The organism is Corynebacterium crudilactis (genome assembly GCF_001643015.1).
GTDB classification, from domain to species: domain Bacteria; phylum Actinomycetota; class Actinomycetes; order Mycobacteriales; family Mycobacteriaceae; genus Corynebacterium; species Corynebacterium crudilactis.
The window spans coordinates 1,730,146-1,787,816 of the sequence record NZ_CP015622.1; the positions used below are offsets into that span (position 1 = coordinate 1,730,146).

Annotated in this window: 52 protein-coding genes (2 of these 52 only partly in view); 31 read left to right on the forward strand and 21 right to left on the reverse strand. The window is 51.4% G+C overall.

Annotated elements, in window-relative coordinates; all coding sequences use genetic code 11:
• Positions 1-8, reverse strand: the 5' end (the start) of a protein-coding gene (locus ccrud_RS08140; protein WP_066565992.1) for an SLC13 family permease. It extends 1,498 nt beyond the left edge of the window; the window shows 8 of its 1,506 coding nt (coding positions 1-8); its start codon is at positions 6-8; the stop codon falls past the left edge of the window.
• 217 nt (positions 9-225) lie between these two features.
• Here ccrud_RS08140 and ccrud_RS08145 point away from each other — a divergent pair, with 217 nt between their 5' ends.
• The 7 genes from ccrud_RS08145 to msrB all read left to right on the forward strand — a co-directional run bounded on the left by ccrud_RS08145 (position 226) and on the right by msrB (position 6,493).
• The gene (locus ccrud_RS08145) at positions 226-1,155 is read left to right on the forward strand and encodes a LysR family transcriptional regulator (protein WP_245670207.1); all 930 of its coding nucleotides are present in this window, start codon (positions 226-228) and stop codon (positions 1,153-1,155) included.
• Between the two features lie 102 nt (positions 1,156-1,257).
• Entirely contained in the window at positions 1,258-2,334 is a 1,077-nt protein-coding gene (locus ccrud_RS08150; RefSeq protein WP_066565997.1) for a tartrate dehydrogenase, read from the forward strand.
• Positions 2,334-3,461, forward strand: coding sequence for a glycerate kinase (locus ccrud_RS08155; RefSeq protein WP_066565999.1), 1,128 nt, complete (start codon positions 2,334-2,336; stop codon positions 3,459-3,461). Before ccrud_RS08150 ends, ccrud_RS08155 begins: the two co-directional genes overlap by 1 nt.
• A 228-nt stretch (positions 3,462-3,689) precedes the next feature.
• Positions 3,690-4,037: a hypothetical protein gene (locus tag ccrud_RS08160; RefSeq protein ID WP_066566001.1), complete on the forward strand. Its 348-nt coding sequence runs from the start codon at positions 3,690-3,692 to the stop codon at positions 4,035-4,037.
• 48 nt (positions 4,038-4,085) lie between these two features.
• Positions 4,086-4,784 carry a pyrimidine reductase family protein gene (locus ccrud_RS08165; protein ID WP_066566005.1) on the forward strand — a complete coding sequence of 233 codons (699 nt, stop codon included), beginning with the start codon at positions 4,086-4,088 and terminating at the stop codon, positions 4,782-4,784.
• A 45-nt stretch (positions 4,785-4,829) separates the two neighbouring features.
• Positions 4,830-6,086, forward strand: a complete 1,257-nt coding sequence (gene aftC / locus ccrud_RS08170) for an arabinofuranan 3-O-arabinosyltransferase (RefSeq protein ID WP_211271298.1) — start codon at positions 4,830-4,832, stop codon at positions 6,084-6,086.
• Positions 6,083-6,493, forward strand: coding sequence for a peptide-methionine (R)-S-oxide reductase MsrB (gene msrB / locus ccrud_RS08175; RefSeq protein ID WP_066566007.1), 411 nt, complete (start codon positions 6,083-6,085; stop codon positions 6,491-6,493). Before aftC ends, msrB begins: the two co-directional genes overlap by 4 nt.
• 526 nt (positions 6,494-7,019) lie before the next feature.
• On the opposite strand, the gene hemQ is transcribed toward msrB, so the two are convergent.
• On the reverse strand, positions 7,020-7,718 hold the full coding sequence (hemQ, locus tag ccrud_RS08180; protein ID WP_066566009.1) for a hydrogen peroxide-dependent heme synthase: 699 nt from the start codon (positions 7,716-7,718) through the stop codon (positions 7,020-7,022).
• A 250-nt stretch (positions 7,719-7,968) separates the two neighbouring features.
• Between hemQ and ccrud_RS08185 the strand changes: the two genes are divergently transcribed.
• Both ccrud_RS08185 and ccrud_RS08190 read left to right on the forward strand, forming a co-directional pair.
• Complete coding sequence (locus tag ccrud_RS08185; RefSeq protein WP_066566014.1) at positions 7,969-8,586, forward strand: DUF3000 domain-containing protein; 618 nt, start codon at positions 7,969-7,971, stop codon at positions 8,584-8,586.
• A 10-nt stretch (positions 8,587-8,596) separates the two neighbouring features.
• Positions 8,597-9,808 carry a ribonuclease D gene (locus ccrud_RS08190; protein WP_066566016.1) on the forward strand — a complete coding sequence of 404 codons (1,212 nt, stop codon included), beginning with the start codon at positions 8,597-8,599 and terminating at the stop codon, positions 9,806-9,808.
• Between the two features lie 111 nt (positions 9,809-9,919).
• On the opposite strand, the gene dxs is transcribed toward ccrud_RS08190, so the two are convergent.
• The 4 genes from dxs to dut all read right to left on the reverse strand — a co-directional run bounded on the left by dxs (position 9,920) and on the right by dut (position 14,659).
• The gene (gene dxs / locus ccrud_RS08195) at positions 9,920-11,821 is read right to left on the reverse strand and encodes a 1-deoxy-D-xylulose-5-phosphate synthase (protein ID WP_066566019.1); all 1,902 of its coding nucleotides are present in this window, start codon (positions 11,819-11,821) and stop codon (positions 9,920-9,922) included.
• Positions 11,822-11,970: 149 nt separating this feature from the next.
• Complete coding sequence (locus ccrud_RS08200) at positions 11,971-13,209, reverse strand: class I SAM-dependent RNA methyltransferase (protein WP_066566022.1); 1,239 nt, start codon at positions 13,207-13,209, stop codon at positions 11,971-11,973.
• Positions 13,210-13,285: 76 nt separating this feature from the next.
• A complete protein-coding gene (locus ccrud_RS08205) occupies positions 13,286-14,110 on the reverse strand; it encodes a DUF3710 domain-containing protein (RefSeq protein WP_066566026.1) in 825 nt (274 codons plus the stop codon).
• A gap of 96 nt (positions 14,111-14,206) precedes the next feature.
• Entirely contained in the window at positions 14,207-14,659 is a 453-nt protein-coding gene (gene dut / locus ccrud_RS08210; protein WP_066569735.1) for a dUTP diphosphatase, read from the reverse strand.
• A 65-nt stretch (positions 14,660-14,724) separates the two neighbouring features.
• Between dut and ccrud_RS08215 the strand changes: the two genes are divergently transcribed.
• Positions 14,725-15,276: a DUF3093 domain-containing protein gene (locus tag ccrud_RS08215; RefSeq protein WP_066566028.1), complete on the forward strand. Its 552-nt coding sequence runs from the start codon at positions 14,725-14,727 to the stop codon at positions 15,274-15,276.
• A gap of 94 nt (positions 15,277-15,370) precedes the next feature.
• Here ccrud_RS08215 and ccrud_RS08220 read toward each other — a convergent pair whose 3' ends face one another.
• Together ccrud_RS08220 and ccrud_RS08225 are read right to left on the reverse strand one after the other, a co-directional pair.
• Positions 15,371-15,664, reverse strand: a complete 294-nt coding sequence (locus tag ccrud_RS08220) for a DUF4193 domain-containing protein (protein ID WP_066566030.1) — start codon at positions 15,662-15,664, stop codon at positions 15,371-15,373.
• A gap of 153 nt (positions 15,665-15,817) precedes the next feature.
• Entirely contained in the window at positions 15,818-16,660 is an 843-nt protein-coding gene (locus ccrud_RS08225) for an inositol monophosphatase family protein (protein ID WP_066566031.1), read from the reverse strand.
• A gap of 69 nt (positions 16,661-16,729) precedes the next feature.
• Between ccrud_RS08225 and ppgK the strand changes: the two genes are divergently transcribed.
• Together ppgK and ccrud_RS08235 are read left to right on the forward strand one after the other, a co-directional pair.
• A complete protein-coding gene (gene ppgK, locus ccrud_RS08230) occupies positions 16,730-17,482 on the forward strand; it encodes a polyphosphate--glucose phosphotransferase (RefSeq protein ID WP_066569741.1) in 753 nt (250 codons plus the stop codon).
• A 450-nt stretch (positions 17,483-17,932) separates the two neighbouring features.
• On the forward strand, positions 17,933-19,417 hold the full coding sequence (locus ccrud_RS08235; protein ID WP_066566032.1) for an RNA polymerase sigma factor: 1,485 nt from the start codon (positions 17,933-17,935) through the stop codon (positions 19,415-19,417).
• Between the two features lie 517 nt (positions 19,418-19,934).
• Here the strand turns inward: ccrud_RS08235 and ccrud_RS08240 are convergent.
• The 4 genes from ccrud_RS08240 to ccrud_RS08255 form a co-directional block, all read right to left on the reverse strand.
• Positions 19,935-21,266, reverse strand: coding sequence for a DUF418 domain-containing protein (locus ccrud_RS08240; RefSeq protein ID WP_066566034.1), 1,332 nt, complete (start codon positions 21,264-21,266; stop codon positions 19,935-19,937).
• A gap of 68 nt (positions 21,267-21,334) precedes the next feature.
• Complete coding sequence (locus ccrud_RS08245; RefSeq protein WP_066566036.1) at positions 21,335-21,832, reverse strand: DUF4190 domain-containing protein; 498 nt, start codon at positions 21,830-21,832, stop codon at positions 21,335-21,337.
• Positions 21,833-21,966: 134 nt separating this feature from the next.
• Positions 21,967-23,679, reverse strand: coding sequence for a DEAD/DEAH box helicase (locus tag ccrud_RS08250; protein ID WP_066566039.1), 1,713 nt, complete (start codon positions 23,677-23,679; stop codon positions 21,967-21,969).
• Positions 23,676-23,915, reverse strand: a complete 240-nt coding sequence (locus tag ccrud_RS08255; RefSeq protein ID WP_066566041.1) for a DUF3039 domain-containing protein — start codon at positions 23,913-23,915, stop codon at positions 23,676-23,678. The genes ccrud_RS08250 and ccrud_RS08255 overlap by 4 nt, the downstream gene beginning before the upstream one ends.
• 159 nt (positions 23,916-24,074) lie before the next feature.
• On the opposite strand from ccrud_RS08255, the gene ccrud_RS08260 reads away from it, so the two are divergent.
• The 6 genes from ccrud_RS08260 (at position 24,075) to galE (ending at position 29,640) form a co-directional block, all read left to right on the forward strand.
• A complete protein-coding gene (locus ccrud_RS08260) occupies positions 24,075-24,461 on the forward strand; it encodes a DUF3099 domain-containing protein (RefSeq protein ID WP_245670209.1) in 387 nt (128 codons plus the stop codon).
• Positions 24,462-25,997: a DUF7782 domain-containing protein gene (locus ccrud_RS08265; protein ID WP_066566043.1), complete on the forward strand. Its 1,536-nt coding sequence runs from the start codon at positions 24,462-24,464 to the stop codon at positions 25,995-25,997.
• A gap of 19 nt (positions 25,998-26,016) precedes the next feature.
• On the forward strand, positions 26,017-26,451 hold the full coding sequence (dtd, locus tag ccrud_RS08270; protein ID WP_066566045.1) for a D-aminoacyl-tRNA deacylase: 435 nt from the start codon (positions 26,017-26,019) through the stop codon (positions 26,449-26,451).
• A 126-nt stretch (positions 26,452-26,577) separates the two neighbouring features.
• Complete coding sequence (locus ccrud_RS08275) at positions 26,578-27,573, forward strand: sigma-70 family RNA polymerase sigma factor (RefSeq protein ID WP_066566047.1); 996 nt, start codon at positions 26,578-26,580, stop codon at positions 27,571-27,573.
• A gap of 387 nt (positions 27,574-27,960) precedes the next feature.
• A complete protein-coding gene (locus ccrud_RS08280; protein WP_066566050.1) occupies positions 27,961-28,647 on the forward strand; it encodes a metal-dependent transcriptional regulator in 687 nt (228 codons plus the stop codon).
• 6 nt (positions 28,648-28,653) lie between these two features.
• Positions 28,654-29,640: a UDP-glucose 4-epimerase GalE gene (gene galE, locus ccrud_RS08285; RefSeq protein ID WP_066566052.1), complete on the forward strand. Its 987-nt coding sequence runs from the start codon at positions 28,654-28,656 to the stop codon at positions 29,638-29,640.
• On the opposite strand, the gene ccrud_RS08290 is transcribed toward galE, so the two are convergent.
• Positions 29,637-30,773, reverse strand: a complete 1,137-nt coding sequence (locus ccrud_RS08290) for a DUF4192 domain-containing protein (protein ID WP_066566054.1) — start codon at positions 30,771-30,773, stop codon at positions 29,637-29,639. The genes galE and ccrud_RS08290 overlap by 4 nt on opposite strands.
• Before the next feature lie 325 nt (positions 30,774-31,098).
• On the opposite strand from ccrud_RS08290, the gene ccrud_RS08295 reads away from it, so the two are divergent.
• From ccrud_RS08295 to ccrud_RS08305, 3 genes are all read left to right on the forward strand, one after another.
• A complete protein-coding gene (locus tag ccrud_RS08295; RefSeq protein ID WP_066566057.1) occupies positions 31,099-32,091 on the forward strand; it encodes a proteasome assembly chaperone family protein in 993 nt (330 codons plus the stop codon).
• Between the two features lie 120 nt (positions 32,092-32,211).
• Entirely contained in the window at positions 32,212-34,755 is a 2,544-nt protein-coding gene (locus tag ccrud_RS08300) for a DEAD/DEAH box helicase (RefSeq protein ID WP_066566059.1), read from the forward strand.
• Positions 34,756-34,886: 131 nt separating this feature from the next.
• Entirely contained in the window at positions 34,887-35,867 is a 981-nt protein-coding gene (locus tag ccrud_RS08305; RefSeq protein WP_066566061.1) for a hydrogen peroxide-inducible genes activator, read from the forward strand.
• A gap of 140 nt (positions 35,868-36,007) precedes the next feature.
• Here the strand turns inward: ccrud_RS08305 and ccrud_RS08310 are convergent, their stop codons facing one another.
• Positions 36,008-37,057, reverse strand: coding sequence for a hypothetical protein (locus tag ccrud_RS08310; RefSeq protein ID WP_066566063.1), 1,050 nt, complete (start codon positions 37,055-37,057; stop codon positions 36,008-36,010).
• Positions 37,058-37,171: 114 nt separating this feature from the next.
• Between ccrud_RS08310 and hrpA the strand changes: the two genes are divergently transcribed.
• On the forward strand, positions 37,172-41,080 hold the full coding sequence (gene hrpA, locus ccrud_RS08315) for an ATP-dependent RNA helicase HrpA (RefSeq protein ID WP_066566065.1): 3,909 nt from the start codon (positions 37,172-37,174) through the stop codon (positions 41,078-41,080).
• A 36-nt stretch (positions 41,081-41,116) separates the two neighbouring features.
• Here hrpA and nrdR read toward each other — a convergent pair whose 3' ends face one another.
• A complete protein-coding gene (nrdR, locus tag ccrud_RS08320) occupies positions 41,117-41,569 on the reverse strand; it encodes a transcriptional regulator NrdR (protein WP_066566067.1) in 453 nt (150 codons plus the stop codon).
• Positions 41,570-41,675: 106 nt separating this feature from the next.
• Positions 41,676-42,098, reverse strand: coding sequence for a hypothetical protein (locus ccrud_RS15225; protein WP_066566069.1), 423 nt, complete (start codon positions 42,096-42,098; stop codon positions 41,676-41,678).
• 325 nt (positions 42,099-42,423) lie between these two features.
• Between ccrud_RS15225 and lexA the strand changes: the two genes are divergently transcribed.
• The 3 genes from lexA (at position 42,424) to ccrud_RS08340 (ending at position 45,226) form a co-directional block, all read left to right on the forward strand.
• Entirely contained in the window at positions 42,424-43,182 is a 759-nt protein-coding gene (gene lexA / locus ccrud_RS08330; RefSeq protein WP_066566071.1) for a transcriptional repressor LexA, read from the forward strand.
• 302 nt (positions 43,183-43,484) lie between these two features.
• Entirely contained in the window at positions 43,485-44,264 is a 780-nt protein-coding gene (locus ccrud_RS08335) for a DeoR/GlpR family DNA-binding transcription regulator (protein WP_066566077.1), read from the forward strand.
• Entirely contained in the window at positions 44,261-45,226 is a 966-nt protein-coding gene (locus ccrud_RS08340; RefSeq protein WP_066566078.1) for a carbohydrate kinase family protein, read from the forward strand. The genes ccrud_RS08335 and ccrud_RS08340 overlap by 4 nt, the downstream gene beginning before the upstream one ends.
• 73 nt (positions 45,227-45,299) lie before the next feature.
• On the opposite strand, the gene ptsP is transcribed toward ccrud_RS08340, so the two are convergent.
• Positions 45,300-47,006: a phosphoenolpyruvate--protein phosphotransferase gene (gene ptsP, locus ccrud_RS08345; RefSeq protein WP_066566079.1), complete on the reverse strand. Its 1,707-nt coding sequence runs from the start codon at positions 47,004-47,006 to the stop codon at positions 45,300-45,302.
• Between the two features lie 348 nt (positions 47,007-47,354).
• On the opposite strand from ptsP, the gene ccrud_RS08350 reads away from it, so the two are divergent.
• The 4 genes from ccrud_RS08350 to ccrud_RS08365 all read left to right on the forward strand — a co-directional run bounded on the left by ccrud_RS08350 (position 47,355) and on the right by ccrud_RS08365 (position 51,639).
• On the forward strand, positions 47,355-48,170 hold the full coding sequence (locus tag ccrud_RS08350; RefSeq protein WP_245670211.1) for a DeoR/GlpR family DNA-binding transcription regulator: 816 nt from the start codon (positions 47,355-47,357) through the stop codon (positions 48,168-48,170).
• Positions 48,167-49,159, forward strand: a complete 993-nt coding sequence (locus tag ccrud_RS08355; protein ID WP_066566081.1) for a 1-phosphofructokinase — start codon at positions 48,167-48,169, stop codon at positions 49,157-49,159. Before ccrud_RS08350 ends, ccrud_RS08355 begins: the two co-directional genes overlap by 4 nt.
• Positions 49,156-51,207: a fructose-specific PTS transporter subunit EIIC gene (locus tag ccrud_RS08360; RefSeq protein ID WP_066566085.1), complete on the forward strand. Its 2,052-nt coding sequence runs from the start codon at positions 49,156-49,158 to the stop codon at positions 51,205-51,207. The genes ccrud_RS08355 and ccrud_RS08360 overlap by 4 nt, the downstream gene beginning before the upstream one ends.
• A gap of 162 nt (positions 51,208-51,369) precedes the next feature.
• A complete protein-coding gene (locus ccrud_RS08365; RefSeq protein ID WP_066566088.1) occupies positions 51,370-51,639 on the forward strand; it encodes an HPr family phosphocarrier protein in 270 nt (89 codons plus the stop codon).
• Positions 51,640-51,984: 345 nt separating this feature from the next.
• Here the strand turns inward: ccrud_RS08365 and ccrud_RS08370 are convergent, their stop codons facing one another.
• From ccrud_RS08370 to hflX, 3 genes are all read right to left on the reverse strand, one after another.
• On the reverse strand, positions 51,985-52,518 hold the full coding sequence (locus ccrud_RS08370) for a GyrI-like domain-containing protein (RefSeq protein WP_066566091.1): 534 nt from the start codon (positions 52,516-52,518) through the stop codon (positions 51,985-51,987).
• A gap of 75 nt (positions 52,519-52,593) precedes the next feature.
• A complete protein-coding gene (locus tag ccrud_RS08375) occupies positions 52,594-53,883 on the reverse strand; it encodes a uracil-xanthine permease family protein (RefSeq protein ID WP_066566094.1) in 1,290 nt (429 codons plus the stop codon).
• A 52-nt stretch (positions 53,884-53,935) separates the two neighbouring features.
• A complete protein-coding gene (hflX, locus tag ccrud_RS08380) occupies positions 53,936-55,465 on the reverse strand; it encodes a GTPase HflX (RefSeq protein WP_066566098.1) in 1,530 nt (509 codons plus the stop codon).
• 175 nt (positions 55,466-55,640) lie between these two features.
• Here hflX and ccrud_RS08385 point away from each other — a divergent pair, with 175 nt between their 5' ends.
• Entirely contained in the window at positions 55,641-56,396 is a 756-nt protein-coding gene (locus tag ccrud_RS08385; protein WP_066566107.1) for a hypothetical protein, read from the forward strand.
• A 224-nt stretch (positions 56,397-56,620) separates the two neighbouring features.
• Complete coding sequence (locus ccrud_RS08390) at positions 56,621-57,160, forward strand: hypothetical protein (protein WP_066566111.1); 540 nt, start codon at positions 56,621-56,623, stop codon at positions 57,158-57,160.
• On the opposite strand, the gene dapF is transcribed toward ccrud_RS08390, so the two are convergent.
• On the reverse strand, positions 57,157-57,671 hold the 3' portion of the coding sequence (gene dapF, locus ccrud_RS08395) for a diaminopimelate epimerase (protein WP_074025483.1). The gene runs 319 nt beyond the window's last position; the window shows 515 of its 834 coding nt (coding positions 320-834); its start codon lies beyond the right edge, outside the window — the gene reads right to left on this strand; its stop codon occupies positions 57,157-57,159. The genes ccrud_RS08390 and dapF overlap by 4 nt on opposite strands.

Sequence of the window (57,671 nt, forward strand, 5' to 3'; positions counted from 1 at the left end):
TCTTCCATGGGCGAAAGCTGTTGTTGTTCCAAGCTTCTATAAGTTCCTCCACGGAGAAGAACCTCGGCGACATTAGTTCGAATTGACCGCGTACTCGATGAGGTTACAGTCGAAATCTTGTTGGGCATTTTCATGCCTCCCTCCTGTTAGTTGCTACTATCAGCATGTGATGTGATCTGGGTTACGTCCAAGACAAATTCTCACTACCGCCCATAGGACGTTCCTATGTCAGGAGTACACGTGGATATACGGCAACTAACTTATTTTCTCGGGGTTATTGATCATGGAGGTTTTAGTCGCGCGGCAGATGCACTGCACGTCGCCCAACCATCACTCTCCCAGTCCATTCGCTCACTTGAGCGCAGACTCGGTGTAGAGCTCTTCCATCGAACAGGTCGACGGGCCGAGCTAACTAGCGCTGGAGAACGATTGGTTCTTCCAGCTCGGCAGGTACTGCGAGATCTAGATGTTGCGCGACGCGCTGTATCCTCTGTCCGAGCTCTAGAGTCGGGAACTGTGAAATTGGCGGCCATGCCCAGTCCCGGAGTGGAGCCACTAACTGGACTCATTAGAGATTTTCATGCTCGATATCCGGGAATGATGGTCAATGTCGCAGGTGTTTTCACGCCGGCCGAGACTGTCGAAGCAGTCCGTTCAGGAACTGCAGAAATAGGCTTGCTTGGATCCTCCGGCCAACCGCAAACTGCAGATCTAGATGTTTGTCAGCTGGAGTCACAACCTTTAGTGCTAATTTCTCCACCCGGCACTGAAGCCATCTCAGAAACCATTGAAAGAAGAAGTCTCAATGGTTTGCGCTTCGCCATTTCCCCTCGAGGTTCATTAATGCGCCAGCTCATCGACAACGCTCTTGTACATGACTCGGCAACAAGTGTCATTGCCGAGATGGAGCATCGAACTTCCCTACTTCCCCTAGTGCGCTCTGGGATAGGACATACAGTTATGCCGGATTCATGGCGAGAAATTGCGCAAAGCAGTGGTTGTGTAGTTCGCCGAATTGTCCCCGAAGTCAATCTGGATATTTTCGCAGTCAGCCGCAGGGGCGAACTGACTCCTGGCGGCCAGGCATTGATGGCATTGATTCACAGCCAAGCTCTTGGCTCCCGCACCGTGAGTGCCTCAAGTTCAAAGCCATAGGCCGTTCCTATGTGGGGTGATGGAAATAGGTCTTGGACTTCCTTTGAATGCCAAATTTAAATGGAGTGTGTCACATTCACTCTAGGAGTAAGGGAAATTCACATGACTTCTCAGGTATTCGAAATTGCGTCCATCCCAGCCGATGGCGTTGGCCATGAAGTTGTCGAAGCCGGACGCGATGTCCTCGACGCTTTGGCGAAGAATTCAGGTGGCGCGTTCACATTCGATTGGAAAGATTTCGATTGGGGCAGCGAGTACTACGCCCGACATGGTCGCATGATGCCAGAAGATGGTCTTGATCAATTGAAAGACCTTGACGCCATCTTCTTCGGCGCTGTGGGATGGCCAACAGTTCCAGATCACGTGAGCCTGTGGGGTTTGCGAATCGCCATTTGCCAGGGATTTGATCAATGGGCAAATATCCGTCCAGTGAACTTCCTACCAAATGTTGCATCCCCCATTGTCGATGCCCACGAAAGAAACCTGGATTGGATCGTGGTTCGAGAAAACTCCGAAGGCGAGTATTCCGGATTTGGCGGCCGCAACTTCTCTGGGCGTGCAGGTCTTGGCGAGGTTGCCACCCAATCCGCAGTGTTCACTGAAGTTGGATGCGAAAGAATTTTCCGCTACTCCTTTGAGCTGGCCCGAACCCGTCCAAGGAAGAAGCTATCAAAGGTGACAAAGTCGAATGCACAGCAGTTTGGAATGGTGCTGTGGGATGACGTATTCGATCGCGTCGCACAGGAGTACCCAGATGTAGAGACCGAGTCAGTGCTCGTAGATGCAATGGCGGCGAAGTTTGTTCTCAAGCCAGAAGACCTCGATGTTGTGGTCGCTTCCAACCTGCATGCAGACATCTTGTCTGATTTAGGTTCCGCAATGGCGGGTTCATTGGGGCTTGCTGCAAGTGCAAACCTCAATCCAGAGCGTCGCTTCCCTTCAATGTTTGAGCCTGTGCACGGTTCTGCACCGGATATTGCTGGCCAGGGCATCGCAAATCCTGTGGGACAAATCGGTTCCGCTGCTCTCATGCTCGATCACTTCGGGCTCAACGACGAAGCAAATAGAGTACGCAATGCAATCGAGAAGACCTGCGCAGCAGGTATCAGGAGCCGCGAAGTCGGCGGTTCGTCCTCCACTCGTGATGTCACTTCCGCCATCATCGATAACTTGGGCTAATGGCTACCGTTCTAATCTGCTGCGACAAGTTCAAAGGTTCGGCAACTTCCGCAGCAGTATCCAAAGCCCTAGGTCAAGGGCTGATAAGAGCTGGTCATGCCGTTCTTACTACACCTCTCGCCGACGGTGGTGACGGCACCTTAGAAGCCTTCGAATCTATTGGATACAAGCGGGAAACATCCTTAGCCATAGGTTCTGACGGGCTCAAGTTTGAAGCCCAGTTTTCCTTAAATGGTCAGACTGCTGTGATCGAGATTGCCCGAATTTGTGGATTAGATTTGGCTGCACCAGAAGGCACACGACCCTCGGCACAATCTGCCCGTCAGGCTGGTACTTGGGGCGTTGGCAATGTGATCAAATCAGCGCTTGAAAAAGGAGCTCAGCGGATCATCATTGGGCTTGGTGGCAGTGCGACAACTGATGCGGGTTTTGGAATGGCTCAGGCTCTTGGCGTGGAATTCTTTGATTCATACGGATCGATAATCACCCAAGTCGGCGATATCGGGTTAGTTCAAGGAATAAGCCTTGACCACCTAGATCCTCGTTTAGAAAAGACCAAGTTCATTGTTGCATCAGATGTACGCAATCCGCTGTGTGGTGTCGATGGCGCTGCCATAGTTTATGGCACACAAAAAGGGTTATCCGCTGAGGATGCACCTGCTATCGATGCAGCAATTCGGCACTTTGCCGATGTGTTTGAACAGGCTCTCGGGCTTAATAACACTGCACAAACACCTGGTGCAGGCGCAGCGGGTGGCTTGGGTTTCATGGCGATGGCGTTGTTGGCTGCGGACATGCGATCCGGCGTAAACATGATTCTTGATGAAACCGGGGGTGGAAAGATGCTTGCACAGGCAGATTTAGTCATTACTGGAGAGGGGTGTATTGATTCGCAGACTCTCAGTGGGAAAGCTCCTGCTGGAATCGCTGTCCGGGCACGTGCGAGAGGAATTCCTGTGGTGGCGGTTTGTGGGCAGAACCAATTGGATCCAGCAACCTCCAATGAGCTGTTTGAAAACATCTATAGCCTCACCGTTTTCGAATCTGACGTCAATGAATGTATTCGAAACCCGCTCCCAATTTTGGAAGGTATCGGTTTTAACATCGCCAAACAACATCTGAGTTAGCGATATTTCAGCAAACCGATGCTATTCGAAGAGCTAGACAGCGCTCTGAGCTTTCATCCGAGAGATCAGAGCGCTGTTTTATTCCTGAAAATGACCCGCAGCGGGGAGCGCTCCCCGCTTTTGAGGTACTTCAGTATTTTCCGCTTTAGGGTGAAGTTCATCAGCTACAAAGCAGTTGCCAGATAGCTGAAAAGGAAACCACTCCCCCTCCCTGAAAGCAGGAATCTCATGTCTTCTTTATTGCGCCGTTTCACCATCACTGCAGTCACCGTAGTGATGGCTTCCACCGCAATCTTTACCTCTACTGCCTCGGCCTCTGCAAAATGCGTAGATCCTAACAAGCAACAGATCGGGCCGCTTCTGGTTCAGGCTTCAAGCGCAAACACCAGTAGAATTGATGTGTGCAGCCAGATTAAGCTCGGAACTTTCTGGGAAGGCATCAATGGACAATCAGGAAAGTTTGGCCTTCTCAATATTAAATATGCAGACAACAAGTACTTTGTCCTCCACATGGAAGATGTCACTGGCCTAGGTCTCGGGTCTTCCGATCAGAACCCCGCCGGCACGTTCGGATAATATCCAAACGCTCAGACGCACACCCAAACACTGGCTTAGACTTGAAACATGATCGACGTCACGGAACTGATTGGTCCCCTCTCCCCTGTTTCTACACCTGAGTTTAGAACGATTGTTGTTACGGCTCTCAATGGTTCCACCACTATTAATGGCACGTCTGGCCAGCTGGGAAATGCTACGGATACAGAGCTGCTTCTTGCACTTCGAAGGTGGTCGGATGTGGTGTTGGTCGGTTCGGGAACCATCAAGGCTGAAAATTATGGTGGGGTGCAGCTCTCGCCGGAGATTCAGCGAGAACGCATCGCACAGGGCCAGGAGGCAGTACCGCCGATTGCGGTAATGTCTGGTTCGTTAAATTTTGATGTGAATACGCGGTTTTTCCAGGAACCTGATGTCAAGCCGATCATCATCACGGATAACACTGATGCGGACAAGCAGCAGCCTTTGGTTGAGGCTGGGGCGCGGATTGTTGTGGTGGAGGAGCTGACGGCGGAGGGAAGCGTCGATAAGCTGAGGTCTTTGGGTTTTGCCCGGATTGATTGTGAGGGCGGCGCGAACATGTATGGGCAGATGCTAGCCGCGGATCTTATTGATGTCTGGCATCACACGATTGATCCCATGTTGTCGGGCAGTGTGGAGCGCCCAACGGTCAAGGGCGGTGACGGTACACCTCGGCGTTTTGTGTTGGAGCATGTTGCTGCCGACGAAGATAGCACCCTCTTCCTGCGGTATAAGCGCGATAACTGAGTGTTGGACTCTCCTTATGTCGCAGGCATTCGCTAGATTAGTCACGTGAGTTTCTCCCCAGTAGCACCTTCTATATCAACCCCTGTGCCACGTCGCAGCAGGTGGGATGGCATCGGCAACGCAATTGGCTGGCCTCTGGCCATTTTGCTGATGGCACATCGCTTCTTCGTGCTTGCGATTAACGGCGCCATCACCGACGATTTCACGACGGTTTATAGTGCTTTACGACGTTTCATCGAAGGTACGCCGGTCTACAACGAGGTCTACCATTTCGTAGATCCACACTATTTATATAACCCAGGCGCCACCCTCCTGCTGGCACCACTGGGCTATATCACCCATTTCACGTTGGCGCGATGGACGTTTATTGCCGTCAACCTCCTTGCCATCGTCTTGGCACTGGGTCTACTGACGCGGATGTCTGGTTGGGCGCTGCGCAGCATGGTCTGGCCGCTGTCGATCGCATTGGCGATGCTCACAGAAACCGTGCAAAACACCTTGATCTTCTCCAATATCAATGGCATTTTGCTACTCATGCTGGCCATGTTCTTGTGGTGTGTGATTCATCAAAAGTCATGGCTGGGTGGCCTTATTATTGGCTTGGCAATTTTGGTCAAGCCCATGTTCCTTCCGCTGCTCTTCCTGCCATTGGTGAAAAAACAATGGGGCGCACTCATCCTGGGCATCCTCACCCCAGTGGTTTTCAATGCAGTAGCTTGGTTCTTGGTTCCGGGAGCATCTGATTACATCACCCGCACCATGCCTTACCTTGGAGAAACTCGCGATTTTGCCAACAGCTCACTTCCCGGCCTTGCCATTTACTTCGGCATGCCAACCTGGATGGAAATCACCTGGTTCCTCATCTTTGGCTGCATGGTTGGACTAGCAGTGCTGGCACTTCTGCGTTTCCGCAACACCGAGCCGTACTTCTGGGCAGCAACCACCTCCGGACTGCTCTTAACTGGCGTATTCTTCCTGTCTTCCCTGGGACAGATGTACTACTCCATGATGATCTTCCCCATGATCTTCACCTTGTTGGGCAGCCGATCCGTATTCCACAACTGGATGGCCTGGGTAGCGGCATATTTCTTCCTCTCCCCCGACACATTTACCTCCCCTCGATGGCCAGATATTGCGCGCTGGATGGAATTTTTCAGCGCCACCATCGGTTGGGGACTATTAGTAGTCGTTACTTTTGTCTCGGCACTAATCTGGTTCATTGGCGATATTCGTGCAAAGAAACCTTCCACTTCTCCACTCACCACAGAGCCACAGCAAGAACTTTTTGAGAGGACAGCATGACAGACTTCAAACTCATCAGCGATACCCAGTGGCGCGAGCGTCTCACCCCACAGGAATTCCACGTTCTGCGTGAAGCCGGCACCGAACCACCACACGTGGGCGAATACACCAACACCACTACCGAAGGTGTCTACTCCTGCCGTGCCTGTGGCGAGGAACTTTTCCGCTCAACTGAGAAATTTGAATCCCACTGTGGCTGGCCTTCCTTCTTCTCCCCACTAGCTGGCGACAAGATCATTGAAAAGGAAGATCTTTCCCTCGGTATGCGCCGCGTAGAGATTCTGTGCGCAAAGTGCGGTTCCCACATGGGCCACGTTTTCGAAGGCGAAGGCTATGACACCCCAACCGATCTTCGTTACTGCATCAACTCCATCAGCTTGAAGTTGGAAGAAAAGCCAGTTTCTTAAAGCTTCTAACACGAAACGAGCCTCAGCCTTTATGGCTGAGGCTTTTTTAGTTGGTATTCGATCTTGCTCGGGTGCTGCTCGGTTCTTGCCGGAGTGCCCAATTGAGCATATGCAGCAGGAGTCTATTTAAGGGGTCGGAATTTATGGATGCCTATTTGTATAGACTCAGGACTTTAAGGCGCTTGAGAGCGATTCTGAGAGGCTACTTTTAGAGCACGAGCGTTAAGTTTTTCCGGCATTTCATGGCAGACCAGACCAGGTGACCAAACTAGATCGATCTGTGTTAGTTTTCGGTCGTATAGGACGGCGCTCCTCCCAGGCAACCAGACCAGGCGACCGAAAATCCTAGAAACTCAGGCCGCTTCGGTCACCTGGTCTGGTCTTAAAGTGATGCTCTCATGAAAGTACGGATTTCATGATGCTGACTAGATAACACCTCACTAAACAAGACCTCATAACAAGGTTTCGAAACAGGAAAAGAGCCCTGACCACAAGGCCAGGGCTCCTTTTCTAGAAAAGCGAAAACTTAAGGCAGAACCTTAATTAGATCTGCGATATCAACGCGCTGTCCAGAAACAAATGGCAGCTCCTCGCGGACGTGGAGGCGAGCCTCGGTGTAACGCATCTTGTGCATCAAATCGACAATGCGGTGCAACTCATCAGCTTCGAAAGCCAGCACCCATTCGTAGTCACCCAGTGCGAAAGCCGGTACGGTGTTTGCACGAACATCTGGGAATTCAACAGCAGCCTGACCGTGCTCGCGGAGAATTCGAGAACGCTTCAAAGGCTCCATAATGTACCAGTCGTAGCTGCGCACGAATGGGTACACAGTAATCCAATCCTTTGCTTCCTCACCCATGATGAATGAAGGCAAGTGAGCCTTGTTGAACTCAGATGGACGGTGGAGAGCGTTTCCGATCCAAAAGACTTCAGAAACCTGACCCAAAATGGTGGTACGGCGGAAATCAGCGAAAGCCTTCTGCAGGTCTTCGAAGTTTTCTGCATGCCACCAGATCATGTAATCAGCATCAGCACGCACACCAGAAGCATCATAAATGCCGCGGACAACAACCTTGCCCTCTGCTTCCAGATCAGCAAAGAATTTCGCTGCTTGTTCAGTTACCGCAGTGCGATCATCATCCAGTGCTCCAGGAATCGCACGGAACACCGCCCACTGAGAGTAGCGCTGCAATTTGTTGAGCTGTTTAACGTCGAGCTCGCTCACAGGTGAACTTCCTTTCGTGAATCTTGGCCATTATCAGTGACCAGATCCTTTAGCGAATGAATCGTAGTGCAGGTTTTACTATTCAAAACGCGCACCTCTTCATCCATCATAAGTTTGATTGCAATCTTTTGGGAAAACACCCCCTGCACAATCCCCCTGCGCTGGCCTTATGGCAAATAGAAAAGGGACACACATGAAATAATCGGCGCGCCTCCCCAGAGTTTCCAGAACAATAAGTAAGTTACAGTTTGTGATCGATTCCGAAGCGACCTCTCAGCACAAGACCTCGGCCATCGCGGCAGAGGGCACTCCCGCGGAGTTTTCCGAAGCGGTTGAGTCAATGCATAGAGCGCGCCTGCGCCCAGAACTTACTTTGGGCACAATTAGGCCTCCTCAGCGCCTGGCGCCTTTTTCGCATGCCATCGGCCTTGAAGTTGGAACCTATGAAGAGTCGGATACCATTGCTACCAATAGTGACGGTGATTCATTCGGCCGCTTAATTCTGCTTCATGATCCAGGTGCCGAAGAAACCTGGGAAGGGGCGATGCGGCTTGTCGCCTATATTCAAGCTGATATGGATCATGCGGTTGCCTCCGATCCTCTACTGCCTGAAGTTGCTTGGCAATGGCTCAATGAAGGACTCGAAGAAGCCGGTGCAGGTTTTACTAATCTAGGTGGAACTGTCACTTCTACTACCTCGGTTCGTTTCGGTGAAATTGGTGGCCCACCCAGCGCTTATCAAGTTGAGATGCGTGCTTCTTGGACAGCTACTGGCACTGATCTCACTGCACATGTCGAAGCCTTTGCTGCGGTTCTTGCATCAGTCGCTGGCCTTCCCCCCGAAGGTGTAACCGAACTGCACAGGTAGATTAGAGATTATGGTTTCTGATCTTCTTCAACCCCGCGACGGTATTCCGTCATTGCTATCGACTCCCGGTGAGTTTGCTGCTGCTGCAGATCTCTTAGCAAGCGGAACTGGCCCCTTCGCTATTGATACGGAGCGCGCGTCCGGTTTTAGATACGATGACCGGGCATTTTTGATTCAGATTCGACGTCGTGGCAGCGGTACTCTTCTTTTCGATCCGGAGCAGTTTCGCCCTGAATTAACTCAGGCACTCAAACCTGTACTCAATGGCCAAGAGTGGATTATTCACGCAGCCAGCACCGATTTGCCAAGCCTTGCGTGGCTCGATCTTCACCCCGGGTTGCTCTTTGATACCGAGCTTGCCGGCAGACTAGCTGGATTTGATCACGTCAACCTGGCCTCCATGGTGGAACAAATCTTTGAACTCCACTTGCTCAAAGGCCACGGATCTGAAGATTGGTCCAAGCGTCCGCTGCCTGAATCCTGGCTCAACTACGCCGCACTCGATGTGGAAATGCTCCTTGAGCTTGCCGATGTCATGGCTGAGCTCCTTGATCAGCAGGGAAAACTTCGCTGGGCGGAGCAAGAATTTGAACATATCATCACTCAATTTGCCGATGTGACAGAACCTGCACAGACTTCCTGGCAAGACCTCAAAGGTTTATCCACTCTCAAGCGACCAGAACAATTGGTGGCAGCTCGAGAAATGTGGTTGGAACGGGATGCTTTCGCCGCGTCTCGTGACTTGGCACCCGGAAAAGTACTGTCCAACAAAGTCATTGTGGAAGTCGCCCGTGTCCTCCCCCGCACCCCAGCAGCACTGGCTCAAGTCAAAGGCTTCCCTGGAAAATCTCAAGGTGCCACGCAGCGCTGGTTCCGCATTCTCACGCGCGCCCTCAAATCACCTCGCAAAAACTGGCCAAAGCCCCAGCGACGCAAAGACGGCATCCCGGACCGCCGCGCCTGGAGCTCCTTCTACCCAGAAGAGCACGAAGTGCTCCAAGAGCTTAGAGCGCTTATCGACGACCTCGGCGCCGACCTCAACGTTCCCGGCGAGAATATCCTGCAGCCTTCAACTCTGCGAGTAGTTGTCTGGATGGCGAAACATACCGGTGACATCCATAATGCTGAAACGCTCAATGCTGTGCTGCATGATTATGGAGCCAGGCCATGGCAGATTGAACAAACGTTCCCGATCTTGGCTAAAGCGCTGCTGAAAATCTAAAAAACCAGAGCAACTGTTTTAGAATTTCTCATAGCTACTAAATAAATAAAAGCATCGGGCGGATAACCTTCTAAGGGTTATCCGCCCGATGCTTTTATTTAAAAGAGGCTGTTACTCTTCTCCGAATAGTGAATCCAACCAACCGACAACAGTGGTTTCAATACCATCTGCGTCTAGGCCATAATCAGCCAAGACTTCATTGCGGGTAGCGTGATCCAGATATTTCTGTGGAACAGCGATCTGTCTGCGTGGGGTATCTACTTCAGCGGCATTAAGCGCATCGGAGAGCAATGAACCCACACCGCCGTGGATAACGCCATCTTCAATGGTGATAACCACATCGTGGTCATCAGAAAGTGCCACCAAAGACTGTGGGATGGGAACAATCCATCGTGGGTCTACCACAGTAACGTTGACTCCATGGCTCTTGATTCTGGATGCAACTTCTAAGGCGACAGTTGCGCGCTCGCCCACTGCAATGATCAAAACTGAAGGTGCGTCTTCTTCAGGTGCATCTTCATAAGCCAACACATCAACGCCGTCTTCAAAGGTATCGATCGCAACAATTGGAGTCGGTAGTTCACCCTTAGGGAAACGCACAACAGTTGGGCCGTCATCAATGGCAATAGCCTCATTGAGCAGCTCACGCAAAGAATCCTCATCACGCGGTGCTGCCACCTGTACGCCAGGAACGATAGAGGTCAGCGCCATATCCCACACGCCATTATGGCTGGCTCCATCGGAACCAGTCACGCCTGATCGATCAAGCACAATGGTCACCGGTTGTTTGAGCATGCCCACATCCATGAGGAGCTGATCAAATGCACGGTTGAGGAATGTGGAGTAAATAGCCACCACTGGGTGTTTGCCACCCAAAGCGAGACCAGCAGCGGAAGTCACTGCGTGCTGTTCTGCAATGCCAACGTCAAAGAAACGCTCTGGGAAATTGGCTTCAAATTTGGACAGACCAGTAGGTCCTGCCATGGCAGCGGTGATTGCCACGACATCGTCGTTTTTGGCGCCAATCTTTACCAGCTCATCGCTAAACACAGAGGTCCAGCCTGGCTTTGATGCTGATTTTGGAGCACCTGTAAGCGGATCTATCACACCGGTGGAGTGCATGAGTTCATCAAGATCTTGCTCAGCTGGTGCGTAGCCTCTGCCCTTTTCGGTGACCATGTGGACAATGATGGGGCCTTCATAGTCACGGGCATATTTCAGCGCGTTGTCTACTGCTTTTTGGTTATGACCGTCAACAGGACCGACATATTTCATGCCGAGTTCTGGAAACATTTCGGTTGGAATGACGGTACTCTTCACGCCTTCTTTGAATGCGTGTAGTGCTTCAAAGGTGCGCTCGCCTACCCAGCCCATGGATTTCAGCGAGGTCTTGCCTTTTTCCATGAAGCGATCATAGGAAGGCTGCATGCGAAGACCAGCAAGGTTTTCTGCAAATCCACCAATCGTCGGTGAATAGCTGCGGCCGTTGTCATTGACAACAACAACCACGTTGCGGTCTTTACCGGCAGCAATATTGTTGAGGGCTTCCCAACACATACCGCCGGTCAAAGCACCGTCACCGACGACAGCTACCACACTGTGGTTGCTCTCACCGTTGAGTTGTTTTGCTTTGGATAAACCGTCTGCATAAGACAAGGCTGCAGAGGCATGCGAGGATTCTGTCCAATCATGTTCGCTTTCGGCCCGGCAGGTATAACCAGAAAGGCCGTCTTTTTGACGTAGCGAATCAAAGTCTTGCGCACGACCGGTTAAGATCTTGTGCACATAGGACTGGTGAGAAGTATCAAAGATGATCGGTTCTTGCGGCGAATCAAAGACTCGATGCAGACCGATGGTCAGTTCTACTACACCCAGGTTTGGGCCAAGGTGGCCACCAGTTGCTGCGACTTTTTCTACGAGGAAGGATCGGATTTCTTGGGCAAGTGCATCCAAGTCCTCATCGTTAAGGGCTTTTAAGTCAGCAGGTGTTGAAATACTGTTCAGAATTCCCATTGGCGTGAGTCAGACACCTTTGCTTCTCGAATGCGGACAGTTGTATAAGTGTCAGGCTGGCGACACTTTTGTGCAGGTAACAAAACATAAGTGCACCTGCGGTGTTGGAGCTATATTACTCTGTGTCGCCTGCCAAGGCTTAATCCGCCTTAAGACACTCGAGCGAAAACACCAATTGTTTCGAAGTGGTGTGTGCCTGGGAAGGCGTTGAATACAGCGATCTGATCCATTTCGTAGCCGTTGAGCTTCCAATCTGCAACATCACGTGCAAAGGTGGCTGGATCGCAACCGATGTGGATAACTAGCTGTGGCTTTGCCTCTGCGATGTGCTTGAGCACATCGGATCCAGCGCCAGTGCGTGGAGGATCAAGGACCACAACGTGAGGTGAAGGAAGCTGGGATGCCATGCCTTCAACTCGGCCGGTGTGGAAGGTTACTGGAAGACCTGCAAGAGCTTCTTCTCCAGCTTCTGCAGAACCTGGAGAAAGCTCAACAGAGTGCACTGCAGCTTCAAGCTTATCGGCCATAATCGGTGCAAATAGGCCCACGCCACCGTAGAGGTCCCACGCAACAGGTCCGCGCTTGTCTACGTCAACCAATTCCAGGCTGCCGAGCACTTCGCCGATGAACTCGGAATATGCTGCTGGTGCTTGCGTATGAGCCTGCCAGAAGGAGGACACTGGGAACTTCCAGGTGCGCTCACCAACGGTCTGCTCAACTTCGCCGGTGCCTTCAAGAACCTTCAGGACAGTTTCGGTGCGTCGTCCACGAGGTGCCTTGCGGGACTCTACGACGTGACGCTGTCCCTGGCTGTCGATAGCTGCAATGATTTCTACACCTGGGGTGAAATGTCGAGCGCCTTCGCCGACGAGCCCGTCGAGAAGCTCTGGAACAACCTGGGAGCACGCAGCTTCGGTGACCAGGTCATTGCTCTTGAGCTTGCGGAACCCGGCGCGACCGGAGGCATCGACGCCGAGGCGGACGCGTGTGCGCCAGCCGGCAGCTGGTGTGAGATCGTGGAGTTCGAAGGTTGGGAGTTCTTCTACGCCACCGATGCGCTCTAGCTGGTCGCGGAGGACGCGGGACTTGATTTCTAGTTCCACGTTTGGATTGAGTTCTGCGTAGTCGCAGCAACCTGCGCCTGCAGCGGCTGCTGGGCAGCGGGAATCAACGCGGTTAGGTGATGCGGTGGTCACCTTGGAAACTTCGCCTCGTGCCCATTTCTTTTTCAGCTGGGTGATTTCCAAGTCTACGACGTCGCCTGGGATACCACCCTTGACGAAGATAACTCGGCCGTCGTGGTGTGCAATGCCTTCACCGCCGTGAGCTGGCCTGAGCACCTCCACGGAGATGATGTCGCCTTTGGCGAGTTCGACGGTGTCAGTCATGTGACCTTGGTCCTCGTTTCACTTTCAAAAAGTTTTCTGTTCCAGCGTGTGGTGGAACAGCGCAAAGAGTTTAACCTTACTCTGCGTTGGTGGAATTTCCCTGATCGGGGCTCTGAGCTGGAGTGCTTGCAGCTGATTCGGTAGCTGCTGCTTGGGCTGCGCGTTGTGCCATTGCTTGTTGGACTTGTTCTGCCAGTTGTTTAGGTAGTGCTACTGGAAGTGGGCTTCCTGCGAGGATGGGAGCATCACCGCGGTTGACGAAGGTGCGAGCGATTACTTCGCGTCCCAGATCACGCATGTCATCTGCGCGGTCTGCTGGGCTGATCATGGTCATGCGCAGCATCCATCGTGGGCCATCGACGCCAGCAATGCGGATGGTGCGGTCATTAGCTGCGCCGACTACTTCCCTGCCCCAAGGTCCATGTTCTACTCGAACAGTCAGGCCATCTCGGCGCATGCCTTCGGCGATCTCTTTGGTTGCTACGCGCCATTGTCCAGCGGAGGTAGGTGCTGCGAAAGCAACTGGTGTGATGCGACCAAATTGGGTGACTACGTGGAGCATACGGGGACCTTGTTCGCCCATTTCCACTTGGACCTCAGAGTTTTGAGGTAGTGGAATTTGGAGTGAGCCGAGATCTAAAACTCCCTTGGAGAAATCAGAGAAATCGAAGTCTTGGATGTTCACGGAACCAGCATCAAAAGGACCAGTCTCACCGTTGATGGCATCATGTTCTGGATCAGGCTCACCTGCGGAAGGATCTTCCTCCAGTTCTACCTGCCCCAAAGAGCTGAGTGCTTCTGGTACTGAGCTTTCTGTCTCCTGCTGCAGATCAGCGGTAGGTGTCTCCGCTACAGTCTCGTTGACTTCTTCTTTTTTCTTACCAAAAGGCCATAGAGCCATGAGTTATTTTCCCGTCCTTATGCTTTCGCGTCTCTAATTTGTTCCAGTCTAGGGGGCTTGTGCGTTCCTGCCACCCAATTGGCCGGATGAGTTATTTTAAGAAGCGGTTTTTCCGGTGGAGCCGTATCCCTGACCACCGCGGACTGTCTCGTTGAGTTCTTCGACTTCTTCAAAATCGACGAGCTCTACTTTTTGGATTACCAGCTGTGCGATGCGGTCGCCACGGGTAATCGTGATGGGTGTTGCTGGGTCAAGGTTGATCAGGCATACCTTGATCTCGCCACGGTAGTCGGCGTCGATAGTGCCAGGCGCATTGACAATGCTGAGGCCTTCGCGTGCGGCAAGGCCTGAGCGCGGGTGCACCAAGCCAACAGTGCCAAGGGGCAATGCAATGGCGATGCCGGTGCCTACTACTTCGCGGTGTCCAGGTTGGATCACGGTGTCGGTGGTGGCGTGAAGGTCAACGCCTGCGTCACCGCGGTGTGCCCGCTTGGGCAGTGGAAGTTCTTTGTCGAGGCGGACAAGTTTGATGGGATCTAAATCAGTCACGGTTTTTAGCGTACCCACCTTCACTGAAATGACCTTAAATCACCCGTGAGATAGGATTGCCTTTTGTGAGTGATTCCCGACAATCTAATTCTGCATCTTCTACTCCCTCTGGCTCTAACGCTGATGGGGTAACCACAATTTATAGGGAACGGCAGTGGGTGCCTTGGTACTGGTGGCTTGCCATGGCGTTCGTGGTCGCGCTGCTCACTGCGCAATTTGGCCTCAACCGCAATGAATACTGGATCTATATTCCAGGTGTGTTGTTATCCATCATTGGTGCCTGGGTATTGATCTCTATGTCCAATACCGTAATCGCGGTAGAACAGGATGCTGATGGCACAAGGTGGCTGATTGCCGGCCAAGCCAACTTACCTTCCGATGTGGTTGCACGTTCTCTCGCCGTACCGGCAACAGCAAAGCGCAACGCTATGGGCCGACAGCTTGACCCGGCAGCCTTTGTGGTTTCCCATGGTTGGGTGCATGAAATGGTGATGCTGGTGCTTGATGATCCAGAAGATTCCACGCCTTATTGGCTGGTTGGCAGCAAGGATCCTGAAGCCCTCTTGCGCGCGTTTGTTCCTGAACAAGCTGACGCTGCGCTAGCTGATTTCCGCTAGCTAGAGCCCACATACTGTGGAAGCAGAAAACCCCGTTTCGCCCAAAAGGCAAACGGGGTTTATGAATTCTTAAAGCTTTTAAAAAGAGCCAGAATTATGCGCAATCAAGGCAGATGACTGAGCCATCTGCCTCAACATGAGACTTGCGGTTGTTGCGCTGTACAAGGAAGCAGCTTGCACAGGTAAATTCATCCGCGCGACGAGGAACTACATCAACGTTGAGTTCTTCGCCGGAAAGATCCACGGTAGGGATCTCAAAAGACTCGACGATTTCGCCGTCGTCATCCATGTCACTGTTCGCGTTTTCAACTGCCTTCAAGCCTTCAAGAGAGTCAGTCTCAATTTCATCTTCTGCGCGTCGACGTGGTGCGTCGTAATCGGTAGCCATCTTTGTTCCTCCCGAGTGGGTGTCGTTCACTAGCCGTGCACAACGCATATTTACATTGTGCAGCTTCTCATGCGCGCATATTAAAGGAGTTTTTCCCTCTTGTCATACCGGCAGGTCAAAGGCACAAAATTCGACGGACGTTGTGCAGTTAATTTAGCGGTCTAAAGCAGCAAAAGCACCCACAACTTCAAAATGCGCATGTGCAGCATCAAAAACACTCGGGCTGGCGGCGAAACAAATCTCTCCTGAAGAACCTGGAATAGACAATCCAGGAGCACGCACAATAGCTCCGGCTTCCGCAGCAATCAGGCTGCCTGCGGCAAAATCCCAGCAGTTCAGGCCATGTTCATAATAAATATCTACTTGCCCATCGGCCAGATGACACAGATCTAACGCGGCACTTCCCATACGTCGGATATCACGCACAGTGGGCAAGATTTTGGTTAAAAGATCGGCTTGGAGTGAACGTCGTAAAGCGGAATAGCTAAACCCGGTAGCCACCAGGGACTCGCTGACCACGGTGGCTGCTGAGACCTGCAGCGGCACGATTTCATCGTGCTCGGGCAGATATTTGCTTGCGCCTTCATGGCGCGCCGCGGTGTAGAGCACCCCGGTTTCCACATTGATCACCGCGCCAGCCACCACCTCGCCATCAATCGCCGCCGCGATCGAGACCGCATATTGCGGCAGGCCATAAAGGAAGTTGACGGTACCGTCAATCGGGTCCACAATCCACGTCACACCGCTTATCGACGCCGTCCCCGTGCCTTCCTCACCGATGAGCCCGTCCTGCGGCCGCAATTCCTGCAACCGATTAGCGATAAAATCCTCCGCCAACGTATCCACAATGGTCACCGGATCTACCGTGGAACTTTTCGTATTGGTGTAATCCCACAAATTGGTCAGCTCAGCACGCTTATCCCTAATCCGAGCAGCCGTCAACGTAGCCGTCTCCGCAGCGATCGCACGCAATTCATTAAACGAATGTTGTCCCATATGACCATCATGGTTGTTTTTTCCACAACTTGCCTGCCAAAAGCGAAAGTGATTTGTACACTTGGGCGCATGACTGAGACTGGATTTGGAATTGATATCGGCGGTTCTGGCATCAAAGGTGCCCGAGTTAACCTTAAGACCGGCGAGTTTATTGATGAACGCATCAAAATTGCCACCCCGAAACCAGCCACTCCAGAAGCTGTTGCAGAAGTAGTCGCCAAGATTATTTCTCAAGCACAATGGGATGGACCCGTTGGCATCACCCTGCCATCGGTCGTTCGCGGACAAATCGCACTGACAGCAGCCAACATTGATAAAAGCTGGATCGGCACCGATGTGCACGAACTTTTCGACCGACACCTAGAAGGCCGTGAAATCACCGTCCTCAACGACGCCGATGCAGCCGGCATTGCCGAAGCCACCTTCGGCAACCCGGCAGCCCGCGACGGCGCTGTCATCCTCTTAACTTTAGGTACCGGAATCGGCTCCGCCTTTTTAGTCGACGGCCAGCTTTTCCCCAACACCGAACTTGGCCACATGATCATCGACGGCGAAGAAGCAGAACACCTCGCATCAGCTGCCGTGAAAGAAAACGAAGATCTGTCCTGGAAGAAATGGGCAAAGCGCCTAAACAAAGTCCTACGCGAATACGAGATGCTCTTCTCCCCCTCCGTCTTTATCCTTGGCGGTGGCATCTCCAGAAAACACGAAAAATGGCTCCCATTACTAGAGCTAGAAACAGAAGTCGTGCCAGCTGAACTAAGAAATCGCGCCGGGATTGTGGGCGCTGCAATGGCGGTGAATAAACACCTTGCGCCATAACTGATACAAAGGTGATCTTTGTCCAAGGCCTTGATTCACAGCGCGCCTTGCTGTAGGAAAATCAGGCCCCTTTGTGACATCAGCGTAGTTGTTCAACTATAATGGAACGCTGATCGTGGACAAGAGTTAACCATGAGATTGATTCACCCCTTTAAGCCTCCAAAGAAGTACTTGACTCAACGCATTCCGGTGTTAAAAAATCGGGAGCAATTGAGACTTCCCCAGGAGAAGGCACCAGGGACATGAACAATTGATCGGCTGACCACACCCATAGAGATGTACCCAAAGTTGGGGATACTTTTTCGGCGTTTTTAGGGAACAAATACGTTTCCCTATTGTTGTATATAGGTATTCACACTTAAACACATCTCACATGGAAGAAGTGTTAAAGCTTCACTCGGATCAGTCGGAGATGTCGATGAAAATGCACCAGGAGCCGTGGAGAGCAGCATGGTAGAAAACAACGTAGCAAAAAAGACGGTCGCTAAAAAGACCGCACGAAAGACCGCACGAAAAGCAGCACCGCGCGCGGCTACCCCACTAGGAGCAGCACCAGAGGCTCCCCTCGTGGACACCCCTGCACGCAGCATCGATGGCACTAGCCCTGCAGCTGACGTGTCCACCACTGTTGACGCTGCAGAAACCGCCGCTCCAGTCAAGAAGGCACCAGCCAAGAAGGTCGCTAAGAAAACTGTCAAAAAGACAGCACGTAAAGCACCTGCTAAAAAGGCTGCTGCACCAAAGGCTGCACCAGCAACCGCCAAGGGCGAAGAAGCGCCTGCTGACGATAGCAAAGAAACACTCGTTCAAGATGAGCAAGACTTTGACGGTGACGTGGACTTCGTTGAAGGCATCGCAGAAGATGACGAAGACGAAGACGGCGTAGAGCCACTCGGCGAAGAAGCAGAAGACGACGATGAGGAAGACGGCTCTTCTGTCTGGGATGAGGATGAATCCGCAACCCTGCGCCAAGCTCGTAAAGATGCTGAACTGACCGCATCCGCTGACTCCGTCCGCGCTTACCTCAAGCAAATCGGTAAAGTTGCACTGCTTAACGCAGAGCAGGAAGTCTCCTTGGCCAAGCGCATCGAAGCTGGCCTCTACGCCACCCACAAAATGGAAGAAATGGAGGATGCCTTTGCTGCCGGAGACAAGGAAGCGAAGCTCACTCCTGCGGTAAAGCGCGACTTCCGTGCAATCGCTCGTGACGGACGCAAGGCCAAGAACCACCTCCTCGAAGCTAACCTTCGTCTGGTTGTCTCCCTGGCTAAGCGATACACCGGCCGTGGCATGGCTTTCCTTGACTTGATTCAGGAAGGCAACCTTGGCCTGATCCGTGCCGTGGAGAAGTTCGACTACTCCAAGGGCTACAAGTTCTCCACCTACGCAACCTGGTGGATCCGCCAGGCCATCACCCGCGCCATGGCAGACCAGGCTCGTACCATCCGTATCCCAGTCCACATGGTTGAAGTGATCAACAAACTTGGTCGCATTCAGCGTGAACTGCTCCAGGAACTCGGCCGCGAACCGACCCCACAGGAACTGTCCAAGGAAATGGACATCTCCGAGGAGAAGGTACTGGAAATCCAGCAGTATGCCCGCGAGCCAATCTCCCTCGACCAGACCATCGGCGACGAAGGCGACAGCCAGCTCGGCGACTTCATCGAAGACTCCGAAGCAGTCGTTGCCGTTGACGCCGTCTCCTTCACCTTGCTGCAGGATCAACTGCAAGATGTTCTAGAGACCCTGTCCGAACGTGAAGCTGGCGTGGTTAAGCTCCGCTTCGGCCTCACCGATGGAATGCCACGCACTTTAGACGAAATCGGTCAGGTTTACGGTGTCACCCGTGAACGTATCCGCCAGATTGAGTCCAAGACCATGTCTAAGCTGCGTCACCCATCACGCTCCCAGGTGCTGCGCGACTACCTGGATTAATTTCTGAGTGTCCGGGCTTCTGGAATACTGATCTGCTGGGCTGCCGGGCTGAAACTTTCCCTTTGTGGATTGTTTCAGCCCGGTTTTTCTATTCTCCTGGACTAAAGTCGCTTTAGGATATGCCAACTGCATGATGATTGAGGCTCTTTCACCTCCTCAGTGAGCAAGATGCAAATCCTCGGTCCGAATCGCTAGAAAACTTGAGAATCGAACGAGTATTTGCATTCTTCCGACGGTGAGGCACAAATCTTCGTTCCACTTAACGGGTGACAACGGCGTCTGGAACGAATTTTTGCACCGCGATCTCACAGGATCCTCAGCAACCCCAATCACCCCCAAAATAACCCCTTCTAGAATCCCGTCTAAGCGACGCAAAGCACCTACGCCATACGAATCACTCTGGGACTTTAAAACACCTCACAACGCATTTCCGTTATCCCCTGAAAAAGCGCTCCGCGCAAGCTGAGATCAGTACTGCACAATCTCAGTTCACAAGGAGCGCTAAAAACAGGTCCGCTTATTGAGAGTATTTTTCCGATGCTTTGTCTAAAGGCATCGTTTCGGGAAGCTGCGGATATGCGCCTGCGATATGTTTCGGTACATAAGGGTCCTGAAGTCCCTTTTTGCCGTAGGCCACATAGCGGTGCAAAGTTTCAAAAGGACCGCGTTTTCCAGCTAATTCCATGACATACGCACCAATCAGAGTGACTAGCCAGATAGCTAATGCGACGCCCGCACCTGCAAGGATTCCGCCACCTTGGCCAATTCCGAAAGTAAAAGGTTGGGCGAAAATAAGGAACAGGATTGATTGCGCAACATAGCCGCTCATGGAACGTGCGCCAAGCGCTGCAACCATCTTGATGGGAAGCGGAAATGACGCTGCATCACCACTATTAATTTTGCGCTGCAATGGCTGAACCAGCAAAGCTATAGCTGCCACGATGCCAGGTCCACTGAGAGCGCCCAATGCTTGGTTCAATCCATAGAACATAGTCACGGTTTCTTGGGGTAGAACACCAATTTCGGAGAGGCCCCATGGAAGTCCGACGAGGACCGCAACCGCGATGGACACCGAGGTGGCAATCCACAGTGGCTTTCTAAACTCATCAACCCTAGACAGTACTCGGTGACGAGCCGCAATATAGCCCACGATCATCAGGGGCATGAGCATCAAAATTTCCGTTGGGAGTATGCCAAATTGCAAAGGAACCATGAGTACTCCCATGCCGAGGTATTCCCCGTAGGAAGCAAAAGTAAGATCCAGACCAGTGGAGGCAGCTAAGGTGGAATCCTCCAAAATCAGAGGCAGCACAACGCTCATCCCCACACCAAATACTGCATAGACTGACATCATCAGGCCAGCGATCCACCACAGAGCTTTATCTTTTAAGGTCATCAATGCGGCAAAGAGCATGCCTGCAATCCCATAGAAAAACATGATGTCGCCCCAAAATAAGAACACCATATGGATCACGCCAAAAAGGGCTAAGAAACCATATCGTCTCAGCAACACTCCCCTAGCTGCGGTATCTGGGTACTGGCGGCGCCACAAGCTATAGACGATCATGCCCACGCCGTAGCCCAGCAATGTGGAGAACATGGGCAATCCACGAACGTGAATAAACATGGTGGCAAAGACTGCATAGATCTGTTCGAAGACAGAATCGTGAACTATGCCTCCGATATTGTTTGCTGCTGCTCCGCTTGGGCTAGGTATCCATGCCGTTGCCACATTGGCTAAAGCGATACCTAAAAGTGCGATGCCACGAGCAATATCTGGCGATAAAATTCTCGTTTTTTGTGCACTACGCTCCGCAACAGCATGCGTCGATGTGGCTGGTTCAGACATTATTTCCTTATGCTCAATGAAGATCCTGCGCCCTATCAAGCAAGCACAAGACCTTCGGGGATTAGTGTTTAGTATCCGTTGATAATGTCTTCAACACACTGCTGTTGAGCTGCAGCATCAGGCAAGTTTGCGCATTCTACAAGTCCGGAATTAGCGAAAAGCGTGACAGCAATAATGGTAATACCGATGAGCACTACAAGTGTCAGAATCGACAAGATCAGGCCAGTGATCGCGAAACCTTTACGCTTTCCTGGGCCATTAATCTTTTTCGCCTTTACTAGGGCAACAATGGCAACGATGATGCCTGCGAGAGCAAAAGCTGGAGCAAGAAGCGCCAAGAAAGCACCAACGACAGTGAACACTGCCAGAAGTGAGACAAGGGATGCGATACCTAGGCCCAAAGCCCATGTTGCTGCTGTATTTTTGGCCGAGTTCAGTGGAGAGTTTTCAAATCCACCGGTGTACGAGGAATCGTATGGACCAGGTTGGTTCGCCCCATAAGGTGCGTCATTAAAAGGGTTCTGGGAACCGGAATCATCATTATAAGGGTAATTCGGAGTGGTCATTATCTGGCCTTTCCATTAATTTAAGTCTGCAAATTGTGAAGCACTACATTATGTATTTTGTGCCAAAGCAACAATACCCTCAACATCCGATGTAGACATTGAGGGGAGAGATATTGCAACAAGAATGTTATGCACTACCACTTTCTCAAGTAGTCAATTCTTGCCTGTAGCTGTTCAGCGCTGCAGAGAGCAGTTGGTGGGCCACCGCACTTTTTGCGCGCTTCTGTATGAATCGCACCGTGTGGGCGTCCAGTGCGTCCAGAGGTGATGGAGACAATGGTGTTGAGTTCTTTGCGCAGACGTGGGATCTCATCACTGGCTACTTCTGCCACAGGTTTTTCGTGGATGACTGCGTCGCGTTGCTGTTGTTTTTCTAGTTCTTTACGGCGCTTTTCTGCCAGATCACGAGCATCGAGTTGTTCTTCTTGGCGCTTGCGTAAAAGCTCACGCATTTGTGAAGCATCAAGCAGGCCTGGAAGACCCAAATAATCTGCCTCTTCAGCGGAGCCAGAGAACGTACCTGTGCCATAGGTGGAGCCATCATAGATCAGGGAATCTAGTTCAGCTTCCGCACCTAGAGACTCGTACTTTGGCAGGTCATCCGCTTCGGACTCGGTGCGGTTGGCCTCTTGTAAGAGTTCATCATCCCAGCCTTCTTTGGGGCGATGGGGCTTGCCAAGGACGTGGTCGCGCGATACTTCTAGTTTTTCTGCAAGTTCTAGCAGTACGGGGACGGAAGGTAAGAATACGGATGCCGTTTCACCTGGCATGCGTGATCGTACGAAACGTCCAATTGCCTGGGCGAAGAACAGTGGCGTTGAGGCGGAGGTGGCATAAACTCCCACGGCAAGCCTCGGTACGTCCACGCCTTCAGACACCATGCGCACGGCCACCATCCACTCATCGGTGGATGCGGAGAACTCATCAATGCGGTCTGAACCACCAGGTTCATCAGACAAAATTACCGCTACTGGAGTCGAAGACAAGGTGCCTAAGATTTTTGCATAGGCACGTGCTGTCTTCGTATCTGAAGCAATAACCAAGCCACCCGCATCGGGGATGTTTTGACGCAGTTGCATCAAGCGGGTGTGTGCTGCGGAGAGCACTGCGGGGATCCAATCGCCCTTGGGATCTAGTGCAGTACGCCATGCTTTTGTGGTTTGTTCCGGATTAAGGGGGTCACCCAACCGCGCGGCGTATTCTTCGCCAGCACTGTCACGCCAACGAGCTTCACCTGAGTAGGCAAGGAATACCACGGGACGCACAACGCCATCAGCTAGTGCTTCTGAATAGCCGTACGTGTGGTCAGAGGTAGACACCATATGCCCCTCTGCATCTTCCTGATAGCGCACAAAGGGAATTTGTGAATCATCAGAACGAAACGGCGTACCAGTGAGTGCCAACCGGTGTTCCGCATCGCGGTAAGCCTGGCTGATGCCCTCGCCCCAGCTTTTTGCATCACCACCGTGGTGGATCTCGTCCAAGATCACCAAACTGCGACGAGCCATGGTTAGTTGGTAGTGCTTAAACGGGTGCATAGACACCTGGGCATACGTCACACAGATGCCGTCATAAGCAGGGTTGATGCTGCCTGAGTTTTTAAACTCAGGGTCTAATGCCAGCCCGACGCGAGCTGCAGCATGTGACCACTGCACTTTGAGGTGTTCGGTGGGCACGACAACAATAATTCGATCAACCGTGCGGGATGCTTTTAATTCCGTGGCCACGCGCAACGCAAACGTGGTTTTACCTGCGCCGGGGGTTGCCACGGCCAGGAAATCACGGGGTTTATTTGCTAGAAATTTATCCAGAGCTGCACGCTGCCACGCTCTTAGATTAGAACTCACTTCTTACGCATACCCTTAAAAATTCTCTCGCAATCCGGGCACACAGGTGAGCCGGGCTTTGCTTGTTTCGTCACTGGGAAGGTGTCGCCGCATAGGGCAACAACCATGCGACCGCTCACGGCGGACTCCACGATTTGGTCCTTCTTCACGTAGTGGAAGAACTTCGGGGTGTCGTCGCTAGTCGCGTTATCTTCCCTGACATCGGGACGTTCAATGGTCTTCGTTGTTGTTCTCACTTAAACCATCATGCCCCAGATTCCTCCGTTGTCACTAAACGGACTACCCTGTTCGATATGAACCAGCGAAAAGACCGACATGACCGGTCTTCCGGCGAGTCGGAGCATTCGCCCAACAGTCGCTTAAAGAAGTTATTCCACCGCAATGAAGTCTTACTTGTGACGGATAAAAAACGCACGCCCATGCAGGATATGCGTCGACGTCGGCGTATTTACAATGTCATTCAAGCCGCGCGTATCCCGTTGCTGATTTTGGCGGGCGTGTCGTGGATCATGTGGCATGCCTGGTTTTTGGCGGTTGTGTTATTTATCATCTCAGTACCCCTGCCGTGGGTGGCCGTGGTGATTGCAAATGGGCAAGGCGATCCGCGGGATCCGCGCGAGAAAAACGTCTATAAGCCGGCTCTTGTACGGGAGATGAATGAACGGGCACGATTGGAAGCCCAGCAGGCCCCACAGTTGGATAACCGCTCTCAAGAAGTAGATATTAGGCGCAGCTTTGATGGATTAATCATCGATGCTCAAGAAGAAGAAAACGATACATAAATGACTCACGCTAGAACCTCACTCACCGAGGCTGCTGCAGCCCTGAAAAGTCGCTTCCGCGAGATCGGTTACACCACCACTGGCATCAATAATATGCTGGGCCCCGATTTCACGGCGTCCATGCACGCGGGTCAGCCGGCGGCTGTACGCTTCCACCTGGATTCCTTGCCGGAATCGGAGCTGAGCCTCGCCCTACGGGCGTTTGTACTACGCGACCAGGTGCGCGTCGATAAGCTTGCTAGCTTGCTCGGGGACGTGCTCGGGATGCTTGTCGACGCCTCCCTCGTGGACATCACGGGCGATTATGCACAATTTTTGATCGATATTCGCCCGCATTTGATCGCAGGGCGCCAGCAGTGGGTCTTTTCCGATGCGGATGCCTCCATGACTCAGCATGTTCCAGGCCCCGATCATGTATTGGGCGTGGGTGCGGCAAGTTTGTCTCTTTTGCAGGCCACTCCCACCTCCCCTGTTGATACTGTCTTGGATTTGGGTACCGGCTCTGGCATCCAGGTCTTGGGGCAGGCTGGCTGCGCACAAAAAATCACAGCAACCGATGTGCATCCTCGCGCCCTAGATTTCGCTGAAGCCACACTGGTTGATTCCGGTATCTCCACCGAATTGCTCGAAGGCAGCTGGTTTGAACCGGTGCGTGGTCGATTCTTTGACCGCATCATCGCCAACCCTCCTTTCGTTGTCGGCCCACCAGAAATCGGACACGTCTACCGCGATTCCGGCATGGATCTAGACGGTGCAACAGCATTGGTGGTTAAAGAGGCCTGCGCGCACCTGAAACCTGGAGGCACCGCGCATTTGCTTGGCGCCTGGGTGCACTCTGCTGATCAATCCTGGCAGCAACGCGTTGCAGAATGGCTTCCTGATCATGGCTATGTAGCGTGGATTATTGAACGTGATGCCGTAAGCCCGGCGCAGTACGTGGGCACCTGGCTGGCCGATGAATCCCTCGATTTGCGCAGCCCAGAAGCAGCATCGCGTACCACAGAATGGCTCAATCACTTCGCGAAGGCCAACGTTACAGGTGTCGGCTTTGGCTTCATCGCGATCCAACGCCTTGAGGAAGAAGATGCCGAGCTCAAGTCCGATATCTTGGCTGAATCCATGACCCAATACTTCGAAGATCCACTGGGCCCAGAAGTAGCAGAATACTTCGCCAGAACCTCCTGGTTGCGTGAACAAACTAGAGATTCCATTCTGGAATCACGCTATAAGGTACGACCAGGTGTGGCACGTGAAGATATCAGCCTGGCAGATGCGGAAGAAGGCATGGGCTTTAGCTCTGTCACCCTGCGCCTTACCCGCACCGATGGCCCCCGGTGGTCACATGATGTGGATCAGCACGTAGCTGCAATCGTGGCGGGTCTCAACCCGCACGGACTGCCTTTTGAGGAGATCCTCGAAATGTTCGCCATGGCCCAAGGCATCGATGGAGAAGCCTTGCACAACAGTGCCATTGCAGCGCTTGTTGATCTCATCCGCCACGGACTTGTGCTCCCCGCCGATCTTCTCGATTCCTAAAACCTCTTTAAGGATTGTTGTGAAAGCAGTATTAACCCGGGTCAGTTCCGCAAGCGTAAGCGTGGACGGCGACATCGTCGGCGCAATTGATTGTCCAGATACCGGCGGTATTCTCGCTCTCGTTGGCGTCGGTATCGCCGATGCCGATGATGCATGGCAGACCATGGTGCGTAAAATTGCTGAACTGCGCATCTTGGACAGTGAGCAGTCCGTGAGCGATGCAGCAGCTCCTGTCCTTCTCGTCAGCCAGTTCACCTTGCATGGTCGCACTGCCAAAGGTCGCCGCCCCTCCTGGTCAGATGCTGCTCCGGGAGATATTGCAGAACCAATCATTCGTAAGATCGCACAAGGCTTAAAAGAGCGTGGGATTACTGTGGAACAAGGACAATTTGGCGCAATGATGAAAGTTGCATCCGTCAACGACGGACCATTCACCATTTTAGTTGAATGCTAAGCAGTCAAGTCTGAATACTGGAATATCCCCAATATGGGGGTGTAAAGATCTATACATATCCTCGTGGGAACTTTTTTAACAAGCGACTCGTTAAATCTCTTGAACCGCGAATTTAGGAGGCCAGTTATGACAGCACCGTCCACGCAGGATCTCGCAACGACTGATCGTGAGGTAGATCCCGGCAGCAGGAGAGGTCAAACCAACGACAACCCTTCACAGGATCTCGTTCGTGTTTACCTCAACGGCATCGGCAAAACTGCACTGCTTACCGCGGAAGATGAAGTTGAGCTGGCTCAGACCATTGAAGTTGGTCTCTATGCAGAGCACCTTCTCAAAGACTCTGACACACCACTTACTCGCGCCATGAAGCGGGACCTTAAAGTCCTTGTGAAAGACGGCAAAAAAGCTCGTTCCCACCTCCTCGAGGCGAACCTGCGCCTAGTGGTGTCCCTAGCAAAGCGCTATACCGGCCGCGGCATGCCTTTGCTAGACCTTATCCAAGAGGGCAACCTCGGACTTATCCGCGCCATGGAGAAATTTGATTACTCCAAAGGCTTCAAGTTCTCCACCTACGCAACCTGGTGGATCCGCCAGGCAATTACCCGCGGCATGGCCGATCAATCCCGCACGATCCGCCTCCCGGTCCACTTGGTGGAGCAGGTTAACAAACTCTCCCGCATCAAGCGCGAGATGTACCAGCACCTTGGCCGTGAAGCCACAAATGAGGAACTCGCCGAAGAATCCGGCATTGAAGAGTCCAAGATTGAGATGCTGCTTCGCCAATCCCGCGATCCAGTGAGCTTGGACATGCCAGTCGGTGCAGATGAAGAAGCCCCACTGGGAGATTTCATCGAAGACTCTGAAGCAACCGATGCTGAATCCGCAGTTGTTGCATCCATGCGGCACTCTGATATCCGTGCAGTTCTTAGCACCCTAGAACCACGCGAACAGGATGTTATCCGCCTCCGTTATGGCCTCGACGACGGCGTACCACGCACCCTGGATCAAATTGGACGTCGTTTCGGACTCTCCCGCGAACGAGTCCGCCAAATTGAACGCGAAGTAATGAGCAAGCTACGCGATGGCGAACGTGCATCACGCCTGCGCGAATACGCCCAGTAATTCTCCGCATCCATCCTTGAAAGCGTCGAGGCTAACTACTTGTTAGCCTCGACGCTTTCATCTTTAATGGGGCGTTAAAAGGTGCTTAAATTTTCCAAAAGTCAGGCTTTTACTATCTATATAGCTATCTCCAGCAACAGATCAGGTAACTTTAGCTATTATTCGCTAGACTTTGATACGTTCAGCTGAATTAAACCAATAGACCTCCTGCGATGGGCGTGTTTCTTAAACCTCCCTCCACAGCACAAAGGTCAACCGATATGGAAAATCGGTAGACTCAATGCGAATATGATCTTTTTCTGTTTTTAGAGAATATACATTGAATTAGTTTTCTCCTGCTGGCAGCGGTAACAAATGAGTTTGGATTAACAAGGAAGGCAGTCTCCTGTGAAGGATCTGGTCGATACCACCGAAATGTATCTGCGCACTATCTACGAGCTAGAAGAAGAAGGCATCGTTCCTTTGCGTGCTCGCATCGCAGAACGCCTCGAGCAGTCCGGCCCAACTGTTAGCCAGACTGTCGCTCGTATGGAACGCGATGGACTTGTCCACGTCAGCCCAGACCGTAGCCTGGAAATGACCCCTGAAGGACGCTCCCTAGCTATCGCAGTGATGCGCAAGCACCGTCTCGCAGAGCGCCTACTCACAGACATCATTGGTTTAGACATCCACAAAGTCCACGATGAAGCATGCCGTTGGGAACACGTCATGAGCGATGAGGTGGAACGTCGCCTCGTCGAGGTGCTTACAGATGTCCAACGCTCTCCTTTCGGCAACCCAATCCCGGGCTTATCCGAAATTGGATTTAACCAAGGTGTTCAGCCTGATGTTGGCATTCGTGCCATCGATTTGCCTATCGGGCAAGCTCTGAAGGCTCGCATTGTGCAGCTCAATGAAATCCTGCAAGTAGATCAGGAACAGTTCCACGCGCTCAGCGCTGCTGGTGTAGAAATCGGCGTGGAAGTAGACATCATCAATGAACAAGGTCGAGTGATTATCACTCACAATGATTCCCGCGTGGAACTTATTGATGATCTTGCACATGCAGTACGAGTGGAAAAGGTTGAGGGCTAACACACGATGAAGCTTCTGGTTACCGGTGGCGCTGGCTATGTGGGCAGTGTTGCTGCCACTGTTCTTATTGAACATGGGCACGATGTCACAATCATTGACAATTTCAGCACCGGCAACCGTGAAGCAGTGCCCGCAGCTGCTCGCCTTGTTGAAGGCGATGTCAGCGAGGTTGTCGACAACGTCCTATCTGAAGGCGGATTTGATGGAGTTGTCCACTTCGCAGCCCGCTCTTTGGTCGGCGAATCCGTAGAAAAGCCACACGAGTACTGGCATGACAATGTTGGAACCGCACTCACTCTGCTTGATTCCATGCGCGCACATGATGTAAAAAACCTCGTCTTTTCCTCCACTGCTGCCACCTACGGTGAGCCAGAGGTAGTCCCCATCACCGAGGACATGCCAACTCAGCCCACCAACGCATACGGTGCCACTAAATTAGCCATCGATCATGCCATCACGTCCTATGCCACCGCATTTGGCCTTGCTGCAACCAGCTTGCGCTATTTCAATGTTGCCGGCGCATATGGATCAATTGGTGAAAACCGCGAAGTAGAAACCCACCTGATCCCACTCGTACTCCAGGTAGCAACCGGAGATCGCGAGAAAATTTTCATGTTCGGCGATGACTGGCCAACCCCAGATGGCACCGCTGTCCGCGATTACATCCACATTCTTGACCTCGCAAAAGCACATGTCTTGGCGTTGGAATCCAATGAAGCCGGCAAGCACCGCATTTTCAACCTGGGATCCGGTGATGGCTACAGCGTGAAACAAGTTGTAGATATGTGCCGCGCTGTCACCGGACATCCGATTCCTGCAGAGATCGCGCCCCGGCGCGCCGGAGACCCAGCAACTCTTATTGCATCTTCTACAAAGGCGCAACAAAAGCTAGGTTGGTCTCCCCAGCACACCGATCTGCGCACCATAGTCGAGGATGCATGGGCTTTTACATCCCAACTTGGTGATCGCTCGCACGCAGCCAAAAAGGCTTAATCTGCTTCTGGAACTGGAACGTGATAGTCCCGCAGTTGCTGGTTTCCCCGAAGGCAGGCGTCGATAAGCCTGGTTGTTTGCCCGTTAAAGAGGCCTTCCCTCAGCAGATGGCTGAGGTTATGGCGCGGGGTGGTAGCGATGGAGGCCTCTAGGGCCGGCATAGCTTTCATGCTGAGTCCCATGGAAATTGCTGATAGCGCATACAAGCTCAAGGCGTTGGAGCGGATTTCTCCGTTGAAGGTGCAGGCGGCAGCGCGTAAGAGCAGTGCTGCTTCCCGAGGAAAATCCACGCATAAATGCAAGATGGCATCACGTAAAAAGCTTCCAGATAGATATGTAGCCACGGTTTGTAGCAGGTCAGGTTCTTTCAGCAATACCTCGATATTCTCTGCACTAGAATGTACACCGCCACAAAGCTTCTTAGTTTTTTCTAATGCATGAGTAAATACTTCAAGCACGGTTAAAAAATAATGTCCGGAATCATCAGTGTTAATTTTGTGCTCAATGTCTTCGGCGAGCCGTTGCGCTTCTTTTTCTAATTTCTTCAGCTTTGTAACTGGCACATATGAATTATTGCGGTTGAACATGGCGAAAGCTTCATCCCGATTAAGTTCTGGCAGGTGTCCTTCCTCCAGCATCTTCTGCGTTGCAACTGCAGCAATAATCGGAGAAATCCGGCCGAATTCCCACTCGGAGATACCGTGATCATCGTGTTCTAATGCATGCGGTTCGGGACCAAAGCACAACATATATGGCTCGCCGCTAATGATCTCTCGAGTAAACCAGCACCCGGTGAGGTTGATGATCCCTTGTTCTGCGGCTTCTAAGAGCTGATCAATAGTGTCATCAAGTACCTCGGGGCGGAGCTTTTGAGAGATAACAAAAGCAAAGATTCGAGAGGGATCAAAAGATTCCACTGCTTGAGCAACATCTGGTAGTAGACGTAAGTCATCTACATCAAGTCGGATAACTGGGCCGAGCGTGAGCGTTGTCGTGTCATCTTCGAACAACATACATGCAAGAACAATTGATTCAGAGGGGTAAAAACCCAGAATTCCTGGGATATTAGCGAGTAATTCGCCTGGGGTTTGAAGGATGGTCGTTGGTTCGTTTCGGTCTGCTTTGGCTGACATGCCGATCAGTATGTAAGGAATTTAAACTCTTGTCTCCCCTGATTCATCAAAACCGCGCCAAAACTGTGGATAACTTTTTTCATCCACAGGCCGTGCCACAAAACTTCTTAAACCTGCACGTAGAAGAGGTTCCCAACTTGGGAAAATAATAGAAGAAAATCAGTTAGACTTGGCAAAATCCTTAAGCTGCGCGCTACCTGTATTAACAATGATGTAATTTTAGGGATTATTTCCCCTACTATCCCTGTTGTACTGAACAGTTGCCAGTTCGAGAAGCCTTGTCAAAAGCTTAAGGTGGCAGTACAAAGCGTTAAAAGGAGGAAAAATGTCGGATAACAATGATCGTATGTACGAACTTGAGTACCCGTCACCGGAGGTGAGTGGACAAACCGCCGGTGGCCCAACGCTCATCATTGCCCTCCAGGGATATGCCGATGCCGGACATGCCGTGGAAGCCAGCTCCTCGCACCTGATGGAGGCTCTTGATCACCGTTTGATTGCTTCCTTTAACAATGATGAGCTCATTGATTACCGCTCGCGTCGTCCGCTTGTTGTCATCGAACACAATGAAGTCAGCAGCATGGATGAACTGAACTTAGGGCTTCATGTTGTCCGCGACAACGACAATAAACCATTTTTAGTTCTTGCTGGCCCAGAACCTGATTTGAGATGGGGCGATTTCAGTAATGCTGTGGTAGATCTGGTGGAGAAATTCGGCGTAGAAAACACAATCTGTCTCTATGCTGCTCCCATGACTGTTCCGCATACCCGCCCTACAGTTGTCACCGCACATGGAAATTCTGCAGATCGCTTGAAGGACCAGATCTCCTTGAATACGCGATTAAATGTGCCTGGTTCTGCATCCTTAAAACTAGAAATGATGCTGAAGGATAAGGGCAAGAATGTCTCCGGGTATACCGTGCATGTTCCCCACTATGTCTCTGCTTCCCCATATCCTGCAGCTACCTTAAAGCTGCTGCAGTCCATTGCGGATTCCGCAGATCTCAACCTTCCGCTTTTGGCACTGGAGCGTGACGCAGAAAAGGTACACCGTCAGCTCGTAGAGCAAACAGAAGATTCTGCAGAGATTCAACGCGTTGTTGGCGCGCTAGAACAGCAATACGATGCCGAGCTAGAGCGTTACTGGAATAAGCATCCTCAGGCAGTCATGCCCGGTGAATCTGATATCCCCAGCGGTGATGAGATCGGTGCGGAATTTGAAAAATTCCTCGCAGAGCTTGATACCGGCGCTGACAATCCAGACTCGCCATCAAGCGAATCAGATGCATCAGAGCCTCAGGACTCCCCTGAAGACTAAAAGTGTTGAGTGATAAACCTCAGGCACTATGTGGATAACAACCATATAGTGCCTGAGGTTTGTGCTATTTCTTAGGCTAGCTGCCCCCAGTGTCATAGGCGTTAGCTACGCTGGTTCATTGTGAACCTTTCTGAGATGCTTCCTGATCTTTCCGATGTCCCCGAAAGCTTGATGGATGAGTCCATTTTTGACAGCTTTTTGAGTTGGACCCGTGAGCGTGGGATTTCCCTATACCCTGCTCAGGAAGAAGCGGCCCTAGGAATCCTTGCCGGTGACAATGTCATCCTGGCAACACCAACCGGCTCAGGAAAATCCATGGTGGCCATTGCCGCGCACTTCATTGCCATGGCTAGAGGCCAACGCAGTTTCTACACCGCCCCGATTAAAGCACTGGTGAGTGAGAAGTTTTTCGCCCTGTGTGAAATCTTCGGTGCGGAAAACGTGGGCATGATGACTGGCGATGCAACAGTCAATGGCAAAGCCCCAATTATTTGTGCCACTGCGGAAATCGTTGCCAATATTGCTTTGCGCGATGGCTCAGGTGCAGCCATTGATCAGGTAGTGATGGATGAGTTCCACTACTACTCTGAACCAGACCGTGGTTGGGCATGGCAGGTTCCTTTGTTGGAACTCTCCAGGGCACAGTTCCTCCTCATGTCTGCGACTTTGGGCGATACCGAATGGTTGGAAAAAGACCTGCAGCAGCGCACTGGCCGCACCGCAAACTTTGTGGGAGGCACCGAGCGTCCCGTGCCATTGGAGTTCTCCTATGTCTATACTCCAGTCCACGAAACCATTGAAGAGCTACTGAAAGATACCAAAGCTCCCATCTATGTCGTTCATTTCACCCAACGTGATGCCATCGAGCGTGCGCAGGCGCTGACCTCTTTAACCGTGGTCAACAAAGAAGAAAAAGAACTCATTGCTGCAGAGATTGGTGATTTCCGATTCAGCACCACCTTCGGAAAAACACTGTCTAAATTATTGCGCCGTGGCATTGGTGTCCACCATGCCGGCATGCTTCCCAAGTATCGTCGTTTGGTGGAAAAGCTTTCCCAAACAGGTCTGCTCAAGGTTATTTGCGGAACAGACACTCTTGGCGTGGGTATCAATGTTCCCATCCGTACGGTGCTCATGACTGGTCTTGTGAAATTTGATGGCACCAGAGAGCGCGTTTTGAAGTCTCGTGAATTCCACCAGATTGCCGGTCGCGCCGGTCGTGCCGGATACGACACCATGGGAACTGTCGTTATTCAGGCCCCAGAGCATGAGATTGAAAACCACCGCCTGCGGGAAAAAGCTGGCCAGGATCCTAAAAAGCTGAAGAAACTCCGTCTGAAAGCTACCCGACCTGGTGAAGTCACCTGGACTAAAAAGACCTACGAGCGACTCACCACTGCAGAGCCAGAACAGTTGAGCAGCTATTTCAAGGTCAGTAACTCCATGTTGCTCAATGTGATTGCACGACCTGGCGATGGCTACGCGCACATGAAACACCTGTTGCGTACCAACCATGACACCCGCACGAAGCAAAACAAGGATATTCTCACCGCGGTGGAACTGCTCAAGGGTTTAGTTAATGCGGGCATCGTAGAACGCACTGCTGATGGTCTCCCCGATGAGTCAGGCAGGGTCTATGCATTGACTCAGGAATTGCAACGAGACTTTGCGCTTAACCAACCTCTTGCGCCTTTCGCGCTTGCAGCCCTCACGCTGCTAGATAAAGAGTCTGATTCTTATACCCTCGATGCCATCAGTACTTTTGAGGCGATCCTGGAAGATCCTCGACAAATCCTCTTGGCACAACAAAAGGCACAGCGTGGTGAAGAAATCGCAGCTCTGAAATCAGAGGGCGTGGACTACACCGAACGCATGGCCATTATTGAAGATGTCACTTGGCCAAAACCTTTGGAAGATGAGCTGGAAAATGCTTTTGAAACTTTCCGAGAAGGCCATCCTTGGGCAAAAGAGTTTGAAATTAAGCCTAAATCAGTTGTCCGCGACATGATTGAACACGGCATGACATTTTCGGATTTGGTGGCTACCTATGGAGTTGCCCGCTCCGAAGGTGTTGCTTTGCGCTATCTCACCGATGCCTGGCGCACGCTGCAGCATTCGCTGCCCACTGATGCCCGCACCGAAGAATTAGACGATGTCGTGGTGTGGCTGGGCGAACTGATCAAGCAGGTAGACTCCTCCTTGGTTGATGAGTGGGCTCAAATGGCTGATCCAGATGCACCAATCAGTAAGGAAGATCTTGAGCGTGAGCTCGCTTTCGGCGTGGAGGATCCCACCGCACTTACCGCTAACCGCAGGGCCTTTACCATCATGGTGCGCAATGCGATGTTCAGATTAGTAGAGCTCTTTGCTTATGAGAAGGAAGACCAACTTTCTCAGATGACGGAATATCTAGACGATGTCCCAGATTTTGGTGCCGCGATGGACGCCTACTTTGAGGAATATGCCGATCTCGATACAGGCCCTGCAGCACGTGGTCCTGAATTCTTTAAGGTCGAGCAAACAGGACGTCTATGGGAAGTCCGTCAAGTGGTCAAGGATCCAGAAGGCGATAATTCTTTTGCCTTTGTCGCCACCATTGATCTCGATGCTTCCGATGACGCAGGTGAAGTGCGTTTTGCAGCATTATCGATTGACCACAACTAGGAAAAGACACCGATAAGCAGGGATATTGTAGTCACGTATTTGAGCGGTTTTACCTATAGCGCTTAAACACTGGCTATCTATCCCTGCATTTTCATTGTCATTTTCTTCAATACACCGTTATAGTTATAGGCATGAGCAATAAAGAGTACCGGCCCACACTTGCCCAGCTTCGCACCTTTGTCACCATCGCAGAATGCAAGCATTTTGGTACTGCTGCCACCAAGCTGTCCATTTCGCAGCCTTCCCTCTCCCAGGCTCTTGTAGCTTTAGAAACAGGTCTGGGAGTTCAGCTTATTGAACGCTCCACCCGCAAAGTTATCGTTACTCCAGCAGGTGAAAAACTCCTCCCCTTCGCCAAAGCAACTCTAGATGCTGCGGAATCTTTCCTTTCCCACGCCAGAGGCGCTAATGGTTCACTGACCGGGCCACTGACTGTAGGCATTATTCCTACTGCTGCTCCTTATATTTTGCCTGCCATGCTATCCATCGTGGATGCAGAATACCCAGACTTAGAGCCACAAATTGTAGAAGATCAGACAAAGCACCTCTTGGGCTTGCTTCGTGATGGTGCCATCGATGTGGCCATGATGGCACTACCATCGGAAGCTCCAGGAATGAAAGAAATTCCACTCTACGATGAAGATTTCATCGTGGTGACCGCCAGCGATCATCCTTTTGCTAGCCGTCAAGATCTAGAACTCTCCGCTTTAGAAGAACTAGATCTACTGCTCCTTGATGATGGACACTGCCTGCACGATCAGATTGTAGATTTGTGCCGACGCGCAGATATCAGCCCAATAAGCTCTACCACCGCTGTCACTCGAGCATCTAGCCTCACAACTGTCATGCAGTTAGTTGTCGCAGGCCTCGGATCTACACTCGTGCCAGTAAGTGCAATCCCATGGGAATGCACCCGCCCAGGTCTAGCCACTGCTAATTTCAAGCCTGAGGTTACCGCCAACCGCCGCATGGGCTTGGTCTACCGCACCTCTTCTTCACGTGCTGAAGAGTTTGCGCAATTCGCAGTGGTTTTGCAGCGTGCTTTCCAGGATTCCCTTGCCCTTGCTGCTTCCACAGGCATTGTCTTGAAGCACAATACTTCTGAAGTTTAAAGCCTTTCAGAGACATCAAAACAGCCCTTGCCATCATCCTTATATGTTCGCTAGAACACGAAAGGATAATGGCAAGGGCTGTTTATTTTTAGCTAAATCACGCTAAACAAAGCTAGAACCAGATACTTAGCAGCATAGTTCTACTGCTGCTCAACTGGAATATTTCCACCGCTCATCTGACGGTAAATATGAACTACTGCAAGCGTGTACGCAGGAAGCAGAATCACGAATCCAAATAAGAGCGTGACAAAACCAATAATGCTGATGGCCAAGCCGCCAACAACAGTAAATAGCAGCAAACGTGGATAGTTGCGCAATGCATCTTTGAATCCGGTTCGCGCAGCACTCATTGCGGTATGTTGCCCGTCTGCGGTGTAGTACACCCAGAATGAATATAGCGGGCCAATGAGGGCTAGTGCGAAGAGATAGATGAAGAACATGCCGAGTGCGGAGTTATTTACCTCAACCATACCGGTTGCTTCATCAACCATTGCTAGCTCTCCGCTCAGCATTGACGGAAGAGTGGAAACAATCGCGCTAATAATGCCAAGGACGATCATCAATAGTGCAGTTTGCCCAACATTGATAGGTCGGAAGAAATCTGCGTAGCGTGTTTTGTGTCCATCGACGGCAAGGAGTGCTCCACGCATGACACAGATGCTCATGACGCACGCAACAATCACAATAAGAACATTAAAAACAATCATTGTCGGCGAGGTATTCGAGCCATCCGTTACAGCTTCCGGATCCAGGACAAAAGCTAGATAGCCTGCGAGTCCACTCAAGATCATGAAGCCGAGACCAAGAAGGACTGTGCCAAGAATCCAGACAACTGGATTGCTGAAGGTGGTTCGGAATCCGAAGCGAACCGCTCTCATAATATCGACAGTGCCACTACCTGGTTCAAGTTGCACACCGTTGTTTATTGGTGCAGCGTTGTAGCCTTGGTAGGAATTTTGGTTTGGGTATGGGGTCTGTGGATATGGTTCGCCCACCATCCCCTGGTTATATCCTTGGAAACCTCCCGGCGCGTCCTCAGGATGTGAGGTCGGTCCGTATGGTGAAGGATGTGCATCGCCGGTTCCCTCTTGAGGGTTAGCGTTAAAGTTTTCCCAGGATTTGTCCCAGGATTGTTCGCGTGAGTTATCTTCGCCATCGCCATTGGCGTTGGTGTGGTCGTCGCGGCTCATTGTTGTTTCGTCGCCCTCCCTATAAGTGTTTAGTTCTCTATACAGAGTACCTGTACGCAGATTCCCCTATCCACTTGGACTTTTTGCAAAGACAAGTAGAATTAGCGTCTAGTCATGACTACTTTTGAAACTGCCCCCTCAAAGGCATCCCTGTATGAACTCTTAAAAGGTGTTTCCCTCTCCGATGAGCGCGCCTTTAGGCGACGCCTGTCCAAGGCTCGTGCTCCGCAAGCACTCAGTGCTATTGCAGCAGACATCGATAAAGCTTGCCTGCTTATCGACGCAAAGAGCCAGTTAATTCCGACTATCACCTATCCTGAAAATCTTCCGGTTAGCGCACGCCGTGATGATATTGCTGAGGCAATTCGGGATAATCAGGTGGTTATTATCGCGGGTGAAACTGGCTCAGGTAAAACCACTCAAATTCCTAAGATTTGTTTGGAACTTGGCCGTGGCCGACGTGGCCTTATTGGTCACACTCAGCCGCGTCGATTAGCAGCCCGTACCGTGGCGGAGCGCATCGCCGATGAGCTGGGGCAAGACATCGGTGAATCGGTGGGCTATGCCATTCGTTTTGATGATCGAGTATCTTCCCGCACGTCTGTGAAGCTGATGACAGACGGTATTTTGTTGGCGGAAATGCAGCGTGATCGTTTCCTTAATGCCTATGACACCATCATTATTGATGAGGCGCATGAACGCTCATTAAATATTGACTTCATTTTGGGCTATCTACGCCAATTGTTGCCTAAGCGTCCGGATCTGAAGGTGATCATCACTTCTGCAACGATTGATCCGGAGCGTTTTGCTGAACACTTTGCTGATGCGGCTGGTAAACCAGCGCCCATCATTGAAGTTTCTGGACGTACCTTCCCTGTAGAAATTAGGTATCGCCCATTAGAAATTTTGGATGGCGATAAAATTATCGACACCGATCCCCTTGATGGTCTGTGCTCTGCGTTGGAAGAGCTCATGGCTGAGGGCAAGGGCGATATCTTGTGCTTCTTTGCTGGTGAGCGTGATATTCGCGATGCTATGGAAGCGATTGAAGCCCGCCGCTGGAAAGGCGTCGAAGTCACACCTTTGTACGGACGACTTTCTAACCAAGAGCAGCACCGGGTCTTTAGCCCGCATTCAGGTCGGCGCATCGTGCTCTCCACCAATATCGCTGAAACTTCACTCACAGTTCCAGGTATTCACTATGTGGTTGATACTGGCACTGCACGTATTTCGCGTTATTCCGTTCGCACTAAGGTGCAGCGTCTTCCCATCGAGGATATCTCTCAGGCCAGCGCTAATCAGCGCTCTGGTCGATGTGGTCGTGTTGCAGATGGTATCGCTATTCGTCTGTACTCAGAAGATGATTTCAATTCTCGTCCTGAATTCACTGATCCAGAAATCTTGCGTACTAACTTAGCCAGCGTTATTTTGCGGATGGCCTCGCTGCGCCTGGGCGATATTAATGATTTCCCCTTCGTCCAAGCACCAGAACAGCGTTCCATTAGAGATGGCATCTTATTGCTCCATGAACTGGGTGCACTCACCGATAATGCTCAGGCTGATGGTTCCCCACAGCTCACCCAAATCGGTAAAGATCTGGCAAATATCCCCGTTGATCCACGTTTGGCACGCATGCTTGTTGAAGCCAACACCATTGGTTGTTTGCATTCAGTGATGGTTATTGTCTCTGCATTAACTGTCCAGGACGTTCGTGAACGCCCTTTGGAATTTCAAGCACAGGCAGATCAAGCCCATGCGCGCTTCAAGGACACGACCTCTGATTTCTTAGGCTTTTTGAAGCTGTGGGAATACATCGCTGATCAGCGTGAGCAAAGCAGCGGTAACTCATTCCGTAAACAGATGAAAAAAGAGTTCCTCCATTACATGCGCATTCGTGAATGGTGGGATTTGGTTCGTCAGTTGGAGCAAATCGGACAGCAACTTGGCTGGGCTAAAAAAGAACAAGTAGCTGGGACGGCAAGCCCAGATATGATTCACCAGTCTTTGCTGACAGGATTACTTTCTCAAATTGGCTCCCGCGATGGGGAAAGCCGAGAGTTTTCTGGTGCCAGGGGAACAAAATTCCTCGTCTTCCCTGGTTCTGCGTTGTCTAAGAAGCCACCTCAATTTGTCATGGCTGGCCAATTGGTAGAAACATCACGTCTCTGGGCTCGCGATGTGGCAAAAATTGAGCCTGAATGGGTAGAAAAAGCTGCAGGGCCGTTGCTCAAGCATCAGTACTCGGAGCCTTATTGGTCTTCCAAACGTGGTGCTGGCATGGTGCACCAAAAATCAACTCTTTACGGTGTCACAATTATTGCCGATAAAGTTGTTCCCTTTCATACTGTTGATCCTGTTGCGGCCCGCGATATGTTCATCCGCCATGCGCTCATTGAGGGTGATTGGTCTACTCATCACCGCTTCTTCCATGACAATGTGTCCAAATTGGAAGCAATTGGTGAGCTAGAGGCGAAGGCTCGTCGTCGCGATATCATCGTTGATGAAGAAACCCTGTTTGATTTCTACGATGCAAAGCTTCCGGATAATGCCACCACCACTAGAAATTTTGATGCATGGTGGAAAAAGACGTCCAGGAACTCTCCTGAACTTCTCGATTTTGACCCCGAGAGCCTGATCAATGCAGATGCTGATGCAGTCAACGAAGAAGCCTTCCCAGATAAGTGGCTCAAGGGCAGTTTAGTTTTTGATCTCACGTACCATTTCGAACCTGGACATCGCGAAGACGGCGTGACCGTTCTCATTCCTATTCCGGTACTTGGTGGTTTGGATACAGAAGGCTTTGATTGGCTTGTTCCAGGTTTAAGGCTTGATTTGGTGACAGAATTAATTCGCACCATGCCAAAGGCATTAAGGCGTACTGTCGTTCCTGCTCCAGATTTCGCAGAACGTGCACTTCCCCTTCTACGCCCTTATATGACGCCTTTGACCACCCAATTAGCCGATGCGTTGCATTCTTTGGGTGGCCAAGGAATCAACTCTTCTGATTTCGATCCTGCCAAACTTCCAGATCATCTCCGCATTTCTTATGCTGCAGTAGATCGACACGGAAAAATCATTGATCGTGACCGTGATCTTGAGGCATTGAAGAAACGTCGCGCAAACCAGATTAGAGCCTCTGTTTCTAGTGTGGCTAAATCTTCTGAGCAAGATGAAGCAGCTCAGTGGACAACCGAAACATTGGGCACAGTCCAAGAGGAAATCGAAACCACTGTTGATGGCCAATCAGTCACCGCATTCCCAGCATTGGTGGTTACGCCCACGGGCGTCTCTGTAAAGGTCATGCCCACTAAGGCTTCTGCTGATGCTTCCATGATCACAGCCACCCTGACTTTGTTGATGCGTGAGATTGAAGTGTCTACAAAGCAAATGGTCAAGGGCTTGCCGTTGCAACAGCGCGTAGCTGTAGACAACTACCCACATGGCGGTGCTGAAGGATTAGTTGCTGATGCACGCATTGCCGCAATCCGAGATCTCATGCTGGAGCATGGTGGTGCTGTCCGTTCCCCAGAAGAGTTCCAGGTACTCCTCGAGAAGGTAAAACCAGAAACTTCTGGAGTTGTTCGACGCACTGTTGTTGATCTTGCCCCTGCTTTAGTCCAGTATGCTTCGGTGCTGTCCGAGCTAGCTACGTGGTCAGGTCCTGCAATTGAGGATATGTCTGCTCAGTTAGATTTCCTGCTGCCTAAAAATGCAGTCAGTATTCACGGTATTAGCCGTTTACGGCACCTGCCTCGGTATCTTCAAGCATTGATGATTCGTCTGGAAGAAATGAACCAGAATCCTGATCGCGATGCTGATCGCCAAGATGAGATCAATCTGATTGAAGAGCAGTTTGCAAAGCAACTGAAAAAGTTGCCTGCGCAAAGGGCTAATACAAAAGAAGCAAAAGATATCGCCTGGCAAATTCAGGAACTGCGCGTGAGTCTTTTCGCACAACGGCTAGGTACGCCACGGCCGGTTTCGCCGCAAAGGATCCAGAAGGCTATCGCTAAGTTGCGTTAACCAATAGAGGCCCAGGGACTAGCTCAGATCATTGAGTTAGTCCCTTCCCCTTCGTCGCATTAGACGGATTTCTTTTTCAAAGTCATCTGCACTTTCAAAAGATTTATACACAGATGCAAAGCGTAAATATGCCACTTCATCCAATTCCCTCAGTGGATCGAGGATAGCCAGGCCGATCTCATTGGCGCGGATTTGAGAACTTCCACTGCTTCGCACAGTTTCTTCCACTTGTTGGGCAAGGCGTTTGAGTGCATCATCAGATACATCGCGCCCCTGGCATGCTCGACGGACACCGGTAACCACCTTTTCCCTACTGAATGGTTCGGTGACACCGTTTCTTTTGAGCACGAGTAACACAGCTTTTTCGATGGTGGTGAAACGTCCATCGCATTCGCTGCATTCACGGCGCCTTCGAATCGCGCTTCCAGAGTCAATGACACGAGAATCAATGACTTTCGAATGATCATGTTGGCAAAATGGGCAGTACATTAGCGGCTCCTTTCCCTCATCATTTACATCAACATTAGGCCTTAGCCTGATATCTGTGAATGAGTGGTATCGCCTTTAGTTTATGCCAGCTTCATCTTGCTGATGTTTAGCGCCCGAGGCTGAGCCCAACAACGTGGGTGTCATAGAAATTCTGCGGGGCTTCTTCTTCCTCTGATTGGGATAAAAGAATGCCGGCAAAAATAACGAGGCCAAACAGAGCGCCGCCAGCCCATTGTTTGAATAGATCTTTAATCGAACGCGCGTGAGCATTACTACTCATCTGAGTTTCCAAAGGCAGCAGCAAAGAAGGGGGCTGTGATACTGGATAATCACGAACATCGTGCAGTTTAATTCGGAGACTCTTAGGCTGTTGAAAACGATCTAAATTCGAACAATCAATCGTTCGAACATGTCTCTTATTTACAACTTTTCCACTGGGGATATCCTGCATCCATACAGCCGCAGAGGGCACGATATTACCCTGGTGAACTATATGCTCTTCAATACCTTTACCTGCATAGATAGTCATTTCAATTCTCCCACCTTAGATGTTTGCCCACATCTTAACTTTTACCTATGACACATTCGAACACCATTACCGTTCACATGTTCGAGTAAGTTTCTACATTTGATTTATAGCACTTCACTCGAACGCTGTCTAGAGAGTCGTGGAAAAACTCGAACACTCGTACCATTTCCGCAGGAAAACCTGTATGGTTAGGAACTAGAAATACTGACAGAAGTTCGAATAGCTCAACTTTTGGCCCTGAGATTTTACATTCGGCGCAATCTTGCCGGAAGAGACATTGTTTTTTAGCGCCACCCTGGCGCACAAGGAAAGAAGGGAACGGGAAATGGCAATCGAAAAGAAGCCAGCAGGCACACGAGGCAGCCGCGGTAGCCGCGTAGTTAAAACACTGCCCAACGGGAAGCCAGATCCAGCCAGTTTGTCAGATCGACAACGCAGGATCTTGGAGGTTATCCGAGATGCCGTAGTGCTTCGCGGTTATCCACCAAGCATCAGGGAAATCGGTGACGCAGCTGGACTTCAGTCCACCTCGTCGGTTGCTTACCAACTTAAAGAGCTGGAGAAAAAGGGCTTTCTCCGCAGGGACCCCAACAAGCCTCGCGCTGTTGATGTTCGCCACTTGCCTGAAACTGAGTCCCGTTCCACTAAAACAGCTGCTAATAAGAATAAGTCTGCTCAAAGTGGCTCCCCTGTGCCAGAACTTACCGGCCCGACTTCCTTCATTCCTGTCGTAGGTAAAATTGCTGCAGGAAGCCCTATTCTGGCAGAGCAAAATATTGAAGAATACTACCCACTACCGGCAGAAATTGTTGGTGATGGCGAACTCTTCATGCTCCAGGTAGTTGGGGAATCCATGCGAGATGCCGGAATTCTTAACGGTGACTGGGTGGTGGTTCGTTCCCAGCCAGTCGCAGAACAAGGTGAATTCGTCGCTGCCATGATTGACGGCGAAGCAACCGTCAAGGAATTTCATAAAGATTCTTCCGGAATTTGGCTACTGCCACACAACGACACATTCGCTCCAATTCCAGCCGAAAATGCTGAGATCATGGGCAAAGTCGTGTCTGTGATGCGTAAGCTTTAAACACAGATTCCATATATCCCGCCAGCATGTGTTCTCACATGCTGTGGCGGGATTTCTTTTTGGTAACCACATTCGGGGGTGATCGGGCAAATAAGTTTTTATTGATAATAAAAGTGAGTTTACCTGTGGGTTTTCCATATTTTATGCTCAATTATTAGATAATCGCTGCCCGATTTTTTGATTTTTTCAGCGTTTCAGACCTTCACTGCAACTAAATAGCGCTTTTAGTCGTTACACAGTGAGACAATAGGTTTGAAATTCGGACATATTTAGTAAATAGGCTTTTTGCTTTAAGGAGTGACATGTACGCAGAGGAGCGCCGTCGTCAGATTGCCTCATTAACGGCAGTAGAGGGACGTGTAAATGTCACCGAATTAGCTGGCCGATTTGATGTCACCGCAGAGACCATCCGAAGAGATCTCGCAGTTTTGGATCGCGAAGGCATTGTCCATCGCGTCCATGGTGGCGCTGTAGCCACACAATCCTTCCAAACCACTGAATTGAGCTTGGATACTCGATTCCGATCTGCATCTTCAGCTAAGTATTCGATCGCCAAGGCTGCTATGAAATTTCTTCCATCTGAGCATGGCGGACTTTTCCTCGATGCAGGCACCACTGTTACTGCGTTGGCTGATCTCATCTCAGAACACGTTAATGCTAAGCAGTGGTCCATCGTGACCAACTGTCTTCCTATTGCATTGAACTTGGCTAACGCAGGACTCGATGATGTGCAGCTGCTCGGTGGCAGCGTTCGAGCCATTACTCAGGCAGTAGTCGGCGATACCGCTTTGCGCACACTGGCACTTATGCGAGCAGATGTCGTGTTCATTGGTACTAATGCTCTGACTCTAGATCATGGTTTGTCTACAGCAGATTCTCAAGAAGCAGCCATGAAGTCTGCCATGATCACCAATGCGCACAAGGTGGTGGTCTTGTGTGACTCTACCAAGATGGGCACTGATTACCTTGTGAGTTTTGGTGCCATAGAAGATATCGATGTAGTGGTGACTGATTCCGGAGCGCCTGCAAGTTTCATTGAGCAGTTGCGTGATCGCGATGTAGAAGTTGTGATTGCAGAATGATTCTCACAGTTACGGCAAGCCCATACTTATTGAGCACCAATGAGCTGGATGGGCATATCGAAATCGGTGAAGCAAATAAAATTAGGCAGGTTTCTACTGTCGCAGGAGGATTTGGCACAGGTGTTGCTGCCACGTTGTTTTATGGTGGAAATGAAACATTTGCGGTGTTCCCTGCCCCAGAGATTTCCCATTATCTGCGTCTAGTCACTCTTGCCGGGTTGCCACATGAAATCATTCCTGTGGCAGGTCCAATTCCTATGCATCTGACAATGCGGGACGTGGAAGGCAATGAAACAAAGTTCAAAGACTCCCCCATGCCTTTGGACGTCTCCCAGTTAGCGATCCTTCGTGATCTGGTGGTGCGTAGAGCAGAGGAAGCATCGTGGGTCTTACTCGGTGGAAACCTACCCTCTGTTGCACCAGCTGCATGGTTTGTCGATGTGGTGAGATCACTTCGGTTATATCACCCCGATGTGAAAGTCGCGATTGCTGCTACAGGAGCAGCGTTACGCGCAGTTATTCGCCAGCTTGCCGCGACATCCCCTGATCTGCTTATTGTTGCTGCAGAGGAGATCGAAAAAGCCACGGAATTAGAGCCTAAAACGCTTAGAAATCCGTGGGCTGATGGAGATCTCTCCCCCACAGTTGCTGCAGCTAGAGCACTTATTAATAGCGGTGTGACAGAAGTCGTCGTGACCAATAAACGCACCGAATCATTGTATGTGTCTGCATCTGATGCTTTATTAGCTAGCTATGCCAGCGCCCCTGGCAAGCAAGGGGTTAATTGGCGGGAATCATTTTCCGCTGGTTTCCTCGCAGCATCTAACGATGGCAAAACCGCAACGGAATGCCTGATCAATGGTGTTGCCTATGCCAATGCAGAAGGAAGTGAATGGGATAACTACATCCCTACTCCGGATCGTTTGCAGGCACAGCATGTTGTGATCACACCGCTTGCCTAACTAATTTCCTCTATAAAAATTAAAATGCCTCGCCCTTAAGAAAAATCAGGGTGAGGCATTTTAATGTTCAGATTTAGCCTGCGGCTTCGATTACTTCGCGTACCGCTGTTCGAGCTTCAGTGGCACCTTCAGCATCCAAAGCTGCTTCTGCAGCCTTCTTGCAGGTCTCTAGAGTTACCTCTGCCAATTGAGCTCCCACTGCGGCAAGAGCAGTTGATGCTGCGGACAAGGAGTTCACTCCAAGGCCGGTGAGTACCGCAGCTAGGAGAGGATCAGCTGCCGCTTCGCCACAGACACCTACCGGAGTATCAAAACGTGCACCTTCGTCACATGTGTGCTTGATCAGGCGCAGCACTGCTGGCTGCCATGGGTCGGTCAGGTATGCCAGTTCTGGGGACATACGATCGGCAGCCATGGTGTACTGGGTGAGGTCATTGGTACCAATGGATACGAAGTCCAGGTGAGGCATGATTTTATCAGCCATTAATGAGGCGGCCGGAACTTCAATCATGGCACCAGCGATAAGGCCACGCTCGCGGCACATATCCGCGAACCATTTGGCCTCATAGGCAGTGGCCACCATAGGAGCCATCACCCACGTAGGAGCTTCTTCGCCACGGCCAAGATCTTCGCTAGCCTTGGCGATTGCATCGAGCTGACGTGTGAGCAAATCAACCTGCCCACGTGCAATGCGTAGACCGCGGACACCAAGAGCTGGGTTCATTTCATCTGCCATGGAAGCAAATGGAACAGGCTTATCGGAACCAGCATCTAGGGAGCGGACAACGACCTTAGATGATGGGAATGCATCAAGAACCTTGGAATAAACCTCGGCTTGTTCTTCTACGCTTGGCTCTTGCGTCGCAGAAAGGAAGCACAGCTCTGTACGGAAGAGTCCCACGCCTTCAGCTTCTGTCTTTGCAGCTTGTACCGCTGAGTTTCCGTCTTGCACGTTGGCAAGAAGCTGAACTCGGTGTCCATCCTTTGTCTGAGCTGGCCCCTTCCACTGCGCAATCTTGGCAGCTTGCTCAAGTGAATCTTCGACCAGCTTTGTAGCCTCAGCCTCGTCGGCGTTGCGGTCAATGGTGCCGAGACTGCCGTCGATAAGCACTTTTTCGCCGGACTTGATGTCCTTGATGCTAGCGCCGGTGGCGACAATGCATGGCACGTTCAGCTGGCGCGCAATGATTGCGGTGTGGCTGGTTGGGCCGCCAAGTTCAGTGACAAGCCCAACGAACAGATCGGTATCAAGAGCTGCGGTATCTGCAGGGGAAAGATCATCCGCAAAGAGGATAACCTGACCTGCAACATCTGGCAGTCCTGGCTCTTCTTCTCCACGAATTTCTGCGATGACGCGGTCACGGATATCGCGCAGGTCTGTGGTGCGCTCTGCGATGATGCCACCAGCGGCTTCAAACATGGAAATGAACTTGGTGGTTGCAGCAACGACAGCGTATTCAGCTGGGTGCCCGCCTTTAACACCTTTCGCAACAGTTTTACGCCAGCCACGGTCATTGACCATGCCAGCAGTAGCTTTGAGCACCTCTGCGGCTGGGCCTTCAGCTGCTTCAGAGCGCTCTAGCAATCGCGAAGACACAGTTCCTGCAGCTACATCAAAGCGAGCAAGTTCCGCTTCACGATTTTCTTCGGCGATAACTTCGCCGGCTTGGGGTAGTTCGGGGCGTGGGGTAATCCACACCGCGCTTGCATAACGGACTCCACCGACAACGCCGGTGCCCTTCAATACAGTGTCATGATTCACATCATCCACAGTAGCCACCCATCCTCATAATCATTGAGTTTATTTTCTCAAGATCACCATAAAATCAACAGTTGTGCAACTATTCAAACATTTAGTTATTGACAAACAAACACATACCAACATAGCGTGTTGTTAAGCGACCGCCATATTCCACAAGTTGAGACCATGATCACAAGTTAAAGTCTCTCCAGCTCACGGCCGGATTTGATAAAGCTTTAACACCTTCTCCATCATAGTGATTCAGGCCACATAACGTGTTTTTCGGTCGCATTTCTGCAAGTTTTCATGATCTAACCAGGTCTTTTAAGAATTTATGCACAACTTCCACAACCGGAACCAAAACAACACTGGTCAAAAACCAGGCTTATGTCAGAACTCATCATTGAACTCAGCGAGGTAAACATGATCAGCCAAACGGATAGACAACACGAAATTGTGTCTATGCTGGCTCCCACTGGTGCCGTGTCTGTTGGAGATTTAGCTGAGCATTTTGAGGTCACCACAGAAACAATCCGACGCGATCTGCGCATCATGGAATCGCTGGGTCTACTGCAACGAGTGCATGGCGGAGCTATCAGCCCTGAACCCCGGAGCAGTGCTCCCCCACGAGTAGCAGTGACCGGACTACCTCCAGAACCTGAGGCTTTAGAACTTGCATTCAGCGCGGTGTCGCTTATTACTCCTGCGGTGCGCAGCATTTTCTTGGACTCAGGTTTAGCGTGCACCGCGATTGCCACAGTTTTAGGAGACCCACCAGATAATGCCAGGTGGACTGTAGTTACAAGCTCCCCCGGCGCTGTCATTGCACTCTCTGCAGCCACTGGCACCACAGCAGTCATCCTGCATGGAACAGTGCACGCCAAAAGCTCATCCATCATCGGTGCCACGGCGGTGTCCATGGTGTCGCAATTGCGCGCTGATATCGCTTTTATCGAAGTTGATGCGCTACGTGTGGGCACTGATCTATGTACTTTTCACCCGGAAATGATTCCCGTCAAACAGGCCATGATCAAAAGTGCCAGCTTTACCGTTGCGGTTCTCAGCCGAAGAATGCAGCCCGATTACGCACAATCTCCACGTCCTTTCGCCACGCTGGCTGATTTTGATGCACTTGTCACCGATGATTGCTCTCTAGATTTTCCAGTTTTGCCCAACCACAACTTTCAGGTGGTAACCATATGATCATCACATTCACCCCAAATCCAAGCATTGATTCCACGCTTGCGCTCAATGAAGAGCTTGCCCGTGGATCAGTACAACGACTGGCTTCCGTCACGGCTGTTGCTGGCGGCAAAGGCATCAATGTTGCGCACGCTGTCTTGTTGGCAGGGTTTGACACCCTTGCACTTTTCCCTGCTGGCAAGCTAGATCCATTTGTACCATTGGTGCGCGATATCGGTCTGCCTGTGGAAACAGTTGTTATCAGTAACAACGTCCGCACCAACACCACAGTCACCGAACCCGATGGCACGACCACCAAGCTCAACGGCCCCGGCGCGCCACTGAGCGAGGCGAAGTTACGCAGCCTAGAAAAGCTGCTTATCGACGCGCTCCTCCCCGAAACCACGTGGGTGGTCCTCGCGGGATCACTGCCGCCTGGGGCACCACTTGATTGGTATTCGAAGCTGACCACGTTGATTCATGAAGCTCGTCCAGATGTGCGCGTGGCAGTGGATACCTCTGATCAGCCATTGCTGCAGTTGGGTAAAAATCTTGAGCAACCGGGAGCAGCACCGAACCTGATCAAGCCAAATGGTCTTGAATTAGGCCAGCTTGCTGGCACTGACGGCGAAGAGCTTGAAGCACGTGCCGTCCAAGGTGATTACTCAGCAATTATTGATGCTGCAGAGGTACTCGTTGCACGTGGTATCGAACAAGTTCTTGTCACGTTGGGTGCTGCGGGTGCTGTCCTGGTCAATGCTGAAGGTGCGTGGACGGCTACTTCCCCAAAGATTGATGTTGTTTCTACTGTGGGCGCTGGCGATTGCGCTCTAGCTGGTTTTGTTATGTCTCGTTCCCAGCAGAAAACTCTGGAAGAAAGTTTGCTGAATGCCGTCTCCTACGGTTCCACAGCAGCATCGCTTCCTGGCACTACCATTCCGCATCCTGACCAACTCATCTCAGCTGGTGCGAAGGTCACCCAAGTAAAAGGTCTGAAAGGATCAGCATGAATAGAGTCATTAATTCCTCGCTAGTTCGGTTGGATGTCGATTTTGGCGACTCAACCACTGATGTCATCAACAATCTTGCCACGGTTGTTTTTGACGCCGGTCGCGCCACTTCCGTCGATGCTTTGGCTAAAGACGCCCTCGAGCGTGAGTCAAAAGCTGGTACCGGTGTGCCAGGCCAGGTAGCTATCCCCCATTGCCGTTCCGAAGCAGTATCTGAACCCACCTTGGGCTTTGCGCGTTTGAGCAACCCAGTGGATTTCAACGGCCCAGACGGTAATGCCAACTTGGTTTTCCTCATTGCAGCGCCTGCCGGTGGTGGCAAAGAGCACCTGAAGATTTTGTCTAAGCTTGCACGATCCTTGGTGAAAAAAGACTTCATTAAGGCTCTGCAAGATGCCACCACAGAGCAAGAAATCGTCGACGTTGTTGATGCAGTGCTCAATCCGCCTGCAAAGGCAACTCCAGTGGCTTCGGCTGCAGTGTCTGATGCTGGACGCAGTGAGGCCGCGTCGACAAGCGTGACCCGTATCGTGGCAATTACCGCATGCCCGACAGGCATCGCGCATACCTACATGGCTGCGGATTCTTTGACGCAAAACGCTGACGGGCGTGATGATGTTGAACTGGTCGTGGAAACGCAAGGCTCTTCCGCCGTCACACCAGTGGACCCGCAAATTATCGCCGCTGCCGATGCAGTGATTTTTGCCACTGATGTCGGAGTGAAAGATCGCGAACGTTTCGCAGGCAAGCCTGTGATCGAATCCGGCGTGAAACGCGCCATCAACGAACCCGCCAAAATGATCGACGAAGCCATCGCTGCTTCTAAAAACCCCAATGCCCGCAAAGTAACTGGCTCCGGTGTCGCTGCATCCGCAGAAACCACCGGTGAAAAACTAAGTTGGGGCAAGCGCATCCAACAAGCCGTCATGACTGGCGTGTCCTACATGGTGCCATTCGTCGCAGCCGGTGGTCTCCTCCTCGCATTGGGTTTCGCCTTCGGCGGATACGACATGGCCAACGGGTGGCAAGCAATCGCCACCCAATTCTCTCTGACAAACCTGCCCGGCAACACCCTTGATGTTGATGGCGCTGCCATGACCTTCGAGCGCTCCGGATTCCTGCTCTACTTCGGCGCCGTTCTTTTCGCCACCGGACAAGCCGCCATGAGCTTCATCGTGGCAGCACTCTCCGGCTACACCGCATACGCACTTGCAGGCCGCCCCGGTATCGCGCCGGGCTTTGTGGGTGGCGCAATTTCTGTCACCATCGGCGCAGGCTTCATTGGTGGTCTTGTCACCGGTATCCTTGCCGGCTTGATCGCACTGTGGATCGGATCGTGGAAGGTACCACGCGTGGTGCAATCGCTTATGCCAGTGGTGATCATTCCGCTGCTGACTTCCCTCGTGGTTGGTCTCGTGATGTACCTCTTGCTGGGACGCCCCCTTGCCTCCATCATGATTGGTCTGCAAGATTGGCTCTCCTCCATGTCCGGATCCTCCGCAGTCCTGCTGGGTATCATCCTTGGCCTCATGATGTGTTTCGACCTCGGCGGACCAGTAAACAAGGCAGCATACTTGTTTGGTACCGCAGGACTCTCCACCGGCGATCAGGCATCCATGGAAATTATGGCAGCCATCATGGCAGCCGGCATGGTTCCACCAATTGCCATGTCTATCGCTACTATCCTGCGCAAGAAGCTCTTCACCCCAGCTGAACAAGAAAACGGCAAGTCTTCCTGGCTCCTCGGCTTGGCATTCGTTTCTGAAGGTGCCATTCCTTTCGCAGCATCCGATCCACTGCGCGTCATCCCGGCTATGATGGCCGGCGGCGCCACCACAGGTGCAATCTCCATGGCATTCAATGTCGGATCCCGCGCCCCACACGGCGGAATCTTCGTAGTCTGGGCCATCGAACCTTGGTGGGGTTGGCTCATTGCCTTGGCAGCGGGCACCATCGTATCCACCATCGTTGTCATCGCGCTAAAGCAGTTCTGGCCGAACAAAGCCATTGCCGCCGAAGTCGCAAAACAAGAAGCTCTCAACGCCTAAATCTTTACCTAAACTGGGCTAAACCCGATGTCTGGTCGGACATTGTTTTTACGTCCGGTATCGTGGCAACTAGAGCACTATCTCATTAGAATGAAATGAGATCCACATTAAATCGCTGTGTTGAGCATTTTTAATTCACAGCAACACGAAAGGACACTTTCCATGGCTTCCAAGACTGTAACCGTCGGTTCCTCCGTTGGTCTTCACGCTCGTCCAGCATCCATCATCGCTGAAGCAGCTGCGGAGTACGACGATGAAATCTTGCTGACCCTGGTTGGCTCCGATGATGACGAAGAAACCGATGCGTCTTCTTCCCTCATGATCATGGCCCTAGGCGCAGAGCACGGCAACGAAGTTACCGTCACCTCCGACAACGCTGAAGCTGTTGAGAAGATCGCTGCACTTATCGCACGCGACCTCGATGCTGAGTAAACACCAGCTTTAACGCTTTATTAAAGGCGGTGTCCCCCATCCGATTCGGATGGGGGACACCGCCTTTTGCCTTTAGGTTCGTCTTTTCGTTCACTACAGCCACTGTTTGTTCATTAAGTTCGAGATCACGTTAGCGATATCTTGTGTTCAATACCTTGAGCTCAATTTCTTACTTTCGAGATCGGTACCAAACCCCGATTTTCCGACTCCTCTCGAAAGTAAGAAATTGAAACTGTGCTCTCCAACTTAAGGAATCCGCCACTGCCACTGGAACGCAGAAAACCCCTCATTCCATTCCCTCTCATGAGGCAATGAACAAGAGGTTTCCAGGTTTTCTGACAAAAGCTACACAGCAGGTGCCACCGGAGCTTGGCACACTTGGATATACACCTCAGTGGCTAGTTGATCGCACACTTCAACAGTGGCAGGACCTTCGATATATTCTTCCCAACCAATGCTATTGGAAGGCACGGTGCATCCAAGCTCTTCTACTTCATCGAGGATTTCATCCCAGACTCCCTCGACACCACCATCAACAGGGCCAGAATGGCGACTGTGGATGGTCTTCATGTCTCGGAAGTGGTGGAGTACAACATCATCAATATCTCCGCCTGATTGGCTCAAAGCACCTCGCCGCAGTGATTCTGCTTGGGTGGCGGTCACGGGGAAACCGATCAAAATATCCACGGTGTCGGAAACATCGCCGAAATAATAGGCTCGAGCCGCGCCTTTAGGCTCGACTCCTTCTACGCGGAGAAATTTCTTAATCTCCGCGTATCCACGCTCAAAAAGCTCAGGTAGATCCTCAGAGGAAAGGATTACCCGGATGCCCACAATATCGTGAGCTGGGATCTTCTCAAACTGGGTATCAACAATCAATGTAGATTTCCTAAAAACACTAAATCACATCCCGCACGCGGAAAACGTACGGGCCAAACCGGATCACAAAGTCTACTAGAACGTTGCGTCCTTGCCTTCTCCAAGGGAGAGGTACAGGCGCTTCATGATCGGGTACAAGACAATGATGCCAACGGAACCCCAGGCAATGCCTTCGAGGGTAACACCGAAGACAGTCAAGGTCAGGTTACCGATTCCTGCAACTAAAGCAACAGCAGCCATGGTCAAATTCACTGGGTTGTTGAAATTGACCTTGTTGTCTTGCCAGATGCGAATGCCGAGCATACCGATGAGACCATAAAGAACCAAACATGCACCGCCGAGGACACCGCTTGGAATGGTGAAAATTAGCGCACCAAACTTAGGAATAAATGCCAAAGCAATCGCAGTGAATGCGGCGACCCAGTAGGCAGCTGTGGAGTACACACGTGTTGCTGCCATAACGCCAATATTTTCTGCATAGGTTGTGGTGCCAGAGCCACCGAAACCGCCAGCCAACGTGGTGGCAAAACCATCAGCGATCAGTGCATCACCGGCGAGATCATCAAGATTCTCCCCTGTCATCTCTGATACCGCTTTAACGTGTCCGACGTTTTCAGCGATGAGCACGATAATCACAGGCAGCGTAACCAAAATGGCAGAGAGCTGGAATTCAGGCTTATGGAACTGTGGTAAACCAAACCATGCAGCTTCTTGGATTGTCGCCGCAGCACCTTCTGAGAGGTTGCCGGTTACTGCTGCAAAAACCCAACCGATGACAACACCGATGAGAATACCCAGGCGAGCAATCATTCCGCGGCCTGCAACGGTGGCGATCAAAATGGCAAACAGCGTCACGGAGGCAACCAGAGGCTGTGAGGAAAAGTTTCCAGCTGCTGTTGGTGCCAAATTCAGGCCGATGAGAGCCACAATTGCACCGGTAACAGCAGGTGGCATCACAGCATCGATTACTCGCTTGCCGGCTGCTTTCACTGCGAAACCGATGGTAATCATCACGAGGCCTGCCACCAAGATGCCACCAATTTGTGCGCCCATGCCCTGGGCTTGGGTGGCGGTGAGAGGGGCAATGAAGGCAAAGGAGCTGCCGAGGTAAGAAGGTAGACGGTTTTTGGTCACCAATAGGAACAGAATTGTTCCTAAACCAGAGAACAAAAGCGTGGTGTTGACCGGAAATCCGGTGAGCGTGGGAACCAGGAGCGTGGCGCCAAACATGGCGATCACGTGCTGCATACCGATTCCAATTGTGCGACCCCAGCTCAGGCGCTCTTTAGGAGCGACGACTGCGCCGGGTGCAATTTTTTTGCCGTCTCCGTGGACGGTCCATCCCCATGTTGAAGTCACGAGCACTAATTATCGACTCCCAAGGGGGCTCTTGGGAAATCGACAAGGAAATCTTCTGCTACACAGCAGGTGGCTCTACCGCATATTGCTGCAGCTCTTGGCCCAATTGCTGAGGAATTCGCACATCTATGAGTGTTCCATCTTCCCCATATTCTTCACTCAATACTGTGCCGTATTGGTGAAGCCTGGAGACGATATCACCACGTGTAAATGGAATTTTCAGCAATAGGTGTGCGTCTTTAGAATTCAAGAACAGCTCAATGCGAGCCTCTAGTTCTTTGATTCCTTCCCCAGTCAGCGCGGAGACAAACACCACATCATCAACAGCATGTCGCATTTCTGCAAGCGTGAGCGGATCAGCTTGATCAATTTTATTGACCACAATGATCTCCGGTGGAGGTACCGCACCAGTGGAGCGTACAATATCACTAATCACGGTGTTGACTGCTTCGATTTGCTTCAGTGGAAATGGATCAGAGCCATCCACCACGTGCAGCATCAGATCAGCTTCAACTACTTCTTCCAGCGTAGATTTGAACGCCTCAACCAATGAGGTCGGTAGGTGACGCACGAATCCAACGGTGTCGGTGAAGACAACGTGGCGGCCATCAGCAAGCTCTGCTTTTCTCGTCGTTGGATCAAGGGTGGCAAACAGTGCGTTTTCCACCAGCACGCCAGCGCCGGTCATCGCATTAATCAAGGAGGACTTGCCGGCGTTTGTATAACCGGCGATCGCGATCTGCGGCACCATCGAGCCAGCGCGTTGCGCTCTTTTAATGCTTCTCGACGTATCCAGCCCCGATAGTTCTCTGCGCAGGCGGGCCATATCGGCACGAAGGCGACGGCGGTCTGCCTCAATTTTGGTTTCACCTGGACCACGCAGACCCACGCCACCGTTGGACCCCGCACGACCACCAGCCTGACGGGAGAGGTTGCCACCCCAACCACGCACCCTAGAGATCAGGTATTCCATTTGAGCTAACGCAACCTGAGCTTTACCTTCTCGGGATTTTGCGTGTTGGGCAAAGATATCCAGAATCAACATGGTGCGGTCAATAACCTTGATGTTGAGTTCGCGTTCCAAGGCCACAAGCTGGGAAGGGCTAAGTTCACCGTCGCAGACAACGGTGTCTGCGCCAGTTGCTTCAATAACTTCTTTTAATTCTTGGACTTTGCCGGAACCAATATAGGTGCCGGGATCTGGCTTATCGCGTTTTTGGTACAGCGCATCAATAACCTCAGCACCGGCAGTATCAGCCAAGGCAGAAAGCTCTGCCATGTTTGCATCGATTTCCGCAGTAGTACCTTCGGTCCAGACACCGACCAAAATAACGCGCTCGAGACGCAGCTTTCGGTACTCAACCTCAAATCCATCTGCTACTTCTTCAGCATGGATTTCAGTTTGTTTACGACGCTGCGCATCACGAGCTTCAAGGTCTAAATCACCAGTCGATGGTTCTTCCGATCGGATAAAACCACTGAGATCAAAACCTGAAGTCTCCCCAAGGCTTTCAGGCGTGGTGTTTTTATGACCACGGAAGGCCTGAGCGAGAAGTTCATCATGACTTATGTTTTTCTTTTCATCCATTGTTTATCCATTGTTTCACGTCTGCTGTTGCATAAGCTAGATGTTTTCCAACGCCCCTAGCGATCAAAGCCACATAAACATCTTCAATCCATGCTCTATTCCTCCGATGAGAAGGCGATTTCTCACGTTTCCACAAAAGTGACTATTGCCTGTGCAGAGCGCTAGACTATTCGCCATGACTAGCGATCTGAAGACAATCGGTATGAACTTCGCCCAGTGGCAAGATGCAGTAGAAGCTGCAATTGCTTCGGAGCGGCTCGAGGTAACCGGTGAAGTCCGCGGCGGACAACTCATCCAATTTTCGGATGATTCCGGCGCACAAATTAATATCCTGGCTGTGGAGCCTTTTGCGACTTTCGCCGGGTTCAACTCTGCAACCATCGCTTATGGCCACGTCAGCATGATCAATGATGTGCTCTCACTCATCGATATTATCGATCCTTTCGGCACTCCTGTTGCCACTGTCACCTGCAACCTTGCGCAGGGCCCACTGCTGGTAGATGAGCCGGTACAGCGCTGGCAGCAGCTGCGCATCACTGCTTTGGGCATTGATGTTCAGGTTCATGAAAATGCGGATGCCTATATCCGTAATGGCGGAGAAACCGTGGGCATGCTGGTGTCCGAAGGTGCTGCACAGGTCTCAAGCGGAAGCGGTGCAGTTATTCCAGATGCTTCTGCAGAATTTTCCGCACGCGTCCTATCTGCTGAATACCGCACCAACACCTTGACTGGACAGCGTTTTATTTATGCCTCCGTGGATGGCCTCTTTGCCTTCGATGTGTGTCTTCCAGATGCACCAGAACTGCCAGCTAGAGACAGCGTGCTGTCTGGCAAAGTCATGCTGACTGCTGCTGTGATCCCAACTGAAGTTACCGGTTGTGGCTCAGGTGGAGGTTGCGGTTCAGGAAGCTGTGGTTGCGGCGGACACTAATCGCACTACGTTGAGAGGGATTTAAGGCGCTGCCAAGCACTGTCTTAAACCCTCTCTTTTTATCTAAAAAATTAGCTAGACTGGTGTCTAACGAAGGAAAAATAACTTCACCATTCTTTCCATACACACCGCATTAAAAAATTCAGTGCAATCGTTTACGTATACCGCTAAGGTGACATGACGGGGACTATCATGGAAGAAATACGCAAGGAGGGCTAGATATCATGGAAGAACAACTTCCGTTTGCTAACGGTTCCAAGTCCTCTAAGCTGCCCCTTTTTATCATCGGCTTGTGCTGTCTTTTCTTGGTGCTCTGGCTGAAACTCCCCGGAGTGCTGTTAGCATCACTCATTTTGGTGGCCACATTTAGCGTCATGCGCATGCGTACGTCCACCCCAGAAGTAACTGCACTGCGCACCTCGATTCGCCTGTCGGCTGAAGATATCACTGATGTGCACAACGAATGGCAGATTTTCCTCAGCTCTCCTGATGGCGATGCGCTGGCAGATCGTACCCTTGTGCGTCCTGCGCTCGCAGATCCTGATTGTGGCAATGAAGACATTGAAAAATTCCACTTTGAAATCAGCAATGCACACCGTTTCCTCGGCAGATTAGAAGCTCGACTGCAGCAGACTTTGCTGGTCAGTGAATTGGAAACGCTGCTCAAGGTTACTGATGAGCGGTCTCTAGACCTGCGTGAAACGTGGCTTAACGCGCGTAAAGCGGCCAATAAATTAGGGCCACATTACAAACGTGGTTCTTAGATGGTTAGTTCACCGAGCGCAATAATTGCACTCGGGCCAGTAAGCGTGGAGCCATTTTCGCTAAGTTCAACTTCTACTTCCCCACCAGGAACTTGTACCCAAACGGTTCCGGTACCTTTTCCAGCATCTGCTAAGGCAGCACACGCGGCAGCCACAGTGCCAGTGCCGCACGACCGAGTCTCGCCCACACCGCGTTCCCACACTCGCATGGATACAGTGTCAGCAGATAACTCTGTGACGATCTCTACGTTGACGCCCTGTGGGAAAAACTCTTGATCAAAGCTGGGTGCGTTTAGCTCTAAAGCAGCTAAATCTGCACTGCTTAGCCCAGGCACCACACACGCCAGATGAGGGTTGCCCATATCCACACCAAGGCCTGCAAATACTTGTCCATTCATATCGCACGTAGACAAGCCGGTGACTTCTGGAAGCCCCATATCCACGCGGACACGCGCAGCAGTTGCATTTGCTTCGAGGACTTCTACGTGACGCACCCCGGCGCGCGTGCCAA

Coding starts and splice junctions, on each gene's coding strand:
- ccrud_RS08145 (WP_245670207.1), top strand. CDS start 226: ATGTCAGGAGTACACGTGGATATACGGCAACTAACTTATTTTCTCGGG.
- ccrud_RS08150 (WP_066565997.1), top strand. CDS start 1,258: ATGACTTCTCAGGTATTCGAAATTGCGTCCATCCCAGCCGATGGCGTT.
- ccrud_RS08155 (WP_066565999.1), top strand. CDS start 2,334: ATGGCTACCGTTCTAATCTGCTGCGACAAGTTCAAAGGTTCGGCAACT.
- ccrud_RS08160 (WP_066566001.1), top strand. CDS start 3,690: ATGTCTTCTTTATTGCGCCGTTTCACCATCACTGCAGTCACCGTAGTG.
- ccrud_RS08165 (WP_066566005.1), top strand. CDS start 4,086: ATGATCGACGTCACGGAACTGATTGGTCCCCTCTCCCCTGTTTCTACA.
- msrB (WP_066566007.1), top strand. CDS start 6,083: ATGACAGACTTCAAACTCATCAGCGATACCCAGTGGCGCGAGCGTCTC.
- ccrud_RS08190 (WP_066566016.1), top strand. CDS start 8,597: ATGGTTTCTGATCTTCTTCAACCCCGCGACGGTATTCCGTCATTGCTA.
- dxs (WP_066566019.1), bottom strand. CDS start 11,821: ATGGGAATTCTGAACAGTATTTCAACACCTGCTGACTTAAAAGCCCTT.
- ccrud_RS08200 (WP_066566022.1), bottom strand. CDS start 13,209: ATGACTGACACCGTCGAACTCGCCAAAGGCGACATCATCTCCGTGGAG.
- ccrud_RS08205 (WP_066566026.1), bottom strand. CDS start 14,110: ATGGCTCTATGGCCTTTTGGTAAGAAAAAAGAAGAAGTCAACGAGACT.
- ccrud_RS08220 (WP_066566030.1), bottom strand. CDS start 15,664: ATGGCTACCGATTACGACGCACCACGTCGACGCGCAGAAGATGAAATT.
- ccrud_RS08225 (WP_066566031.1), bottom strand. CDS start 16,660: ATGGGACAACATTCGTTTAATGAATTGCGTGCGATCGCTGCGGAGACG.
- ppgK (WP_066569741.1), top strand. CDS start 16,730: ATGACTGAGACTGGATTTGGAATTGATATCGGCGGTTCTGGCATCAAA.
- ccrud_RS08235 (WP_066566032.1), top strand. CDS start 17,933: ATGGTAGAAAACAACGTAGCAAAAAAGACGGTCGCTAAAAAGACCGCA.
- ccrud_RS08240 (WP_066566034.1), bottom strand. CDS start 21,266: ATGTCTGAACCAGCCACATCGACGCATGCTGTTGCGGAGCGTAGTGCA.
- ccrud_RS08245 (WP_066566036.1), bottom strand. CDS start 21,832: ATGACCACTCCGAATTACCCTTATAATGATGATTCCGGTTCCCAGAAC.
- ccrud_RS08265 (WP_066566043.1), top strand. CDS start 24,462: ATGACTCACGCTAGAACCTCACTCACCGAGGCTGCTGCAGCCCTGAAA.
- ccrud_RS08275 (WP_066566047.1), top strand. CDS start 26,578: ATGACAGCACCGTCCACGCAGGATCTCGCAACGACTGATCGTGAGGTA.
- galE (WP_066566052.1), top strand. CDS start 28,654: ATGAAGCTTCTGGTTACCGGTGGCGCTGGCTATGTGGGCAGTGTTGCT.
- ccrud_RS08290 (WP_066566054.1), bottom strand. CDS start 30,773: ATGTCAGCCAAAGCAGACCGAAACGAACCAACGACCATCCTTCAAACC.
- ccrud_RS08295 (WP_066566057.1), top strand. CDS start 31,099: ATGTCGGATAACAATGATCGTATGTACGAACTTGAGTACCCGTCACCG.
- ccrud_RS08305 (WP_066566061.1), top strand. CDS start 34,887: ATGAGCAATAAAGAGTACCGGCCCACACTTGCCCAGCTTCGCACCTTT.
- ccrud_RS08310 (WP_066566063.1), bottom strand. CDS start 37,057: ATGAGCCGCGACGACCACACCAACGCCAATGGCGATGGCGAAGATAAC.
- hrpA (WP_066566065.1), top strand. CDS start 37,172: ATGACTACTTTTGAAACTGCCCCCTCAAAGGCATCCCTGTATGAACTC.
- nrdR (WP_066566067.1), bottom strand. CDS start 41,569: ATGTACTGCCCATTTTGCCAACATGATCATTCGAAAGTCATTGATTCT.
- ccrud_RS15225 (WP_066566069.1), bottom strand. CDS start 42,098: ATGACTATCTATGCAGGTAAAGGTATTGAAGAGCATATAGTTCACCAG.
- lexA (WP_066566071.1), top strand. CDS start 42,424: ATGGCAATCGAAAAGAAGCCAGCAGGCACACGAGGCAGCCGCGGTAGC.
- ccrud_RS08335 (WP_066566077.1), top strand. CDS start 43,485: ATGTACGCAGAGGAGCGCCGTCGTCAGATTGCCTCATTAACGGCAGTA.
- ccrud_RS08340 (WP_066566078.1), top strand. CDS start 44,261: ATGATTCTCACAGTTACGGCAAGCCCATACTTATTGAGCACCAATGAG.
- ccrud_RS08350 (WP_245670211.1), top strand. CDS start 47,355: ATGTCAGAACTCATCATTGAACTCAGCGAGGTAAACATGATCAGCCAA.
- ccrud_RS08355 (WP_066566081.1), top strand. CDS start 48,167: ATGATCATCACATTCACCCCAAATCCAAGCATTGATTCCACGCTTGCG.
- ccrud_RS08360 (WP_066566085.1), top strand. CDS start 49,156: ATGAATAGAGTCATTAATTCCTCGCTAGTTCGGTTGGATGTCGATTTT.
- ccrud_RS08365 (WP_066566088.1), top strand. CDS start 51,370: ATGGCTTCCAAGACTGTAACCGTCGGTTCCTCCGTTGGTCTTCACGCT.
- hflX (WP_066566098.1), bottom strand. CDS start 55,465: ATGGATGAAAAGAAAAACATAAGTCATGATGAACTTCTCGCTCAGGCC.
- ccrud_RS08385 (WP_066566107.1), top strand. CDS start 55,641: ATGACTAGCGATCTGAAGACAATCGGTATGAACTTCGCCCAGTGGCAA.
- ccrud_RS08390 (WP_066566111.1), top strand. CDS start 56,621: ATGGAAGAACAACTTCCGTTTGCTAACGGTTCCAAGTCCTCTAAGCTG.